A 55169-nucleotide genomic window follows, 5' to 3' on the forward strand; every position below is an offset into this window, starting at 1 on the left:
CCGCCCGGCTGCGTATCAACGCCCCGACAGAAGCGGCTTCCTGAGCGTCGTCGAGACTGTCCGGCCGTGCAGTCACGCATTCGACTCGCACCCGTAGAGCTCGGCAGCGTGCGGGCAGGCTTCGCCCGCCGAGATGTACGGCACGCGGTGGAACGGCGCTGTCAGAAGTTCGGTGAGCTGATGGGCACGGAGACCTTCGTACGCGTCCGGGACACCACCGGCGCGGCCGTCCCCGAGAACGATCTCTTCGCCGGACTGCGTTGACCCACCCGCTTGAGGCGCGTGGTCGTGCCGGGTCCGTGCGACGGACTGGAAGCCCGGGTGCGCATGACCCGGTGAGCAAAACCGGTGCGCATGAGTGGGGGCACTCGGGCGGCCTGGGGACATCTGCCGTCGGGATCTGAGTATCCGCCCCCGGGCTCCGGGGCCGTCCCCCGCCTAGTATCGCCACGCGCCGCTTACGAGGCGCGGGACAACGGGGGGCAAACCATGACGCGTAGCCACATAGCGCGCAGATCCACCAAGATCACGACGAGGGCGGCCGCCGCCGTGCTGGCCGTCGCCGTCCTGGCCGGCTGTGGCGAGGGGGGTTCCGCCACGGGGAAGACCGGCACGGACGGCAAGCGGTCCGCGAGCACCGATGCCGAGGGGTCGGCGAAGGGGGGCAGCGATCCGGGGGCGAGCGGCGGGCCCGGCCCCAGTCCTTCGGCGGACCCGGACAAGGGCGGCGACGCGTACGACTTCACGCCCAGCCCGGAGGAGGTCCCCAAGAACGTCGCGCAGGCCCGGGAGTTGACCCGGAACGCCTCGTTGGAACCGGCGGACTGGACACCCGGGATGGTGAAGCACGAACCGTACGAGACGGCCGGCACCTGGCCGGTTCTCGCCGATTCCTGCGTCTGGTCGCGTGGTCGGCTGCCGGGGCACGTCCTGGACAGCTACGGGCGCCGGATCGACGTGCCGGCGAAGGACGGCAAGGGCCGGGTGCAGGGTTCGGTGACGGTGACGGTCCACCGGACGGTCAAGGACGCCGACCGGGAGATGAAGGACACGGTCCAGGAGAGCTTCCGCTGTCCGGGGCAGGAACTCGGCGGTGGGCAGCGGCTGGACGGTCTGATGTCGATGCATCTGGACCAGAAGGAGGTCAAGAACGCGGACGCCACCCTGTTCGAGGCGGGCAAGTTCACCGGCCCCGGTTCGGGCGGAAAGCAGGAGTACGTGTGGACGAAGTCCCGTATCGGTACGGTGACGACCGCCGTCGCGGTCAAGGGAGCGGAGGGGTACGGGACTTCGGACCTCATCCGGCTGGCGGCCGAGGCGGGCGCGAAGGTGCTGTACCGGGTCGAGAAGGAGTTGACGTGATGTACCCCTCTCGCATTACAGCCTGGAGAAGTTGACTGATCGTCAGCTGATGTACCGCCAGTTGATCCGCCGCCAGATGACCGCACTCAGACCTCCGGGACGTCACCGCTGATGGAACCGCTCCACTCCGCCGATCCGGCCCGTATCGCCGGTTACCGCGTCCTCGGCCGGCTCGGCGCCGGCGGGATGGGCGTGGTTCTGCTGGGCCGCTCGCAGCGCGGCGTGCTCGTCGCGATCAAGCTGATCCGGGCCGAGTACGCCGACGACGCGGGCTTCCGCACCCGGTTCCGCCGCGAGGTGTCGATCGCCCGGCAGGTCCGTAACCGCTGGGCGGTGCCCGTGGTGGACGCGGACACGGAGGCGGCGGCTCCGTGGCTGGCGACCGAGTTCGTGCCCGGACCCGCGCTGAGCGACGCGATCGGGCCAGGGGCGCCCTTCCCCGAGCACAGTGTGCGGGCTCTCGGCGGAATGCTCGCCGAGGCCCTGGAGGCGGTGCACGCGGCGGGGATGGTGCACCGGGACGTCAAGCCGGGCAACATCCTGCTCGGCCTGGACGGGCCCCGGCTGATCGACTTCGGTATCGCCCGCGCCCTGGACGACACCGTCCTCACCGCGACCGGCACGGTGGTCGGCTCCCCCGGCTTCCTCTCCCCGGAGCAGGCCCAGGGCCGCCGGATCGGCCCGCCGAGCGACATCTTCTCGCTGGGCTGCGTGCTGGCGTACGCGGCGACCGGCCGCCGCCCGTTCGGCAGTGGGCCGGTCGACGCGATGCTGTTCCGTACGGTGTACGACCCGCCGGACCTGGACGGGGTGCCCCCGGCTCTGCTGCCCGTCGTCCAGGCGTGTCTGTCCAAGGAGGCGGAGTCCCGGCCGACGGCGGCGCGGATACGGACGGAGTGGGCGCAGGACGCGGCCGGACAGAGCTGGCTGCCCGCCCCGGTGACCCATCTGATCGCGTCGCGTTCCGCGGAGATGCTGAGCCTGCCGGACATCGAGTCGACGCAGTTCGTCACCGGTCAGGGCGGTGCGGACGCGGACACCCGGCCCGCGGTCCCGCCGTCCTCCCCCGCGCCCGGCCGGCGCCGCTTCCTGACGTATCTGGCGGCGGGCGGCGCGGTCCTCGCGGCGGGCGGGGCGACGACCGCGTGGCTCGCGAACGCGGGGGACGGCGGCGGCACCGGCACCGGTGGGGACGGCAAGGCCGAGCCGCGCCCGGTGCTGGGCATCGGAGTGCAGGCGGATCTGAGCGGCGAGCTGAGCGCGCAGGGCAAGGCCCAGAACCAAGGGGCACAGCTCGCGGTCGATGCGCACAACGCCCGCGAGGACGCCCCGTTCACGCTGAAGCTGACCACGCTGGACGACGGGGGTGACGAGACGAAGGCCCTCGCCGCCGCCCGCCGCTTCACGGAGGACGCCTCGGTGGTCGCCGTCCTCGGCGCGACGAGCACGGCCGCGGCAGGCGCGGTGCTGAGCGCGTACGACGAGGCTGCTCTGTCGGTGATCAGCGTGACGGACGGGGACACCCGGCACATCAACCGCGTGTTCCTGTGCGCCCGGCCGAACAACGCGATGCAGATGGTCCCCGTCTCCGCTTATCTGGGCGTCCACGACCTGGACGACATCGCCCTCGTCGACAACGAGACCGAGTACAGCCGCCAGGTCACCCGCTTCCTCGGCGAGGGCCTGCGCACCGGCGGCGACCGGAACGTCCTCGCCGAGACCCTGCCGCTGGGCGGCGACAACTACGCTTCCTTCGCACGGCAGTTGGCGGTGAAGCGGCCTGGTGCCGTGGTTCACGGCGGCGACTGGCAGGACGTCGCCCGCTTCGCCCGCGCGCTCGCGGAGACCGACTACCGGGGCCCGAAGATCGCCACCCAGGCCGCGTACGATCCGCGTTTCCTGCGTGAGGCGGGCGACGCGGGGGACGACTGGCTGATCGTGTCCACGGCGGTCGACCCGTCGTCCGTACGGTCGGCGGGCGCCTTCGGGAAGGAGTTCCGCGCCCGCTTCGACGCCGCTCCGCCTCCGTTCGCCGCCGAGGCGTACGACGCGGTCCGGCTGGTCGCCGCGTGCGTCGAGGGCCTGGGCCGGGAGAACGTCTCGCGCGAGGACTTGGTGCCGGTGCTGCGGACGACGACGTTCAAGGGGGTGTCGAAGCCGTACGCCTTCGACAAGGAGAACGGCTGGTACACGGGCGACCAGGGCGTCTTCTTCTACCGGGCGGAGGGCGGCCGGTTCCGCTTCCTGGACACGGACCCCGCGAAGGTCTGAGAAGTCTCGGCGGGGCGGCGGAACGGCCAGGCGGGCGCCCCGGCAGACCCCAAACCCCCGCGCGTAAGAAACACCTCGCCCGTCCTGCTTCGATGCGAAGAGAGACGGGCGGGACAGCGGTCGTGCTCGTTCGGGGCAGGCTATTTCAGCGCGTACGCCGCGGCCTGGGCGAGGGTGCTCGCCGCGTCGGAGCGCTGGGCCTTGGTCGACTTCTTGTCGGCCAGCACCTTCGCGGCGGAGGTGAGCGTCTTCTTGCCAGGCCTGCGCTTCGTGGCGGGCGGAGACTGCGACAGGGCACTGGCCGCGGCCTTCTTCTTGGCCTTGGAGCGGCTCTTGGCCCGCACCGTCCTGCCCGCACACACGACGCCGCACCGGACCCCGGCCGACATCGAGGCCCGAGTGTGTGACCTGCGCCAGGCCCGCGAACTGGGCCCCGCGAGGATCGGCCCCATACTCCGCCTCCCGGCCTCGACCGTGCACCGGATCCCGACCCGCCACCGGCTCAACCGCCTGACCTGGATAGACCGTCCGACCGGCACCGTAATCCGCCGCTACGAACGCGAGAAGCCCGGCGAACTCATATATGTGGATGTGAAGAAGCTCGGCCGGATACCCGACGGCGGCGGCCACAGGACCCTGGGCCGCGACGCCGGCCGCCCGATCCGCGGCATGGGATTCGACTACGTCCACTCCGCCGTCGACGACCATTCCCGTCTCGCCTACAGCGAGATTCACCCCGACGAGAAGGTCACGACCTGCGCCGGATTCCTCACCCGCGCGGCAGCCTTCCTCCACACCTACAACCACCACCGCAGCCACACCGCACTCGCAGGCCACCCACCCATCACCCGTGTCAACAACCCTGCGGGTCAATACACCTAGGCGGTGCCGCCCGGCGTCGTCTCGTCCGCCAGCCAGGCCAGGTACGGCGCGTTGCCCCGTACCACCGGAATCGCGAGGATCTCCGGCGTGTCGTAGTCGTGCGCCGCCGTCAGGTGCGCCTCCAGCGCCTCGTAACGGGCGGCGGTCGTCTTGAGGAGCACCTGCCACTCCTCCGCCGTCTCGATCGCGCCCTGCCAGTGGTAGACGGAGGTGACGGGCGCCGAGATCTGCGCGCACGCGGCGAGCCGCGCCTCCACCGCGCCCCGGGCCAGGGCCTCCGCCTTCGCGGCGCTGTCGGTGGTGGTCAGTACGGTCAGGAAACCGGCACCGGTCATACGCGTCACTCCTTCGGTCGGTCCGCCGCCCCGGCCTGCGGGGAGTAGCGGCGGGCACGGGCGCCCCGGGCTCCGGGAGTTCGCCGGGGGCGCCCCGTTCCACGATAGAGCGCGCCCCGGTCACCCGGCGTACGCGCGGGCGGATTTGGCGTCCCGGAGGGCCAGGCCCCACCAGGCGATCTGGTCGAGCATCGCGGTGGCGGCGGCGTCGGCGCCCTGCGGGTCCCGGTGCCGGCCCTCGTCGTCGAAGAGCGCGCCGGCGTTGTGGAAGGAGACGGTGTCGCGTACGGCGACGGCATGCAGTTCGGCGAAGACCTGGCGCAGATGCTCGACGGCGCGCAGGCCGCCGGAGATGCCTCCGTAGGAGACGAACCCGACGGGCTTGGTCCGCCACTCGTCGAAGTGCCAGTCGATCAGGGCCTTGAGGGACGCCGGATAGGAGTGGTTGTACTCGGGGGTGACGATCACGAAGGCGTCGGCCCCGGCCAGCCGGTGGGTGACCTTGCCGAGCTGGCCCCGGACCGAGACGGGCGGGCTGAAGGAGAGCGCCGTCGGCAGATCGGTGTCGGCGAGGTCGATCAGGTCGACGGTGAAATCGGTGCGCCCGGTGGCACGGGAGACGAACCAGTCGGAGACGACGGGCCCGAACCGTCCCTCACGGTTGCTGGCCATGATGACGGCGAGCCGGAGAGGCGTCTGGGGAGCCGGAGTCCGGGGAAAGTGCGGAGTTGTTCCGGTGGCTGAATCATTCGTGGTGATGTCCATGGGGACGAGCGTGATACCTGAACCTTGGTTCAGGTCAAGCTACTCTGAGCCGTATGACGCAACTCGCCTGGAACGCCAAGGAAGCCACGGTCGGCGAGCTGGCCGAACGCAGCGGTGTCGCCCCCTCCGCCCTGCGCTTCTACGAGCGCGAGGGGCTGATCACCAGCCGCCGCACCACCGGCAACCAGCGGCGCTACACCCGTGACACCCTCCGGCGTGTCGCCTTCATCCGCACCTCGCAGCGGCTCGGCATCCCGCTCGCCCTGATCCGCGACGTGCTGGGGCTGCTGCCGGAGGACCGTACGCCCACCAGGGAGGACTGGGCCCGGATCTCCGAGTGCTGGCGCGACGACCTGAACATCCGGATCCGCACCCTCCAGCGGCTGCGCGACAACCTCGCCGACTGCATCGGCTGCGGCTGCCTCTCGCTGGACCGCTGCGTCCTGTCCAACCCCGGCGACGAACTGGCCGCCCACGGCCCCGGACCCCGCAGGCTGATCGAGGACTGACCCGTCCTACCGTGGGCCCATGGCACCCACTGACGCTGTCCAGGTCATCGAGATCAACGGCGAGCCCGCCACGGGGACCACGCTCCGTGTCCCGGCACTCAGCGCCTACGGGCACTTCACCGCCATGCAGGTCAGGGGCGGCCGGGTGCGCGGACTGGAGCTGCATCTCGCCCGCCTCGACTCGGCGACCCGGGAGCTGTTCGGCGCGGGCCTGGCCGGGGAGCGCGTACGGGAACTGCTGCGGCACGCGCTGCGTGACGTGTCCGACGCGTCGGCCCGCGTGTACGCGCACTGGCCGGAGGGCGACGAGGAGGCGCGGGTGATGATCACCGTCAGGCCGCCGGCGACCAAGTCCGGCCGGCCGCACGGCCTGATGTCGGTGCCGTTCGCCCGCGAGGTGCCGCACATCAAGCACCTGGGCGGTTTCGGGCAGACGTACCACCTGCTGCGGGCCGAGCGCGCCGGGTTCGACGAGGCGCTGCTGACCGCGCCCGGCGGGCTGGTGACGGAGGGAGCCGTCACCAACATCGCGTTCTGGGACGGCACGCACGTGGTCTGGCCGCAGGCGCCGTCGCTGCTGGGGATCACCATGGCGCTCCTTGAGCCGCGGCTGCCCTCCGTACGGCGACCGGTGACGCTGGCCGATCTGCCCTCGTACGCGTCGCCTTCCTCACCAACTCGCAGGGCATCGCGCCGGTGGACCGGATCGACGACGTGCGGTTCACGGTCGACGCGGAGCTGATGGGGAGGGTGGCGGCGGCGTACGAAGCGGTGGAGTGGGACGTCGTCTGAGCCGTCCCGAGCCGCTGCCCCGGCGGAGCGCCTCCGCCGGGGCTCACCCGTTCGGCACGACAGGGCATCCGGCGCGTCACCCGCCCGATCACACCTCGCTGACCTGCGGGAACGCCAACCGGCAAGGGGGACACGCCGTGGCGAACCGATCAATCTGATTCCCCATCAGCAGGCGAGCGCGCCGGGCTGCGCCTTATCTCGGAAGGGACGAGAACCGCGCCGCCACGGAGGAACCCATGCGCACCACCGCCCGCCTGCTGACCGGTACCGCGCTGGCGGCCGCCTCGCTCGGGGTGTCTCTCGCGGCCTCCACCGCCGCGTTCGCGGGCGAGCGGGGTGAGCTGGACCTGTTCCCCTCGACGGCCGAGCCGGGCGAGACCGTCACGGTCAACACCACCGCGTGCGGCAAGGACGGGCACGGCAAGGGGGACGCCGGTTCCCTGGGCGCGGGCGAGTTCCGTCTGCGGCCGGGCGACCACAAGGACAACGTCGTCGGCCGGTTCCGGGTGCCCGAGCACACCCGGGCGGGCAGCTATGACATCTCCGTACGCTGCGACAACGGCCGGGAGGCGCGTGGCGACCTGCGGGTCGGGCACCACCGCGAGCATCAGCCGTCCGGGCATGTACGGACCGGGGTCGGCGGCAGCGTCGGACCCGACACCACCCAGATCGCGGCGGGGGCGGTCATTCTGGCCACCGCCGCCGTCGGCGGGGCCTGCCTCCTGCGTCGTCGGGCGAGCGGCGCGCAGGGCGGCTGACGGGGCGGGGCCCGTCCTTCGGACCGGGCTCCGGCGGCCTCCACCGCCCCCGTACCGCCGTGACCCCCGCCCCCGTCACGCTCATCGGCGCCGGGGGCGGGGGAACAACTTCGGGAGGACCCATGACCGCTGAGGCCGGCCGATGAACGTCAAGGGCAAGGCCTGGCTGGTGGCCGGCGCCGTGTGCGCCGGCGTGTGGCTCGTGCAGAACGGCTCGCGGACCGTCACCCCGCCGATCCCGTCGGCCGCCCAGGCGTTCGCCGCCGGGCCGGGTTTCCACACGGACGCCGCCGCCGACCCGATGCCCGCGTCGCGGCCCGTACGGCTGCGGATACCCGGGATAGGTGTCGACGCCCCCGTCACCCGGCTCGGTCTGGCGAAGGACGGCAGTCTCGACGTCCCGCCTGCCGGGAAGGGCGATGTCGCGGGCTGGTTCAAGGACGGCACCACCCCGGGCGCCAAGGGCACGGCGATCGTCGCGGGCCATGTGGACAACGCGCGCGGTCCGGCCGTCTTCTACAGCCTGGGCACGCTGGAGAAGGGCCAGCGGATCGAGGTCACCCGTGAGGACCGGCGGACCGCCGTGTTCACGGTCGACGCCGTGGAGGTCTACGACAACGCCGACTTCCCCGACCAGAAGGTCTACGGGAAGAAGGACCGGGCCGAACTGCGGGTGATCACCTGCGGTGGCGGATTCTCCGAGAAGACCGGCTACCGGGGCAACGTCGTGACGTACGCGCACCTCATCGGCGTCCGGTGATCCACCAGGGGGCGAACCGGCGGCTGTTCAGGCCGTCCACTGGTCGAACGCGAGCTTCGCGACCAGCGAGAACACCACGACGAGCAGTACCCCGCGGACGAACTCACTGCCCTTCCTGAGCGCCGTCCGCGCGCCGAACATGCCGCCCGCCAGGTTGAACACCGCCATCAGCGCGGCCAGTTGCCACAACACGGTGCCCTGGTACGCGAACATCGCGAGCGCCCCGCCGTTGGTGCAGACGTTGACGATCTTCGCGGTCGCCGACGCCGTCACCAGGTCCAGGTGCAGTACGGCGGTCAGCGCCAGTACGAGGAACGTGCCCGTGCCGGGACCGAACAGCCCGTCGTAGAAGCCGATACCGCCGCCGACGAGGACGATCGCGGTGACGTGCCGGCCCCGGGAGACCGGCCCGCCCGCCTGCGCCCTGCCGAAGGCGGGCCGCAGCATCACGAAGGCCGCGACCCCGAGCAGCACCACCATGATCACGGGGCGCAGGACGTCGCTGCTGATCCCGGCGGCGAAGAACGCCCCCGCCATCGACCCGGCGAGCGCCATGAGCCCGATCCGTACGGCGCTCCTCACGTCCACGGGCGCCTTGCGCACATAGGTGACGGCGGCGCCGGTGGTGCCGACGATCGCCACGGCCTTGTTCGTACCGAGGATGTGGGCCGCCGGGACGTTCGGCAGACCGAGCAACAGCGCGGGCAGGAGCAGCAGTCCGCCCCCGCCCACCACGGCGTCGATCCAGCCGGCGGCGGCTGCCGCGAGGCAGAGGACGACGATCATGGTCAGGGATATCTCGGGCATGATCGCGAGCCTATGGGACGACCGGATGGCCCTCACACGGATTCGGGGTGAGGTGGGACACGCCGCCGCGCGCTCGCGCCGGTGCCCCCGCGACCAGGCAGGACGCGGCCTCACACCCCGTGCCGGCGCACGCTGAGCGCAGCGTTCCGAGCGGGAAACAGTGGTGGTGCCGCCGGGTAACACCGGCCGAGCAGTCTGCGGACATGGCAGCTGACGGCAGGGCGACGGAGATCGTGGTGATCGGCGGGGGCACGGCCGGCGTACGGCTGGCCCAGCGCCTCGCCGCCACCGGTGCCGCCCCCGGCACCGGCACCGCGACGGCCGTCACCCTGCTCGGCGAGGAACCGCACGCCCCGTACAACCGGGTCCTGCTCGGCGAGGTGCTAGCCGGGCGGTACGGACCCGATGTCATCTCCCTGCCGCCGGCGCCCGGCACCGTACGGCGCGGTGTCCGGGCGGTCCGGATCGACCGCGCCGACCGGCTGGTGCGGTGCGACGACGGCAGCGTGGTCCCGTACGACCGGCTGGTCCTCGCGACCGGCTCGAACCCCGTCCTGCCGGCCCTGCGCGGGCTCCGGCGGCCGGACCAGGACGGTCTGCCGGCCGGGGTGCACTCCTTCCGGACCATGGACGACTGCCTCGCGCTGTCGTCGGCGGTACGGCCGGGTACCCGCGCCGTCGTCATCGGCGGCGGGCTCCTCGGGGTCTCGGCGGCCCGCGCGCTCGCGGAGCGCGGCGCCCAGGTGGTGCTCGCCCAGCAGGGCGAATACCTGATGGAGCGTCAACTCGACCGCTCGGGTTCGCTGTTGCTCAGGGCCCATCTGGAGTCGTGGGGCGTGGAGGTCCACACGGAGTGCCGCGTACGGGGACTCGTGCTCGACGGGACCGAGAGCGGCCCCGGCTCCGGTCACGGCAACGGCAACGGCCGGCCGGCCGCCGTCGAACTCGCAGACGGCTTCCGGCTCGACGCCGAACTCACCGTCCTGGCCTGCGGCGTACGGCCCCGCACCGGACTCGCCCGCGAGGCCGGGCTCGACGTCCGGCGCGGCATCGTCGTGGACGACGAGCTGAGGACGTCGGACCCGTACATCCACGCGATCGGGGACTGCGCGGAACACGGGGAGCGGCTCTACGGTCTCGCCGGGGCCGCCATCGAGCAGGCCGACGCGCTGGCCCGGTCGCTCACGGCCGGCCCGGCCGGGGCCCCGGCCGCGCGCTACACCGGCACCCGCGTCCTCACCCGGCTCACCCTCGCCGCCCTCGGCGGCCCCACCCCCCAAGTGCCGCCCGCCAAACAGCCGTCCGGACCGCTCGATCTCGCCGCGTTCGGCGAGACGACACCCCTGCCCGGCGACGACGTCGTCCAGCTCACCGACGCCACCCGCGGTGCCTACCGCAAGGTCGTCGTCCGGGGCGACCGTCTCGTCGGCGGCGTGCTCCTCGGCGATCTGACCACGATCGGCGCGCTCGCCCGTACCTGGGAGGACGACGAACCGCTGCCGCCCACCACCCCGCTGCTCCACCTGCTCACTCCCGACGGAGGCTCCTGAGATGCCCGACACAACGTCCCGCCCCACCATCGTGGTCGTCGGCCACGGCATGGTCGGCCAGCGGTTCCTCGAAGCCCTCGCCGAGCGCGGCACCACCGGCCGGGCCCGGGTCGTGGTGCTCTGCGAGGAGCCGCGACCCGCCTACGACCGGGTACGGCTCAGCTCGTACTTCGACGGCCGCACCCCCGACGAACTCTCCCTGGTCGAGCCGGACTTCATGGACAGGCACGGGATCGAGCTGCTTCTGGACGACCCGGCCGAGACCGTCGACCGCGCGGCGCGCACGGTCACCTCGCGCGCCGGGCTGACCTTCACCTACGACACGCTCGTGCTGGCCACCGGCTCCTACCCCTTCGTACCGCCCGTGCCGGGCAGGGACGCCACCGGCTGCTTCGTCTACCGCACGATCGAGGACCTGCTGGCGATCGAGGAGTACGCGAAGACCGCCCGCACCGGCGCCGTGGTGGGCGGCGGGCTGCTCGGCCTGGAGGCGGCCGGCGCGTTGAAGGGGCTCGAACTCGACACGCACGTCGTGGAGTTCGCACCCCGGCTGATGCCCGTCCAGGTGGACGACGGCGGAGGAGCCGCGCTGCTGCGCACCATCGAGGACATGGGACTGACGGTCCACACGGGCGTCGGCACGCAGGAGGTGACCACCGACGAGCGGGGCGCCGTCAACGGCATGACGCTGTCGGACGGTTCGGTTCTCGCGACCGATCTCGTCGTCTTCTCGGCGGGTATCAGGCCCCGTGACCGGCTCGCGCGCGACGCGGGGCTCCGGGTCGGCGAGCGCGGCGGTGTCGCGGTGGACGAGCGGTGCCGTACGTCGGATCCGCGGATCTTCGCGATCGGCGAGTGCGCGCTCGCGGCGGACGGACGGGTGTACGGGCTGGTGGCGCCGGGCTACGAGATGGCGCGGACGGCGGCGGACGCGATCGCCGAAGTCACGGAGAACGCGAACGAGTTCACCGGCGCCGACCTGTCCACGAAGCTCAAACTGCTCGGGGTGGACGTCGCCTCCTTCGGCGACGCCCACGGCGCCGCCCCCGGCTGTCTCGACGTCGTGTACGCGGACTCCCGCTCCGGCGTCTACAAGAAGGTCGTCGTCGGCCCGGACGGCGCGCTGCTCGGGGGTGTGCTGGTCGGTGACGCCGACGCGTACGGCATGCTGCGCCCGCTGACCGGTTCCGTGCCGCCCGTACCGCCGGAACAGCTCGTCCTGCCGCCGGGGGTCGGGGCGCCGGCAGCGCTCGGTCCGGGCTCGCTGCCGGACACCGCGGTGGTCTGCAGCTGTCACAACGTGACGAAGGGCGCGATCGCCGCGTGCGCGACGCTTCCGGAGGTGAAGAAGTGCACCAGGGCCGGTACGGGCTGCGGCAGTTGCCTGAAGGTGATCGGCCAGCTCCTGCCCGCGTCCGGCGACAGCGGGCTCTGCGGCTGCTTCAAGCACACACGCGGCGAGCTGTACGAGATCGTGCGGACCCTGCGCGTGACGTCGTACGCCTCGCTGCTGGACTCGCACGGCCGCGAGGGCGCGCGCGGCGGTGACGGCTGCGAGGTCTGCAAGCCGACGGTCGCCTCGATCATCGCCTCCCTCGCGCCGACCCTGGGGCTGAGCGGTCATGTCCTGGACGGCGAACAGGCCGCGCTCCAGGACACCAACGACCACTTCCTGGCCAACTTGCAGCGCAATGGCTCGTACTCGATCGTGCCGCGCATCCCGGGCGGCGAGATCACGCCGGAGAAACTGATCGTGATCGGTGAGGTGGCACGGGACTTCGGGCTCTACACGAAGATCACGGGCGGTCAGCGCATCGACCTCTTCGGTGCGCGGGTCGACCAACTGCCTCGGATCTGGGACCGGTTGGTCCGGGCGGGCTTCGAGTCCGGGCACGCGTACGGGAAGGCGCTGCGGACGGTGAAGTCGTGCGTCGGCCAGACCTGGTGCCGCTACGGGGTGCAGGACTCGGTGAAGATGGCCATCGATCTGGAGCTGCGCTACCGGGGGCTGCGCGCGCCGCACAAGCTCAAGTCGGCGGTCTCGGGCTGCGCCCGGGAGTGCGCCGAGGCGCGCGGCAAGGACTTCGGGATCATCGCGACGGCGGAGGGCTGGAATCTCTACGTCGGCGGCAACGGCGGAGCCGAGCCGCGCCACGCGGACCTGCTGGCGCGGGATCTGGACGACGAGTCGCTGGTGCGGCTGATCGACCGCTTCCTGATGTTCTACATCCGCACCGCCGACCGGCTGGAGCGCACGTCGGCGTGGCTGGGCCGGATCGAGGGCGGTCTCGACCACGTGCGGGACGTCGTCGTCCACGACTCGCTGGGTCTGTGCGGCGAGTTGGAGAAGCTGATGGCCGACCATGTGGCGGGCTACCGCGACGAGTGGGCCGAGACGCTGGACGACCCGGAGCGGCTGCGCCGCTTCGTCTCCTTCGTCAACGCGCCGGACGCGCCGGATCCGACGGTGCGGTTCGTGCCGGAGCGCGACCAGGTGAAGCCGGATCTGACATTTCTGACCCTGGAAGGGGTGACAGCCCGATGAGCACGCACACGATGAGTCCCGTGACTCCCACGAGCCCGCCGGACCTGACGGCCGGCCTGGTGGGGGCGACCCTGCAACTGCGCCTCGGCGGGGCCTGGTTCCCGGTCTGCGACCGGTCCGCGCTCATCGCGGGCCGGGGCGTGGCCGCGCTGCTGCCGGACGGCCGGCAGGTGGCGCTCTTCATGGACCGGGCGGGCCGTACGTACGCGATCGACAACCGCGACCCGTACTCCGGCGCCCAGGTGCTGTCGCGCGGGCTGACCGGCACCCAGGACGGCCGTGCGTTCGTGGCGTCGCCGCTGCTGAAGCAGCGTTTCGACCTGGAGACGGGGCGCTGTCTGGACGACGACTCGGTGACGGTGACGGTCTACGCCACCCGCGTCACATCCTGAGCGCCCCGCACCGCCACCGGGTCCAGAACTCACCGGCAGTCACCTCCGTGTTCAGCCGGTGGCCATCGGGCCGCTCTATGTTTCTCGCTGCACGCGACCGCACATCCACCCCACCCCCATGGAGCGGCCCAGTGGAACGTCGCAATTTTCTGCGTGGAGCGATCGTCACCGGCTCCGCCGCCGCACTCGGCGGCACACTCTGGCGCGGCGCAGCGTACGCCGACCCCGCGCAGCCCGGCGCGGGACCGTACGGCGCGCTCGTCCCGGCCGACGGCAACAACATCCGGCTGCCCGCCGGATTCACCAGCCGGGTGGTCGCCCGGTCCGGGCAGACCGTCCCCGGCACGTCGTACACCTGGCACAACGCCCCTGACGGCGGCGCCTGTTACGCCGACGGCGGCGGCTGGATCTATGTCTCGAACTCGGAGATCAACCCCTCCGGCGGTGCGGGCGCGATCCGGTTCTCCGCGGCCGGCGCGATCACCGGCGCGTACCGGATCCTCTCCGGCACCCGGCAGAACTGCGCGGGCGGCAGCACGCCGTGGAACACCTGGCTGTCCTGCGAGGAGGTGGACCGCGGGTATGTGTACGAGACCGACCCGTGGGGCGTCGACGCGGCGGTACGGCGCGACGCGATGGGCCGCTTCAAGCACGAGGCCGCCGCGGCCGACCCGGTGCGCCGGGTGATCTATCTGACCGAGGACGAGTCGAACGGGTGCTTCTACCGTTTCACTCCCACCACGTGGGGCGATCTCTCCTCGGGCACCCTCCAGGTGCTGCGGGCGGGCACCGCCACCTCGGGCTCCTTCACCTGGGCGACGGTGCCGGACCCGGACGGCTCGCCGACCCTCACCCGTGACCAGGTCTCGGGCGCCAAGCGGTTCAACGGCGGCGAGGGCTGCTACTACGCGGACGGCTCGGTGTGGTTCACCACGAAGGGCGACAACCGGGTCTGGCGGGTCGATCCGGCGGCGTCCACCTACGAGTTGACGTACGACGACTCGCTCGTCACCGGCGGCGGCGCCCCCCTGACCGGCGTCGACAACGTCACCGGCTCGTCGTCCGGTGATCTCTTCGTCGCGGAGGACGGCGGGAACCTGGAGATCTGCGTGATCACGCCGGACGACGTCGTCGCGCCGTTCCTGCGCGTCGGCGGGCAGTCCGGCTCAGAGATCACCGGTCCGGCGTTCTCGCCGGACGGCTCGCGGCTGTACTTCTCCAGCCAGCGCGGCACGAGCGGCAGTTCGTCGGGCGGCATCACGTACGAGGTGACGGGGCCGTTCCGGACGTAGCCCCGGTCCGCCGGATCCGTCCGTGCCCCGGCACACCCTGGGCGCCGCCGTTCAGCAGGGCGGCGCCCAGTGGGGTCAGCGTGTGCAGGACGGCGTTGCCGTGGCGCAGGGTCACCACCAGCCCCGCCTCGCGCAGGACGGACGCGTGCTGGCTGGCCGAGGCGAGCGACACCCCTGCCCTGCGGGCGAGTTCGCTGGTGGTCGTGCCGTGCTCGATGGCGCTCAGCACGGCCGAGCGCGTACGGCCCACCAGCCGGCCGAGGGAGGGCCCCGCCCCGCCGCCACGGCCGGCGGCGGCCGGCGCGTCCACCTGGGTGACGGGGTAGACCAGGACCGGCGGCAGTGTCGGATCGCGGTAGACGACCGGTGTCCCCCGGCAGAAGAAGGACGGCTGGAGCAGCAGGCCCCGCCCGTCGAGGAAGAGTTCGCGGTCCACCGGATAGTCGGCCTCCAGGACCGGCGCGCGCCAGCGGATCATCGGCGGGAGCGTGGCGAGCAGTTCGTCGGCGCCGCCGTCGAGCAGCGCCCGGCCCCGCACGACGCGGTCGGCCTCGGCGCGTGCCCGGATGTGCGGCCAGTACGGCTCCACGGCCGCCCGGTGGTAGGCGCGCAGCGCGTCGGCGAGCCGGCCCAGGTCGGCCGGGTCGTCCTCTGAGAGCACGCCGGCCCTGGCGGGGAGGGCGGGCGGTCCGGAACCGAGCAGGGCCAGTTCCGTGCGGAGCTGCTCGCCCGGTGTCGCGCGCAGCGCTTCCAGCCCCTGCGCCAGCCCGAAGCGGCCCTGCGGGGGTGTCAGGAAGTCCGGGAAATAGCCGCGCCGCGGCACCAGCGCCCCGAGCAGACGCGTTTCACCTTTCAACCTCACGCGTGTTTCCGTGCGCCATTCCCCGAAAGCGGGCGCGCCCCGCCGGTCCCGCAATCGGTGAAAGCTGAGAATCGATTCCCACAGCGGGTCGGGACCGGCGGCCGTCCGGACCGCGCCGAGGTCTCTCCCCGTAAAGTGAATTCGCAGCACTTATCCCCCACTTGTTGCCTCTGTTGCGTCCGCAATCGCCCCCAGCGATGAGTATGCATGCCATCACAGGCCGTCACCACGGAGTTTCAGCCACAGTTGAAACGCGTCGCGCGCATTGGGTGCGAAACGAAAGGCTGTACCAGGTCAGGCGCGAAACCCGAGCCACCGAAAGGCGACTGAAGACCGTGGGGGGCTTTGCTCGCCAGGCGGCGGTCGGTGAGGGTTGCGGCTCCGTGCCCGGCCGGTGAATGGGGTGCGGCCGGTGGGTGGGGATCCACCGGCCGCACCCCGATTTGTTTCCGCGCCGCTCTTATCCATTGCGCGGTGAGCGACGGTAAGGCATTTCACATTCGGTGCCGTGCGGCAGGAAGCCTGGCACGGCACCGGCGGACGCGGCCCGGTGTCAGCGCGTGTCGCCGCGGCTGTCCGGCTGCGCCGCCGCCCGCCCGGCCTCCAGACGGGCCACGGGGATCCGGAACGGCGAGCAGGACACGTAATCCAGTCCCACCCTGTGGAAGAAGTGGACCGACTCGGGGTCGCCGCCGTGCTCGCCGCAGATGCCCAGCTTCAGATCGGGCCGTGTCCTGCGCCCGGCCTCGCAGGCGCCGCGTACGAGTTCACCGACGCCGTCCATGTCGATGGTCTCGAAGGGGGACACCCCGAAGATGCCCTTCTCCAGGTAGGCGGTGAAGAAGCTCGCCTCGACGTCGTCGCGGGAGAAGCCCCACACGGTCTGGGTGAGGTCGTTCGTACCGAAGGAGAAGAACTCGGCGGCTTCCGCGATCTGACCGGCCGTCAGCGCGGCACGCGGCAGTTCGATCATCGTGCCGAGCGACAGCCTGAGGTCGATCCCGGTGGACTTGCGTACCTCAGCGATGACCTGCTCGGCCTCGTCGCGGACGATCTCCAGTTCCTGGACGGTGCCGACGAGCGGGATCATGATCTCGGCGCGCGGGTCGCCCTTGGCGTGCTTGCGCTCGGCGGCGGCCTCGGCGATCGCCCGTACCTGCATCGCGAACAGTCCGGGGATGACCAGGCCGAGGCGTACGCCGCGCAGGCCCAGCATCGGGTTCTGCTCGTGCAGTTTGTGCACGGCCTGGAGCAGCCGCAGGTCGTTCTCGTTGTGGTCCTTGCGGGACTCCGCCAGCGCGACCCGGACCGACAACTCCGTGATGTCGGGCAGGAATTCGTGCAGCGGCGGGTCCAGCAGCCGTACGGTGACGGGCAGTCCGTCCATCGCCTCGAACAGCTCGACGAAGTCCTTCTTCTGGTACGGCAGCAGTGTCTTCAGCGCCTGCTCGCGCTCGTCGTCGGTGTCGGCGAGGATCAGCTTCTCGACCATGGCCCGGCGTTCGCCGAGGAACATGTGCTCGGTGCGGCACAGTCCGATGCCCTGCGCGCCGAAGCGGCGCGCCCGCAGCGCGTCCTCGGCGTTGTCGGCGTTGGCGCGCACCCGCAGCCTGCGGCGGCGGTCGGCGTACGCCATCATCCGGTGCACGGCCTCGACCAGTTCGTCGGCGTCGTCGGCGCCGGCGTGCATGCGGCCCTCGAAGTACTCGACCACCGGCGAGGGCACGACGGGGACCTCGCCGAGGTAGACCTTGCCGGTCGAGCCGTCGACGGAGACGGTGTCGCCCTCCTCGATGACGGTCTTGCCGACGGTCATCCGGCGCCGCTTGGTGTCGACCTCCAGCTCCTCGGCGCCGCAGACGCAGGTCTTGCCCATGCCGCGGGCGACCACGGCGGCGTGCGAGGTCTTGCCGCCGCGCGAGGTGAGGATGCCCTCGGCGGCGATCATGCCGTCCAGGTCGTCGGGGTTGGTCTCGCGGCGGATGAGGATGACCCGCTCGCCGGAGCGCGACCACTTGACGGCGGTGTACGAGTCGAAGACGGCCTTGCCGACGGCGGCGCCGGGCGACGCGGCGATCCCGCGCCCCAGCAGTTCGGCTTTCGCGCCGTCGTCGAACCGGGGGAACATCAGCTGGGCGAGCTGGGAGCCGTTGACGCGCTGGAGCGCCTCCGCCTCGTCGATCAGGCCCTGGTCGACGAGCTGGGTCGCGATGCGGAAGGCGGCGCCCGCGGTGCGCTTGCCGACGCGGGTCTGGAGCATCCACAACTCGCCGCGCTCGATGGTGAATTCGATGTCGCAGAGGTCCCGGTAGTGCGTCTCCAGGATCTCCATGATCTCCATCAGCCGGTCGTACGACCGCTTGTCGATGGTCTCCAGGTCGGCGAGCGGCACCGTGTTGCGGATACCGGCGACGACATCCTCGCCCTGCGCGTTCTGGAGGTAGTCCCCGTACACGCCCTGGTGGCCGCTGGCCGGGTCGCGGGTGAAGGCGACGCCGGTGCCGGAGTCGGGGCCGAGGTTGCCGAAGACCATGGAGCAGATGTTGACGGCGGTGCCGAGGTCGCCGGGGATGCGCTCCTGGCGGCGGTAGAGCTTGGCGCGGTCGGTGTTCCAGGACTCGAAGACGGAGCGGATGGCGAGGTCCATCTGCTCGCGCGGGTCCTGCGGGAAGTCGCGGCCCGCGTCGCGCGAGACGATCTTCTTGAACTGCTTGACCAGTTTCTTCAGGTCGGCGGCGTCGAGGTCGATGTCGGTGGCGGCCTTCTTCGCCCGCTTGGCATCGTCCAGCGCCTCCTCGAAGAGGTCGCCGTCGACGCCGAGGACGGTCTTGCCGAACATCTGGATGAGCCTGCGGTAGGAGTCCCAGGCGAAGCGCTCGTCGCCGGACTGCTTGGCGAGGCCGGCGACGGACTTGTCCGAGAGCCCGATGTTGAGGACGGTGTCCATCATCCCGGGCATGGAGAACTTGGCGCCGGACCGTACGGAGACGAGCAGCGGGTCGTCGGCCTGGCCGAGCTTCTTGCCCATCTTCCGTTCGAGGGCGTCGAGGTGGGCGCCGACCTCGTCGCGCAGGGCCTCGGGCTCCGTACCGGTGGCGAGGTAGACCTTGCACGCGTCGCTGGTGATGGTGAAGCCCGGAGGGACGGGCAGACCGAGGTTGGTCATCTCGGCGAGGTTGGCGCCCTTGCCCCCGAGGAGGCCCTTGAGATCCTTGTTGCCCTCGGTGAAGTCATAGACGAACTTCCGGTCCTGCGGGGCGGTGTCTGTCGCTACGTGGGTGTCTTTGCTTTCGGACACGGATCTCGGCTCCTCCGGGAGACGCTGGCTGCCCTGACGGCCAGGAACATACCCAGATCGAAGGTGCCTGGATATGTCCACCTGTCCGTCATACGGCCGCAACCACCCGTCCGCCACTGGATCGAATGCGTATGACGGGGGGATCAGCCTCCCCGCCCACCTTCACGCCTCGAACCGGGCATGACCTTTGCATGACGCAACGCGCTCATCCGAGCGGGTATTGCGACTTCTGAGTTCACCTCTCGAACCCGGAAAGGGTGGCACCCAGTGCCACCCTTTCCGGAAGTGCAGTCACACAGTGACCGCTCGTCTGAGCGAAGGATCAATCAGACGTGGCGAGAATCACGCCCATCGACCGGCCCCGGAGCACACCCGGGACCCCGCCGGTCTCAGCCGCCGGACGTGTCCAGTTCCGCTTCGGCGCCGATGCCCGCGCAGTCGTACGGGTCCTTCAGCCAGCCGTCCGGCAGGACCACCCGGTTGTTCCCCGACGTCCGGCCACGCGGTCCGTCCGCCCCGTCCGGCCACGGCTGGTCCAGGTCCAACTCGCCCAGCAGCGAATCCAGTTCGGCCAGGGACGAGGTGATCGCGAGCTTCTTGCGCATCTCGGAACCGACCGAGAAGCCCTTCAGGTACCAGGCCACGTGCTTACGGAAGTCGATCACCCCGCGCGCCTCGTCGCCGATCCACTCCCCCAGCAGCTCCGCGTGGCGCCGCATGACCCCGGCGACCTCGCGCAGCGCGGGCCGGGCCAGCTCCCCCGTGCCCTCGAAGGCGGCCACCAGATCGCCGAAGATCCACGGCCGGCCGAGGCAGCCGCGACCCACGACCACGCCGTCGCAGCCGGTCTCGCGGACCATCCGCAGCGCGTCGTCCGCCGACCAGATGTCGCCGTTGCCGAGGACGGGGATCTCGGGGACGTGCTCCTTGAGGCGGGCGATGGCGTCCCAGTCGGCCGTACCGCCGTAGTGCTGGGCAGCCGTTCTGCCGTGCAGGGCGATCGCCGTGACGCCCTCCTCGACCGCGATGCGGCCCGCGTCCAGATAGGTGAGATGACCGTCGTCGATGCCCTTGCGCATCTTCATGGTGACCGGCAGGTCCCCGGCGTTCGACACAGCCTCGTGCAGGATCGCGCGCAGCAGGGGCCGCTTGTACGGGAGGGCCGAGCCGCCGCCCTTGCGGGTGACCTTGGGGACGGGGCAGCCGAAGTTCAGGTCGATGTGGTCGGCCAGGCCCTCGTCCGCGATCATGCGGACGGCCTTGCCGACGGTGACCGGGTCGACCCCGTACAGCTGGATCGAGCGCGGTGTCTCGGTCGCGTCGAAACGGATGAGCTGCATCGTCTTCTCGTTGCGCTCGACCAGCGCCCGCGTGGTGATCATCTCGCTGACGAACAGCCCCTTGCCGCCCGAGAACTCCCGGCACAGCGTCCGGAACGGGGCGTTGGTGATCCCGGCCATCGGCGCGAGGACCACCGGCGGGGCCACCGGGTACGGGCCCACGGCGAGCGTGCGGGGCGGTGCCGGAGAGGGGGCGAGCGGAGCGGTCATCCCCCCATTGTCGCGCATGGCGGCGGGAGGGCCGCCGGGAGCCGGACCTACGATCGGCCCATGCCAGCTCCCCCGCACGAGTCCTCGCCGGAGCCGCCGAAAGAGTCCACGCCGCCGTGCGGTCCACGCCGGCGGATGGTGATTCTCGGGACCTGCTGCATGAGCCTGCTGATCGTCAGTCTCGACAACACGGTGCTCAACGTGGCGCTGCCGTCCATGCAGAAGGAGCTGCACACCACCCTCGCGGGCATGCAGTGGACCATCGACGCGTACACCCTGGTCATCGCCTCCCTGCTGATGCTGGCGGGCTCCACGGCCGATCGCGTCGGCCGGCGCCGCGTCTTCAAGACCGGTCTCGTGGTCTTCACGCTCGGGTCACTGCTGTGCTCGCTCGCGCCGAATCTCGAATCGCTCGTCGCGTTCCGGGCGGTGCAGGCCGTCGGCGGCTCGATGCTCAACCCGGTCGCGATGTCGATCATCACCAACACCTTCACCGACCCCCGCGAGCGCGCCCGCGCGATCGGCGTCTGGGGCGGGGTGGTCGGCATCTCGATGGCCGCCGGGCCACTGATCGGCGGGCTGCTGGTGGAGACGGTCGGCTGGCGCGCGATCTTCCTGATCAATCTGCCGGTCGGGCTCACGGCGTTCCTGCTGACCTGGCGGTTCGTTCCCGAGTCGCGCGCCGCGAAGCCGCGCCGGCCCGACCCCGTGGGCCAGCTGCTGGTCATGGCCACCCTCGGCGCGCTCACGTACGCGATCATCGAGGCTCCGGCCGCCGGCTGGACGTCGCCGCTGATCCTCTCATTCGCCGGGGTCGCGGTCTGCTCGCTGACCGGGCTGGTGCTGTACGAGCCGAGGCGCCCCGAGCCGCTGATCGATCCGCGCTTCTTCCGCAGCGCGCCGTTCAGCGGGGCGACGGTCATCGCCGTGTGCGCGTTCGGCGCCCTCGGCGGCTTCCTGTTCATGAACACCCTCTTCCTCCAGAACGTGCGGGACCTCTCCGCCCTGGACGCCGGTCTCTACATCCTGCCGATGGCGGCGCTCGCCTTCGTCTGCGCGCCGCTGTCGGGGCGGCTCGTGGGCACGAGGGGGCCGCGGCTCCCGCTGCTGCTCGCGGGCACGGCGATCGCGGCCAGCGGGCTGCTGTTCGCGGTCTTCGAGGCGGAGACGCACACCGCGCTGCTGTTCACCGGATACGTACTGTTCGGCGCGGGCTTCGGCCTGGTGAACGCCCCGATCACCAACACGGCGGTGTCCGGGATGCCGCTGGCGCAGTCGGGGGTGGCCGCCGCTGTCGCGTCGACGAGCAGGCAGATCGGGCAGACGCTGGGCGTCGCGGTGATCGGAGCGGTACTGGCGGCGGGGGCGTCGGCGGCCACGCACCGGGGCGGCATCGACGAGGCGGGCTTCGCCGCCGCGAGCCGGCCCGCCTGGTGGATCATCACCGGGCTCGGGCTCTGTGTGCTGGTGGTGGGCGCGCTGACGAGCGGCCCGTGGGCGCGGGGTACGGCGCGCCGCAACGCGGCACGGCTGGAGCCGGCGTCGGTGCCGGAATCGACGGCCTGACGGGTCGGGCCGGACCGGGCGACCTGTCGCGGGGGGGGCGTGTCACGGACACCTGTCCGGTCCACCCAGGCACGGACACCCGTCCTGGGGGCCCGTGCGGAGACACCAGTGCCGGAGCAACCCGCGCAGGGACAACCGCCCTGGGATACACCCGTCCCCGGGAGACCGTGCGAGCACACCCGCGCACAGACGTCCGTGCGGGGGACCCGTGCAGGCACACCTGTCCGGGTCCACCCAGGCACGGACACCCGCCCTGGGCGGACCCGCGCGGAGACACTCATGTTGCAGAGGCTCCTATGCAGAGGAGTCTATGCAGAGAACTCTCTGCACCCTACGATGCCGTCATGCCCGACGAACCCGAGCCCCCGCCGCAGCCGGTCACGCGGCCCACCCGCCGTATCGACGCCCGCAGTCTGCGCGGACTCGCCCACCCCCTGCGCATGAACATCCTCGAAGCGATCAGCCTCGACGGGCCCGCCACCGCCACCGGCCTCGCCGAGCGCCTCGGCGAGAACACCGGCACCGTCAGCTGGCATCTGCGCCATCTCGCCGAGCACGGCTTCATCGAGGAGGAGACCGGACGCGGCACCAGGCGCGAGCGCTGGTGGCGCAGGACCGGCGTCCCGAACGAGCTGAACACCGCCGACTTCCGTGACGATCCGCGTACGCGAGGTGCCCTGTCCGTCTACCTGCACGAGCTGGTGGGCCAGTACTTCAGCCGGGTCACGGACTATCTGAACGAGGACTGGGACGACCGGTGGCGCGACGCCGGTACGGTCTCGGACTGGCACGACCTCCGGCTGACTCCGGAGCAACTGGGCGCCCTCAACGCGGAGTTGATGGCGGTCGTCGCCCGCCACACACCCGGCCCCGATTCGGCCCCGGACCCCGCGGCCCTGCCCGTCGTCGTACAGCTCCAGTCCTTCCCCCGCAAGGCGCGCGGGAGCGGGGGCGACACCCGGTGAAGCGCGGGACGGGCGCGATATCCGGCGGGCTGCTGCGCCGTCACCGCGACTTCCGGCTGCTGTGGCTCGGCGAGACGGCGGGCAAGTTCGGCACCTCGGTCACCGGGGTCGCGATGCCGCTGATCGCCGTCTCCACCCTGCACGCGGACACGTTCGAGGTCGGCGTGCTGACCGCGGCGACCTGGGCGCCCTGGCTGGTCATCGGCCTGCCGGTCGGTGTCTGGGTGGACCGGACCCGGCGCAGACCGATCATGCTGGCCGCCGCGGCGGTCTCGCTGGTGCTGTTCGCCGCCGTCCCCCTCGCCGCGTGGGCGGGGCTGCTGAGCGTCGGTCTGCTGGTGGGTGTGGCGCTGCTGACGGGCACGGCCGCCGTGTTCTTCCAGACCGCGTACACCGCCTACCTGCCCGCCGTCCTGGCCCCCGAGGACCAGCCCGAGGGCAACGCCAAACTGCACGGCAGCGCGTCCGCCGCACAGATCGCCGGGCTCGGATCGGGCGGACTGATCGCGCAAATGGCGGGCGCGGTCAACGGGATGTTCGCCAACGCGGCGACCTTCCTCGTCTCGCTCGTATGCCTGTCGCGCATCCGGCACCGCGAGCCGCGCGTCCCGCGCGTCCCGCGCCGGCGCGGCGCGCTGGCCACCGAGGTCGGCGAGGGCCTGCGCCTGGTCGCCGGGGACCCCTGGCTCCGTACGCTGACGCTCTTCGGCGCCGCGTCCAACCTGGCGCTGATGGGGTACCAGTCGATCCTCGTCGTCTTCCTGGTGCGGACCGTCGGCCTGGACCCCGGACCGGTCGGCGGGCTGGTCGCCGCGGCCGGCACCGGCGGCGTGGCGGGGGCTTTCCTGGCCCGCCGGGTCGCGGCGCGGACGGGCACGGCGCGCGCGACGCTGGTCTTCGAACTGGGCCTGGCGGTGTTCGCGCTGCTCATCCCGCTGACCGTGGGCGGCGCCGGGGTGCTGTTCTACGTCGCGGGCGGATTCTGTGTCGCCGCCGGCGTGGTGGCGGGCAATGTGATCAAGGCGAGCTTCCAACAGCGCTACTGCCCGCCGGAGTTGCTCGGCCGCCTCACGGCGAGCACGGCCTTCCTCAACTACGGCACGATCCCGCTCGGCGCCCTGCTGGGCGGCGCGCTCGGTACGGCGCTCGGGATCCGTACGGCGATGTGGATCACCACCGCCGGGGTGCCGCTGGCCGCGTTGATCCTGCTCTTCTCGCCGATCGGGCGCACCCGGGATCTGCCGACGTCCCCTCCCGAACCGCACCAGTCGCCGGGCGGACGGACCGCGCTGCGCTCCCGGCCCGGCTGAGGGACCACGCGACGACGGCCCGGACCACCGAGGTGGTCCGGGCCGCCGTCGCGCTGAAGCGGTGTGTCAGGACCGGGCGGCGGGCCCGTCGGTCACGTCGGCCGCGCCGTCGGCGTCGGTGGTGTCCGCCGCGTCCGCGGTGCCTTCCCCGGACTCCGTACCGGTCGCGCGCTCGCGCATCTTGCGCAGCAGTTCCTGCTTCTTGTCCTCGGCGACCTTGCGGTCGGCGTTCCGGCCGGGGCCGTTGCCCTGCTGGTCGGCACGGGACAGCTTCTTGCGCTGTCCGCCCACTCCGAGAAGGTTGTTACGGCTTTTTGCCACGGGTTCTCCCGAATTGGTGAAGGCGAAGTGATCTGCGGATTCGTGGGGTGAGAGGCGGGCCGTGACCGCCGCGCTCTCACTCGTAGATCTGGAAGAACATGCCCAAGACGCTACCACCGGGCGGGTGGCGCCCGTCACCTCATTTTCGCGGGCCCCGCGGCCGGTCTCAGCCGCTGCCCGGCACCGTCGGATCGACCGTCGCCTGGTGCGCCTCGGTGAGGTGTTCCTCCGCCTTGAGCCAGGGCAGGAACTGCGCGTTCTTGCTCCAGCCGCAGGTGTCGCAGGTCAACGCCCGCTGCATACCGGCCTTCTGGACATGGACGACATGTTCTCGGCCGTGCTGGTCCCATCGGCTTACCTTGCTGCTGGTCGTGGGCGGCATGAGTGCCTCCTGTTGACGGATGCGGCCAGTCAGCAGTGTGCGACGAAGCCCCCGGCTCCGTCACGGAACCGGGGGCTTCGAGCCACGACCGTAATCAGCGGCAGCGATCGGTGACCGCGGCCGGCGACCTCATCAGCAGCCGAGGAGCCGCTCGCCGAGGTAGCCCTGGATCTGGCTCAGCGAGACACGCTCCTGCTTCATCGTGTCGCGCTCGCGCACCGTCACCGCGTCGTCGTCGAGGGTGTCGAAGTCGACCGTGACGCAGAACGGCGTACCGATCTCGTCCTGCCGGCGGTAACGCCGGCCGATCGCGCCCGCGTCGTCGAACTCGATGTTCCAGTTCTTCCGCAGGTCCGCCGAGAGCCCCTTCGCCTTCGGCGAGAGCTGCGGGTTGCGCGACAGCGGCAGCACCGCGACCTTGACCGGCGCCAGACGCGGGTCGAGCCGCATCACCGTGCGCTTCTCCAGCACGCCCTTCGCGTTCGGCGCCTCGTCCTCGTTGTACGCGTCGAGGAGGAAGGCCAGCATCGCGCGGCCGACACCGGCGGCGGGCTCGATGACGTACGGCGTCCAGCGCTCACCGGCCTCCTGGTCGAAGTACGACAGGTCGTGGCCCGACGCCTTGGAGTGCGCGGTGAGGTCGAAGTCCGTGCGGTTCGCGACGCCTTCGAGCTCGCCCCACTCCGAGCCGCCGAAGCTGAAGCGGTACTCGATGTCGGCGGTGCGCTTGGAGTAGTGGGAGAGCTTCTCCTTCGGGTGCTCGAACCAGCGCATGTTCTCCTCGCGCAGGCCCAGGTCCCGGTACCAGTTCCAGCGCTGCTCCATCCAGTACTCCTGCCACGTCTCGTCCTCGCCGGGCTTGACGAAGAACTCCATCTCCATCTGCTCGAACTCGCGCGTGCGGAAGATGAAGTTGCCGGGCGTGATCTCGTTGCGGAAGGACTTACCCATCTGCGCGATGCCGAACGGGGGCTTCTTGCGCGACGTCTGCTGCACCTGGGCGAAGTTGGTGAAGATGCCCTGGGCGGTCTCGGGGCGCAGGTACGCGACGGAGCCGGAGTCCTGCGTCGGGCCGAGGTGGGTGGACAGGAGCCCGGAGAACGACTTGGGCTCGGTGAAGGTGCCCTTGTTGCCACAGTTGGGGCAGTTGAGGTCCTTGAGCCCGTTGACCGGCGGCTTGCCGTGCTTCTCCTCGTACGCCTCCTCCAAGTGGTCGGCGCGGTAACGCTTGTGGCAGGAGGTGCACTCGGTGAGCGGGTCGGTGAACGTGGCGACGTGACCCGAGGCCTCCCAGACCTCGGAGGCCAGGATCACCGACGAGTCGAGACCGACAACGTCCTCGCGCGAAGTGACCATGTAACGCCACCACTGGCGCTTGATGTTCTCCTTCAGCTCGACCCCGAGCGGCCCGTAGTCCCAGGCGGCACGCTGTCCGCCGTAGATCTCGCTGCACGGGTAGACGAAGCCACGGCGCTTGCTCAGGTTGACGATGCTGTCGATCTTGTCGGCGGCCACGGTGCTCTCTTCATTACGACGACGAACGGCGAATGCTTCAGATTAGCGGCGGGCGCACCCCCTGTATCAAATCGGTGTCCCGCGGTGGCCCTCACCACCCCTTGTTGACAATCGTTTCCACTTTTGTTGAAAATGACTGTCATGAACGTACGACGCCTGATACCCACCGCCGCACTCGCCGGATCCGCCGCCCTCGGCCTGGTCGCGCTGTCCGCGTGCTCCCCGTCCGACGCGGCCGACGGTGGGGGCGGTGCGGGCGGCAAGGGCGACGGCAGGCTCGCGGTGATCGCGTCGTTCTACCCCATGCAGTACCTGGCCGAGGAGATAGGCGGAACACACGTCGACGTCTCCACGCTCACCAAGCCGGGCGTCGAGCCGCACGATCTGGAGCTGGGGACCCGGCAGGCCGCCCAGCTCGGCGAGGCCGACTACATCCTCTACCTCAAGGGCCTCCAGCCCGCCGTCGACGAGGCCGTCACCGCCGCGGGTGTGAAGAACACCGTCGACGCCGCGACCCTCACCACGCTGGAGAAGCACGGCTCGGAGGTCGGCCACTCCCACGGCGACGAGCACGCCGGTGAGGAACACTCCGGCGAGGAGCACGGCGAGGACGAGCACGCGGAGGAGGAGCACGCCCACGAGGGCGAGGCAGGCACCGACCCGCACATCTGGCTCGACCCGGTGAAGTACGCCGAGGTCGCCAAGGGCGTCGGAGCCTCGCTGGAGAAGGCGGACCCGGACAACGCCGACGCGTACCGGAAGAACACCACCGCGCTGGTCGAGCGGCTCACCACCCTCGACACCGCGTTCGAAAAGGGCCTCGCCGACACCTCCACCAAGACCTTCATCACCACCCACTCGGCCTTCGGCTATCTCGCCGAGCGCTACGGTCTCAAGCAGGAGTCCATCTCCGGCCTCTCCCCCGAGTCCGAGCCCAGCCCGGCGCGGATCAAGGAACTGCGGTCCGTCGCGACCCAGGACAAGGTCGGCACGGTCTTCTTCGAGACACTGGTCAGCGACAGGACCGCGAAGACGGTCGCCGCCGACAGCGGCCTGAAGACGGACGTCCTGGACCCCCTGGAGGGAATCACGAAGAAGTCCAAGGGCGCTGACTACGTCGAGGTCATGGAGTCCAACCTCGCCGCGCTGGAGAAGGCCCTCGGCGCGAAGTGAACCGGGCGACAGCGGCAACGGAGGTACGGAACGTGGCGACGACACACACCGGGCGGACAGAGGCGGCCGAGCGGGACGCCCCCGCGCCCGCGCCCGACACCACCGTCCTGTCGCTGCGCGGCGCCACCGCCACGCTCGGCTCCCGCCCCGTACTGCGCGGCATCGACCTCACCCTGCGGCGCGGTGAGGTCGTCGCGCTGCTCGGTGCCAACGGCTCGGGCAAGTCCACCGCCGTACGCTCCGTGATCGGCCAAGTCCCGCTCACCGGCGGCGAGGTGACCCTGTTCGGCACCCCGCTGCGGCGTTTCCGCGACTGGGCGCGCGTCGGCTACGTGCCGCAGCGCACCACGGCCGCCGGCGGCGTGCCCGCGACCGTCCGCGAGGTCGTGTCCTCGGGGCGGCTCTCCCGCTCCGGGCTGCTGAGGTGGCCCTCCAGGGCCGACCGGGCGGCCGTTCGCCGCGCCATCGAGCTGGTGGGTCTCACGGACCGCGCCAAGGACTCGGTCGAAGCCCTCTCCGGTGGTCAGCACCAGCGGGTGCTCATCGCGCGCGCCCTGGCCGCCGAACCCGAACTGCTGATCATGGACGAGCCGATGGCGGGCGTCGACCTGGCCAGCCAGGAGATACTGGCGGCCACGCTGCGTGAGCAGGTGGCGGCCGGGGCGACCGTACTGCTCGTCCTGCACGAACTGGGTCCGCTGGAGCCGCTGATCGACCGCGCGGTGGTGCTGCGCGACGGCCTTGTGACGCACGACGGGCCGCCGCCGGCGACCGTCCCGGGGCAGCACGCGCCGACCGGCCACACCCCCGAGCCCCTGACCAATCAGGGCTGTCATCCGCACGCGGCCGGCGAGCCGCTCCGTACAGGACTGCTGACCTGATCATGGAAATCCTCGAGACCGCCCTCATGCAGCGGGCCCTGATCGCGGCCGTGCTGGTCGGCGTCATCGCGCCCGCCGTCGGCATCTATCTCGTCCAGCGGCGCCAGGCGCTGATGGGCGACGGCATCGGCCACGTCGCCATGACCGGTGTCGGTCTGGGCTTCCTGCTCTCCACCAGCCCCGTGTGGATGGCGACGCTCGTGGCGATCACCGGCTCCATCGCGATGGAGCTGATCCGGGCGTACGGCCGCACCCGCGGCGACATCGCGCTGGCCATGCTCTTCTACGGCGGTATGGCGGGCGGTGTGCTGCTGATCAACCTCTCGCCGACCGGCTCCAACGCCAACCTCAGCTCGTACCTCTTCGGCTCGCTCGCCACGGTCTCCGAGGCCGATCTGGACGCGATCTGGATCCTGGCGGCCCTGGTGGTGCTGGTCACCGTGGGGCTGCGGCGGCAGCTGTTCGCCGTCAGCCAGGACGAGGAGTTCGCGCGGGTCACCGGGCTGCCGGTGCGCGCCCTCAACCTGCTCGTCGCCGTCACGGCCGCCGTGACCGTCACCGTGGCGATGCGGGTCGTGGGCCTGCTCCTGGTCAGCGCGCTGATGGTGGTGCCCGTCGCGGCGGCGCAGCAGATCACCCGGTCCTTCGCCGTCACCTTCGTCCTGGCGGTGGTGATCGGTACGGCGGTCACGCTGGCCGGCACGGTCACCTCGTACTACCAGGACGTACCGCCCGGAGCGACAATTGTGTTGCTGGCCATCGGCGTCTTCCTCGTCCTGACGGTGCTCGCGACACCGCTCGCGAGACGGCGGGCACGGGCGTCGGGGCGGGCCGGGGACGAACGCGCCGAGGACACGGCGGACGTTCCCGCCGTTCCCGCCATGCGCGGACCGTCGGACGAGGCCACGGTCTGACACGAGCTGGCAGAATGGCCCGGCAGACGAGCGATTCCGGGCAGAGTATGGGAGGCACCCGTGACGACAGCGCCTGGCGGTGGGGCGAGCACCGCCCCGGTACGCGGCCGATCGACCCGGCAGCGTGCCGCGGTGGCCGCCGCGCTGAACGAGGTGGACGAGTTCCGCAGCGCGCAGGAGCTTCACGACATGCTGAAGCACCGGGGCGACTCGGTGGGGCTGACGACGGTCTACCGCACGCTCCAGTCGCTGGCCGACGCGGGCGACGTCGACGTGCTGCGCACGAACGACGGGGAGTCCGTCTACCGGCGCTGCTCGACCGATGATCACCACCACCATCTGGTGTGCCGGGTGTGCGGGAAGGCCGTCGAGGTCGAGGGCCCGGCCGTGGAGCAGTGGGCCGAGACGATCGCGGCCGAGCACGGCTTCGTGGCGGTGGCCCACACGGTGGAGGTCTTCGGCACCTGCGCGGAGTGCGCGTCGGGGAACGGCCCCGGTGCACGCCCCGGCGCGGGCGCGGGTCCCTCGGCCGGTCAGGATCCGACGGGGCGGTGACGGCGCGGGACCGGCGGGCGCGGGCCGTGCGTGCGAAGCCCCGCCCCCGCCCCCCGGAGGCAAGGCCCTACTCGCCCTCGCCCTCGTGGTTCTTCTCGCCCGACGTGTCGGACTGGTTGGGCAGCGCCCCGCCGAAACGGCGGTCCCGGTGCGCGTACTCCAGGCAGGCCCGCCACAGATCCCGCCGGTCGAAGTCCGGCCAGAGCACGTCCTGGAAGATCATCTCGGCGTAACTGCTCTGCCAGATCAGGTAGTTGGACGTCCGCTGCTCACCGCTCGGCCGCAGGAAGAGATCCACGTCCGGCATGTCCGGGTAGTACAGGTACTTGGCGAAGGTCTTCTCGTTGACCTTCGACGGGTCGAGCTTCCCCGACGCGACGTCCTCGGCGAGCGCCCGCGCCGCGTCCGCGATCTCCGCGCGGCCACCGTAGTTGACACAGAAGTAGAGCGTCATGGCGTCGTTGTCGACGGTCTGCTCCTGCGCGACCTGGAGCTCCTGGACGACCGACTTCCACATCTTGGGCATCCGGCCGACCCAGCGGATCCGGATGCCGAGTTCGTTCATCTCGTCACGGCGGCGCCGGATGACATCGCGGTTGAAGTTCATCAGGAAGCGCACCTCGTCGGGCGTGCGCTTCCAGTTCTCGGTGGAGAAGGCGTACAGGGAGAGGTTCTTGACGCCCATCTCCAGACAGCCCTTGAGCACGTCCAGCACGACGCCCTCGCCGACCTTGTGGCCCTCGGTGCGCGGCAGACCGCGCTCCTTGGCCCAGCGGCCGTTGCCGTCCATGACGCACGCGACGTGCTTGGGCACCAGCTCGCCGGGGATCTTCGGCGGCACCGCACCGGAGGGGTGCGGCTCGGGGACCTTGTACTCGCGGCGGGGCCGTCCCAGGATTCCGCGTCGTGCCATGCGCTCGTGTCTCCTAATTCTTCTCTACATATCTGAGTGAGCGCAGACCGCGCTCCAGATGCCAGTGCAGATACGCGGACACCAGCCCGCTGCCCTCCCGGACATGACGAGCCTCGCACGCGTCCGCCGTCCCCCAGTCCCCGGTCAGCAGCGCGCTGAGGAGACCGACCGCCTCCGACGACGGTACGACGCTGCCCGGCACCCGGCAGTCGGCGCATATGACGCCCCCGGCCGCGACGGAGAAGAAGCGGTTCGGCCCGTCGAGCCCGCACTTCGCGCAGTCGTCGAAGCTCGGCGCGTACCCGTTCACCGCGAGGGAGCGCAGCAGGAAGGCGTCGAGGATCAGATGCGGGGCGTGCTCGCCCCGCGAGAGCGTGCGCAGTCCGCCGACGAGGAGCAGATACTGCTGGACGGCGGGCTCGCCCTCGTGGTCGGTGAACCGCTCGGCGGTCTCCAGCATGGCCGTACCGGCGGTGTAGCGGGGGTAGTCGGTGACGATGGCGCCGCCGTACGGGGCGATGGTCTCGCTCTGCGTACAGAGCGGCAGTCCGCGCCCGACGAGTTCACTGCCGCGTGAGAAGAACTGCACGTCGACATGGGAGAACGGCTCCAGCCTGGCGCCGAACTTCGACTTCGTACGGCGGACTCCGCGTGCGACGGCCCGGACGCGGCCGTGGCCCCGGGTGAGGAACGTGATGATGCGGTCCGCCTCACCCAGCTTCTGGGTGCGCAGCACGATGCCGTCGTCGCGGAACAGGCTCATGGGGGCCATTCTCCCGCACCTGGCGGGTGCGGATGGCTGCCGCCCCGGATTTCGCGACGGGGCCGGTCAGCCCCCGTCGGGCGCCGTGACCCTGAGGTCACCGGGGGTCACCAGCCCCGACTCGTAGGCGATGATCACGAGTTGCGCCCGGTCCCGCGCGTCCAGTTTGCCCATGATGCGGCTCACATGTGTCTTGGCGGTCAGCGGACTGAGGCCGAGGGACTCCGCGATCTCGGTGTTGGTCAGGCCGCGCGCGACGAGGGCGAGCACCTGCCGTTCGCGGACCGAGAGGCAGTCGGGGCCGCGGGCCGGCGAGGTGTCCGGGACGCTGCGCGCGCTCAGCACGCGGGCGATCAGGCGGGCGGTGGGGCCCGGGGAGAGCAGGGAGTCGCCGGCCGCCACCGTCCTGATGGCGGTGAGGAGTTCGGCCGGTCTGGTGTCCTTCACGAGGAAGCCGGACGCTCCGGCGCGCAGCGCCTCCACGACGTGGTCGTCGGTGTCGTACGTGGTGAGAACCAGCACCTTGACGCCCGCGAGGTCCTCGTCGGCGGCGATCAGCCGGGTCGCCTCGATTCCGTCCATCTCGGGCATCCGGATGTCCATGACGACGAGGTCGGCCCGTGCGGAGCGGGCCAGTTCGACGGCCTCACGGCCGGTGCCGGCCTGGCCCACGACCTCCATGTCGTCGGCGGACTCGACGAGCATCGCGAAGGCCGCCCTGACGAGGCGCTGGTCGTCGGCGAGCAGGACGCGGATCATACGACCGACTCCCGCCGGCCGTCGGGACCGGCCGGGTGGCCGAGCGCCTGCCGGCCGCCCGTCCGCTCCCCGTCCGCCGGGTCACCGTCCGCCGGGTCGGCGTGCTCGCGCAGGGGCAGGACCGCCGCCACCCGGAAGCCGTCGTCGAACGGTCCGGCGTCGAGCGTGCCCCCGACGCTGCGGGCCCGCTCCCGCATGCCGACGATGCCGTAGCCGGGGTCGGCGGGCGCCCCCTTGCCGCCGGGCGCGCCCCCGTTGTCGGTCACGGTGACGTGCAGCGCCCCGGCCCGCGTCTCCACGCGCACCCGGACCCGTGGGGCGGGGCCCGCGTGCCGTACGGCGTTGGTGAGCGATTCCTGCACGATCCGGTACGCGGCGGCCTCGGCCACCGGCGGGACGCGTACGCCCTCCGTCCGTACCGTGAGGAGGGTCTCCGCGCCCGCCGTCCGCGCGGCCTCCACGAGACCGGGCAGCGCGGACAGGTCGGGCAGGGCGCCGCCCCAGGTCCCCTCCTCGCCCTCGGCGCTCCCGGCGGCGCGCAGCACCTCCAGCGTGGTGCGCAGTTCGGAGCGGGCGCCCCGGCAGGTGTCCGCGATGCCGTCGAGCGCCTGGGAGATCGCGGCCCGGTCCAGCCGGTCGGGGGCGACGGTCAGCACGTGCGAGGCCACCGACGTCTGGACGCCGATCAGCGTGATGCTGTGGGCCAGCAGGTCGTGCAGGTCCCGGGCGATCCGCAGGCGTTCCTCGGCGACGCGCCGGGCCGCCTCCTCCTCACGGGTGCGCTCGGCGCGTTCCGCGCGTTCCACCATCGCCGCGATGTACTTGCGGTAGACGCGTACGTCCATGCCGATGACGACGACCGCGATGATCCAGCCGGACGTGCGGAGCATCTCCAGTCCGCGGTCGGTGTTGAGGAGGAACATCACCGTGAGCGTGATGCCGACGGTGCCGACACCGAGCAGCGCGGCGCGCATCGGCGGACCGGTGACGGCGACGGTGTAGAGGGCGACCATCGTGGCCGGGGTGGTGGCCGCGTGCGAGTAGTCCAGCGCGTGGTAGGTGCCGACGAGGACGACCATCACCAGCAGGACGGGCACCGGGTGGCGCCGCCGCCAGACCAGAGACGTGGTGACGGCGGCGAACATCGCCCAGCCGGGGGCGTCGAGGGAGTTGCCGTCGCCGGGCACCGTCAGGGCGAGCAGGAGACCCAGCACACCGACGACTCCGGTGACCACGAGGTCCTTGCGCAGTTGGTGCGGTGCCTCCAGCGGGTCGCGGTTGAGCACCGCGAAGACACGTTCGGTGCGGGGTCCTCTACTCGGAGTGTCTGACACGGCTCCATCCTCTCTCGTCGCGCCGCGGCACGGTATGGCCCCGCACGAAGTCGTCCGGTGCGTCGCGGCCCCCGTCGCCGAAGGCCGTGACGCACCGGACGCGCGCGGTCGTTCAGGCTCCGGTGCCGACCGGTTCCCGCTCGCGGTCGCCGGGGCCGTCCTGGTCGCCCGGTCCGCCCTGTGCGCCGCCGGACCGTGGCGCGGCCGGCTGCCTGGACAGCGCTCCCGGCCACCAGACCTTGCGGCCGAGCAGCACGCTCGCGCTCGTCACCAGATACGTACGGACCAGGAAGGTGTCCAGCAGGACTCCCACGGCCACGAGGAGACCCATCTCGACGAGCATCACCAGCGGCAGGCTGGCCAGGACGCCGAATGTCGCGGCGAGTACGACACCGGCCGAGGCGATCACGCCGCCCGTGGTGCGCAGCGCGGTCAGCGCGGCCACCTCGGGCTCCGCGCCCTTCAGTGCCTCCTCCCGCATCCGGTGCATCAGGAAGATGCCGTAGTCGACGCCGAGGGCGACCAGGAAGACGAACGAGAGCAGCGCCAGCCCCGGGTCCATCCCGGCGAAGCCGAGCAGTGGCTCGAAGACCAGTCCGCCGATGCCCATGGACGCGCCCCAGACGACCACGACGGCGAACACCAGCATCAGGGGGGCGACGAGGCTGCGCAGCAGGGCGATCAGGATCAGCAGGACGGCGACGACGACGAGGGGGATGACGTAGAGCCGGTCCCTGGCGTTGGTGTCGGCGAGGTCGATCTGCTGGGCGCTGGGCCCGCCGACGTACGTTTCGTCGTCGAGGGTGGACCGCAGCCGTTCGATGGTGGCGGTCTCCCCCGCCGACTCGGGCGCGTCCTTCGCGAAGACGGTGATCTCGGTCCAGCCGCCGCCGCTGCGGCCCCGTTCGGCCTCGGCGACCCCGGAGACGGAGCGGGCGGTGTCGAGCGCCGCGCCGGCCTTGTCGTCCGGCGCCATGATGCTGATGGGCTGCGCGCTCTGCTCGGGGAAGGCGTCGGCCAGACGTGCCATGCCGACGACCGACTCGGGCCTGTCGATGAAGCCGTCCTCCTGCTTGAGCGCGCCGGGAAGGTTCAGCACGCCGAGGGCGAGGGCGCCGAGCACCACGAGACCGGTGGCGAGCACGGCGACCGGCTTGCGCGCGGCCGAGGTGCCCATGGCGGCGAAGAAGGAACGGCGCTGCTTGCCCTCACTGCCGTAGGCGGGGATCAGCGGCCAGAAGACGCGGCGGCCGAGCAGGACCAGGATGGCGGGGAGCAGCGTGAGCATCGCGACGAGCGCGCACACGACGCCGATGGCGGCGATGGGCCCCATGCCGCTGCTGCTGTTGAGGTCGGCGGCCATGAGGCACAGCAGACCGGCGGCGACGGTGCCGGAGGAGGCGAGGACGGCGGGACCGCAGCTGCGCAGGGCGATGCGCATGGCCTCGTACGGCGCCGGGACGCGGCGCAGCTCCTCCCGGTAGCGGGCGACCAGCAGGAGCGCATAGTCGGTGCCCGCGCCGAACACGAGCACCGTCATGATCGCCGAACTCTGGCTGCTCACGACGGTGTCGAAGGCCTGCACCAGGCCGTAGACGACCGCCATGGAGCTGACGGCGGCGGCGCCGACGACGAACAGCGGCACGATCCACAGGAACGGGCTGCGGTAGGTGATGATCAGCAGGACGGCGACGACCAGCACGGTCGCCATCATCAGGGTGCCGTCGATGGACTCGAAGACGGCCTCCATGTCCGACTGGACGGCGCCGGCTCCGGCGACCTCGATGTCGAGTCCGCTGCCGCCGCCGCCCGCGCCGCTCCCGCCGCCCTCCGTGGTGAGGGCCCGTACGTCCTCGACGAAGGCGATCTGCACGGCCTCCTTGTCGATGCCCGGCTCGTCGGGCACGGCACTGGCGATCGGGTACATCAGGAGGGTGCCGTCCTCGGACGGGATGCCCTTGGGCGGGGCGGTGAGCTTCTGCTCGGCCGCGACCCGTGCCAGTTGCTCCCCGGCGGTCGTCCGGTCGGCGGCGGTGAGTCCGCCGTCGCGGTGGTAGACGACGATCAGATCGGTCGTCTCACCGCCGGGCAGCTCCTGGCGGACCTTCTCCACATGGGTGGAGTCGGCGCTCGCCGGGAGGTAGTCGACGGCTTCGTCGCGCGACACGTCGCTGAGCTTCCCTGCGAACATGGCGGCCACGGCGATCACGACCACCCACAGTCCGACCACCGCCCAGGGCAGCAGACGTCGGCGTTTGATATCGGGCCCCATCGCGGCCCCCCTTCTGCGCGGCTGTCAGAGTCCGCTTTCAGCCTCGCGGCGGGAGCGGCCGGAGTCGTCGCGCGTGAGGGCGAGATGGGTGTTACTGCCCCGGGTGACCGGGGCGCGTGGTTACTCCCGCGGGAGTACGCGGACGAAGTGCACCGTGGGTGGCCGGGGGCGCCGGGAGGCGGGCCCCGGGGCGCATCCCAGGAAGACGGCTCAGGGCGACGGCGTACGGGCCGATTCGAGCAGCCGGGCCGTGTCGTCGGCGCACAGCTGCAACGCGCCGCCGACGGTGGAGAGCACGTCGCGCTCCGCCGAGCTGTACGGCCCGTCGGCCAGCGCGATGCGCGCGCCCTGGAGCAGGATCGACTCCCGGCCGGCGGCGGCGAGGTGCGGGGCCAGCGGCTCCAGCGCCTCGTGCAGCTCGATGGCGAGCGCGGCCCCGCAGGGACCGGGGTCGATCAGGAACCGCCCCGTGTCGGCGGCCAGCGCCTCCACCAGCTCCGTGAGCTGCTCCGCCGTGCAGTCCTCGATCCCGGCCGCCCTGACCGTGCCGACGGCGGTCTCCCGGACCGTACGGGAGGAGGTACCGCCCGCGGCGAGGACGGCGAGCGCCACCGTGTGGACGGCGTCGCGGAGCATCGCGGAGAAGCGGACGGTGGTGGGGTGGTCGAGGATGTCGGTGCCGAAGTGGCCGTGACAGGCGGCGCATTCGACGACGGGCCCGGCCGCGCCGCGCGGCACCAGCGGCACTCCGAGCACGGCGAAGCGGCGACGGCCGGTGCGGCGGCGGTAGTTGCGGTCACCGCCGCACTCGGGGCAGAAGAACTCCCCGTCCCCGATGGTGTTCCACGCGGTGGTGATGCCGCAGATGCGCAGTTTCCTGCCGTTCGATCCCTGACCTGGCAGCACGTCGCGCACCTCCATAACGCTTCGGCAACTTTGCCGCATTGACGTGATGTTAACCACAGCAACGATGCGGCGTCATTACCTCGGCGTCAGGTCGCCACGACATGGCCGAACCCCGCCCACCGTGAAAGATGGACGGGGCCGGTAAACGCTCAGGTCAGCGCGTTGCGCGGTTCACCGCGGAGACGACGGCTTTCAGCGAGGCGCGGGTGGTGTTGGCGTCAATGCCGATACCCCACAGCACCTTTCCGTCGATCGCGCACTCGATGTACGAGGCGGCCTGCGCGCTCGCGCCCTCGCTCATGGTGTGCTCGGAGTAGTCCAGCAGCCGGGCGTCGACCCCGACGGCGGCCAGCGCGGCGAAGAAGGCCGAAATCGGCCCGTTGCCGGAGCCGGTGAGGACGGTGTCGGCGCCGTCCACGACGGCTTCGACGGTGAGGGTGTCCGTGCCGTCCTTGTCGGTCGTGCTCTGGCCCGAACGCAGCTGGATCCGGCCCCAACGGGCGCCCGCGTCGCCCGGGTTGGGCAGGTACTCGTCCTCGAAGGCCGACCAGATCGCCTTGGGTGTGACCTCGCCGCCCTCGGAGTCCGTCTTCGCCTGGATGATCCGCGAGAACTCGATCTGCATCCGGCGCGGCAGGTCCAGCTTGTGGTCGTTCTTCAGTACGTAGGCGATGCCGCCCTTGCCGGACTGCGAGTTGACCCGGATGACCGCCTCGTACGAACGGCCCACGTCCTTGGGGTCGATCGGCAGGTACGGCACGGCCCACGGGATCTCGTCGACGGTCTTGCCCTGGGCGGCCGCGTCGGCCTCCATCGCGTCGAAGCCCTTCTTGATGGCGTCCTGGTGGGAGCCGGAGAAGGCGGTGTAGACGAGGTCGCCCGCGTAGGGGTGGCGCGGGTGGATCTCCATCTGGTTGCAGTACTCGCTGGTGCGCCGGATCTCGTCGATCTGCGAGAAGTCGATCTGCGGGTCGACGCCCTGGGAGAACAGGTTCATGCCCAGGGTCACCAGGTCGACGTTGCCGGTGCGCTCGCCCTGGCCGAAGAGACAGCCCTCGATACGGTCGGCCCCCGCCATGATCGCCAGCTCGGCGGCGGCGACGGCGGTACCCCGGTCGTTGTGCGGGTGCACGGAGAGGCAGACGTGCTCGCGGCGCGACAGGTTCCGCGACATCCACTCGAAGCGGTCGGCGTGCGTGGAGGGGGTGGAGCGCTCGACGGTGGCCGGCAGGTTGAGGATGATCTCGCGGCCCTCCTCGGGCTGCCAGACGTCCATGACGCCCTCGCAGACCTCCAGGGCGAAGTCCAGCTCGGTGTCGGTGAAGATCTCCGGGCTGTACTGGTAGCCGAAGACCGTCTCCGGGCCCAGGATCTTCTCCGCGTACTCGGAGACCAGCCGCGTACCGTCCACGGCGATCTGCCTGACCTGCTCGCGGGTGCCGCGGAAGACGACGCGGCGGAAGGTGGGGGCGGTGGCGTTGTACAGGTGGACGGTGGCGCGGTGGGCGCCCACGAGCGACTGGACGGTGCGCTCGATCAGCTCTTCCCTGGCCTGCGTCAGGACGGAGATGGTCACGTCCTCGGGTACGGCGCCCTCTTCGATGATCGACCGTACGAAGGCGAAGTCGGTCTCGCCGGACGACGGGAAGCCGACCTCGATCTCCTTGTAGCCCATGCGCACCAGCAGGTCGAACATCTCGCGCTTGCGGGCGGGCGACATGGGGTCGATCAGGGCCTGATTGCCGTCGCGCAGATCGGTGGAGAGCCAGCGGGGCGCCTGGGTGACACGGTTGTCCGGCCAGGTGCGGTCGGGGATGTCCACGGCCTCGTACCGGCCGTACTTGTGGATCGGCATCCCGGACGGCTTCTGGGTGTGCGTGGCGTTGGTGACGGGGGTGGGACGGCCGACGGCCGGTCCGGCCGCTGCGGGGTCGGACATGCGCTCAGACATTGCGTTGGGCTCCTCGTGTGTCCGCTGGACGGCCGACGGGGCGGGAAAACCGCATCACCAGACTCCGCGGGGAGGGGGTCGGCCTACGACTACAGACCCTCGCCGCGGCAGCTAAGGAGAAGCAGCCCGAAACGCATGATGTGCCGCAGCCTAGCGGAGCCGCGCGGTCCGCGCGGGGCCGTATCAGTATGCGGGATCACCGGGGGTCGCGGTCAAATTGCCCGGAAAAGCACCGATCCGCCCGTCCGTGCCGGGCTCCCGTGGGCCTCCCCGGCTTCGAGCGGCTGCGACGGCCGCGGCCGTCGTCGTCGGTCCCGCTCAGAAACCGAGCTTGCGCAGCTGTTTGGGGTCGCGCTGCCAGTCCTTCGCGACCTTGACGTGCAGGTCCAGGAAGACCGGCGTGCCCAGCAGCGCCTCGATGTGCTTGCGGGACTTCGTCCCGACCTCCTTGAGCCGCTTGCCCTTGGGGCCGATGATGATCCCCTTCTGGCTCGGCCGCTCGATGTAGACGTTCGCGTGGATGTCCAGCAGCGGCTTGTCCGCCGGCCGGTCCTCGCGCGGCAGCATCTCCTCGACCACCACCGCGATCGAGTGCGGCAGCTCGTCCCGTACGCCTTCGAGCGCGGCCTCGCGGATCAGCTCGGCCACCATCACCATCTCGGGCTCGTCGGTGAGGTCGCCCTCCGGGTAGAGCGGCGGGCTCTGCGGCAGCAGCGGGACCAGCAGCTCGGCGACGAGGTCCACCTGGTCGCCGCTGACGGCGGAGACCGGGACGATCTCCGCCCACTCGAAGCCCAGCTCCTTGCCGAGCTGGTCGATCGCGATCAGCTGCTCCGCCAGCACGCGGGAGTCGACGAGGTCGGTCTTCGTGACGAGCGCGACCTTCGGCGTCTTCCTGATCCCGGCGAGCTCCTTGGCGATGAAGCGGTCACCGGGGCCGAGCTTCTGGTCCGCGGGCACGCAGAAACCGATGACGTCGACCTCGGCCCAGGTGGTCCGTACGACGTCGTTCAGCCGCTCGCCGAGCAGCGTGCGCGGCTTGTGGAGACCGGGGGTGTCGACCAGGATCAGCTGCGCCTCGGGCCGGTGCACGATGCCGCGCACCGTGTGGCGCGTGGTCTGCGGCCGGCTCGACGTGATGGCCACCTTCTGGCCGACCAGAGCGTTCGTGAGGGTGGACTTGCCCGCGTTGGGGCGACCGACGAAACAGGCGAAACCGGCCCGGTGGGGGGCTTCGGACGTCTCGGGAGACGAAGGTGTACGAGCGCTCATGGCGCCCATTCTCCCCGATCGCCCCGCCGCCGCCGACCAGTCGGCCCGGAGACGGACGCTCCGGACGCCTCAGCCGGCGGTGACGGTCTGCCGCACGGTCCCGTCGGGAGCGGCCACCAGCACGGGCGTCCCGGGCCCGCCGAGATCGCGTACGGCGGCGCGGTCCTCCTCGCTCGGCGCCTCGGCGTCGGTGACCACGGCGGCGGCCTCCAGCGAGGTGGCGCCGCTCGCGACGGCCATGGCGACGGCGGTCCGCAGCGCGCTGAGCTTCAGGGAGTCGAGGCCGACGGTCCCCGCGACATAGGTCCGCCCGGTGTCGTCCCGCACGGCCGCCCCCTCGGGCACCCCGTTACGGGCACGGGCGCTGCGGGCCAGCGTGATGATCTTGCGGTCCTCGGGATCGAGGTCGGTGCTCTGCGTCATGGCCCGAGCATAGAGAGCCGCGCGACCGGCGGCGCGGCCCGCCCTCGTCAGCCGAGAAGACAGAAGGGATGGCCCGCCGGATCGGCGAAGACCCGCCACCCGGCGGGGTCGACGTGGAGCAACGTCGCGCCGAGGGCGAGGACTTGCTCCTGGGCCCGGCCGATGTCCTCGACGTCGAGATCCAGATGGAACTGCTGCGGATACGCGGCGTCCGGCCACCGCGGCGCCCGGTACCCCGGCACCCGCTGGAAGGCGAACACGGGACCGTCCCCGGTGTGCAGGGTGGCGAAGCCGTCGCCCACGGCCCACCGGGGATCGGGCCGGTCGACCTCGCCGCCGAGCAGCGACTGGTAGAACAGCGCGAGTGCCCCCGCGTCGGGGCAGTCCAGCACCACGCACTGCAGTTTGCCGATCACTGATCGATTGTCCTTCCGACGGCGGGGAACCCGGATGACGGTCGTCCGGGCGGACGGTGCTCCACCGTCACCGGAGCACTGTCGGCACACGGAGCGCAGCGCCCGCCTGACGCAGCGTTGAATTCCGCGATTCCGGCATCACGCACGAGCCATAGATCACATGAACGCCATCCCAACAAAGCATGAAATACCCATGTCTTCTAGCTTTTGATCTCGGGTATCGTCCCGTACCACGCGGCCCGGTCACTGACCAGGACCGGTGCCGGTGGGGGAGAGCGCTTGCCGGGCTCCCAGACAGGTGTGTCTGAGCAAACGAGGAAGAAGGTCATGAAGCGCATACTCATACGCTCTGGTAAGAGCCCGTTCTACGTCGCCAGCCAGCAGGAGTTCATCCAGAAGGACCTGATCGGCACGAACTCCGGGAACCTGCTCTTCAGCGACGCCGCGCACAAGATCCTCCTCACCGAGCGCACCGAGATCACCTCCAACGGGCTCAGCACCGTCCCGACCGCCGAGCGTGCGCGGCAGATCAATGAGCAGTACGACGTCTTCGTCGTCCCTCTCGCCAATGCCTTCCGTCCGTCCTTCAAGGGCGCGCTGGACAAGCTGTCCACCCTCATCGAGCAGCTCACCATCCCCGTCGTCGTCGTGGGCGTGGGCGCGCAGGCGACCCATGACTACAACACCGCCAAACTGGGGCCCATCGAGACCTCCGTCAAGCGGTTCGTCAAGGCCGTCCTGGACAGGTCCGCCTCCATGGGTGTGCGCGGTGAACTGACCGCCTCCTACCTGGAGCGGCTCGGTTTCAAGAAGCACATCGAGGTCATCGGCTGTCCGTCGATGTTCCTCCACGGCGACACCTTCCCGACGCCCCGGAACCCGGGCACGATCGACGCCCACTCCCGGATCGTGATCAACATGTCGCCGGGCGCGACGACCGTCGGCGACCTGGAGGGCCTGGCCCGCCACGCGCTGGAACGGTTCCCGCACCTCAGGTACTACGCGCAGAACCTCGCCGACGCCGAGATCCTCTTCTGGGGCGACACTTCCGCCGTCACCGGCCCGAAGACCCGCTTCCCCCGCCGGCTGACCCACCCGCTGTTCGAGGAGAACCGGGTCAGGGTCCCGCTGGATCCCAAGACATGGATGGACGAGCTGGCGACGTACGACTTCGTCTACGGCACCCGCATCCACGGCAACATCGCGCCGCTGCTCGCCGGCACCCCCAGCGTCGTGCTCGTCCACGACTCGCGGACCCTGGAACTGTGCCGCTACTTCGGCATACCGCACCGGATGCTCAGCGCCACACCCGCCGACATCCACCCGCAGGAGCTGTACGACCAGGCCGACTTCAGCGAGATGCTGAACGGGCACAAGGAGCGCTTCGACCGCTTCGTCGGCTTCCTCGACAGGAACGGTCTGGAGAACACCTTCACGCACGGCGACGGCGGCGCCGCGTTCGACCTGCGGCTCGGCGCGCTCGACCTCCCGCCGTCCCTCGGGGTGTGGGACGGCACGGACGACGGATCGCTGCACTACCGCTTCAGCCGGCTGCACGAGCGCCACACCGTCACCGACCGCCGCATAGAGATGCTCACCAAGAAGAACAACGAACTCCAGAAGAAGCTGAACTCCATGGAGCGGCGGCTGGCCGATCTGGAGAACGGCTCGCCGCTGCGGATCGGTCCGGCGGTCCGGCGTCAGGTGCGCCGCCGGCTGCGGCCCAACAACTGACCCGCCCCTGCTGGGCCGTGTTTCGAAAGTCCCGCCTGGCCTACGGGCGGACGGCGCTACTTTCGAAACACGGCCTACGGCCGGTCCAGCCGGAGGCGCTCCGCCTTCGGCAGACCGGCCACCACGAGGTCGTAGCTGTCCTCGATCAGCTCGCGCACCGTCCCGGCGGGCAGCCCGGCGACGGTGACCGTGTTCCAGTGCCGCTTGTTGAGGTGCCAGCCGGGGACGATCCCGGGATGGGCGGCACGGAGCCGGATCGCTTCGTCCGGATCGCACTTGAGCGAGACCTTCAGCGGCTCCGCGTCCAGCGCCGTGAGCGCGAACACCTTCCCCGTCACCTTGAAGACAGAGGTCTCCGGGTTGAAGGGGAACTCCTCCGTCACGGCGTTGAACTCCAGGCAGAACGCGCGCAGTTCGTCCCGCGACAGCGATCCGTGCCGGGAGCGGCTCACCGCGCCGTCGTCCGCTCGGCCGGCTCCGCGAGGACCGTCACGATCTTGTTCCGCCGGCCGGCCGGGGACTCCGCCGTCAGCCGCAGCGTGCGCCCGTCCGGCAGCTCCACCAGCGCGCTGGCCCCGGCGATCGGCACCCGTCCGAGCGCCTTGGCGAGCAGACCGCCGACCGTCTCCACGTCCTCGTCGTCGAACTCGTCGAGCCCGTACAGCTCCCCGAGATCGCCGATGTCGAGCCGTGCCGTGACCCGGTAGGAGTCGGTGCCCGTCTCCTCGACGGGCGGCAGCTCACGGTCGTACTCGTCCGTGATCTCGCCGACGATCTCCTCCAGGATGTCCTCGATCGTCACGATGCCGGCGGTGCCGCCGTACTCGTCGATGACGACGGCGACGTGATTGCGCTCCTGCTGCATCTCCCGCAGCAGATCGCCCGCGTTCTTCGTGTCCGGCACGAACGCCGCCGGGCGCATCGCCGTGGAGACCAGATCGGCCTCGGAGTCGCGGTTGATGTGCGTCTTCCTGACGAGGTCCTTGAGGTAGACGATGCCGACGATGTCGTCCTCGTTCTCCCCCGTGACCGGGATCCGGGAGAAGCCGGAGCGCAGGGCCAGCGTCAGGGCCTGCCTGATCGTCTTGTAGCGCTCGATGCAGACCAGGTCGGTGCGCGGGACCATGACCTCCCGCACCAGGGTGTCCCCGAGTTCGAAGACCGAGTGCACCATCCGGCGCTCGTCGTCCTCGATGAGCGACTCCTGCTCGGCGAGGTCGACCATCGCCCGCAGCTCGGCCTCGCTCGCGAAGGGTCCCTTGCGGAAGCCCTTGCCCGGCGTCAGCGCGTTGCCCAGGAGGATCAGCAGCTGCGGGACCGGCCCCATGATCCGGGCCAGCGGCAGCAGCACGTACGCCGCCGCGGTCGCCGTGTTCAGCGGGTGCTGGCGGCCGATGGTGCGCGGCGAGACGCCGACGGCGACATAGCTCACGAGGACCATCACGCCGATCGCGACGAGCAGCGCGGCCCAGGTCTCCTTGAACTCCTCCAGGCAGACGTACGTGACGATCACCCCCGCCGCCATCTCGCACGCGACACGCACCAGCAGCGCCACGTTGAGATACCGCGTCGGGTCGGCGGCGATCTGCGCCAGCTTGTCGGCGCCGCGCCGCCCCGAGCGCTCGGCCTCCGCCGCCCGGAACGTGGAGACGCGGGCGAGCCCCGCCTCGGCGCAGGCCGCCAGCCAGGCGACGACGACCAGCGCGACCGCCCCGATGATCAGTTGCGTGATCACGAGACGGTCGGTGCGGGAGAGGGACCGGTGAGGCCCTGTTCGGCCCGCCAGCCGTCCACGATGGCGGCCTGGAGGCCGAACATCTCGGCCTTCTCGTCCGGCTCCTCGTGGTCGTACCCGAGGAGGTGCAGGACACCGTGGACGGTGAGGAGCTGAAGCTCCTCGTCCATGGAGTGCCGCGTCGGCGCTTCCTCGCCCTGGGTCTTCGCGACCTCGGGACACAGGACGACGTCACCGAGGAGCCCCTGCGGGGGCTCCTCGTCGTCCTTCACCGGCGGACGCAGTTCGTCCATCGGGAAGGACATGACGTCGGTCGGACCGGGCAGGTCCATCCACTGCATGTGCAGCTGTTCCATGGCGGCGGAGTCCACCACGATCACCGAGAGCTCGGAGAGGGGGTGGATACGCATCCGGGTGAGCGCGTAGCGGGCGGCCCCGAGGATCGCCTGCTCGTCGACCTCGGTGCCTGACTCGTTGTTGACGTCGATCGACATGGTGCGGTGTGACTCTCCCGGATAGATGCCGCTGGGCCGCGGGTGTGCCGGCTCAGCTGTGCTGTTCGTTGCCGTTGCGGCTGTCGTACTGCTCGTAGGCGTCGACGATACGGCCGACGAGCTTGTGCCGGACGACATCATCCGATGTGAGCCGGGAGAAGTGCACGTCCTCGACGTCGTGCAGGATGTCCTGGACCTGGCGCAGCCCGCTCTTCGTGCCGCCGGGGAGGTCGACCTGGGTGACGTCGCCCGTGATGACGATCTTCGAGTCGAAGCCGAGCCTCGTCAGGAACATCTTCATCTGCTGCGAGCTGGTGTTCTGCGCCTCGTCGAGGATGATGAACGCGTCGTTCAGCGTCCGGCCGCGCATGTACGCCAGGGGCGCGACCTCGATCGTGCCCGCCGCCATCAGGCGCGGGATCGAGTCGGGGTCGAGCATGTCGTGCAGCGCGTCGTAGAGCGGGCGCAGATACGGGTCGATCTTCTCGTACAGCGTGCCGGGCAGGAAGCCGAGCCGCTCCCCCGCCTCCACCGCGGGCCTGGTCAGGATGATCCTGGTGACCTGCTTGGACTGGAGGGCCTGCACGGCCTTGGCCATGGCGAGATAGGTCTTGCCGGTGCCCGCCGGGCCGATGCCGAAGACGATCGTGTGCTTGTCGATCGCGTCCACGTAACGCTTCTGGTTGAGCGTCTTGGGGCGGATCGTGCGGCCACGGCTGGAGACGATGTTCTGCGTGAGAACTTCGGCGGGGGTCTCGGGTCCGTCCGCGCCGCCGTTCTCGCTCGCCCTGAGCATGGCGATCGAGCGTTCCACTGCGTCCTCCGTCATCGGCTGACCGGTGCGGAGCACCAGCATCATCTCGTCGAACAGGCTCTGGATCAGCGCGACCTCGGCCGCGTCGCCCACGGCGCTGATCTGATTGCCCCGGACATGGATGTCGGCGGCCGGGAACGCCTTCTCGATCACGCGCAACAGCGAGTCACCGGAACCCAGGATCGTCACCATCGGGTGCTTGGCGGGGATGGTGAAGTGGGCTCGCGCCTGACCGGGCGCGGGGGTACGGACTGTGGGTGTCTGAGTCATGGGCCGGCACTGTGGCCTGCACATACCTCCCGTTGCAGGGTTCTCGCCGCTCGACAACCTCTGGGTACCAGCGTACGACTCCGCACTGACATGCCCGTAGGGCTTTTCCGTGCGCCTTTTCGCGGGCCCTCCGGGCGGGCCGCCGGTGCGTCCCCCGGAAGGCGCCCGGACGCGTCAGCCCGAGCGGCCGAACCCGATCGTCGGGACGGCCCTGCGCAGCGGCCACGGCCGGCTGGGCGCGGGCAGCAGCCCCGCCAGGAAGCCGTACCGGCGCAGCGCCGCCGGGTCCTGGTCCGACGACTCCTGGACGTAGCCCCACCAGGCGGCGACCTCCGACCAGCCGGGCGCCGACAGCGATCCGCCGAACTCCTGGACGGACAGGGCGGCCGTGAGCCCTGAGAAGGCGAGCCGGTCGGCGAGCGGCCAGTCGGCGAGGGTGCCGGTGACGAACCCGGCGACGAACACGTCGCCCGCGCCTGTCGGGTCGAGCGCCTCCACGTCGATGGCCGGCACCTCGGCGGTGGCGCCGGTGGCGCTGTCGACCGCGTACGCGCCCTCCGCGCCCAGGGTCACGACGACCAGCGGCACCAGTTCGGCCAGCGCCCGCGCGGCGGCCCGCGGGCAGTCGGCGCGGGTGTAGCGCATCGCCTCCTCGGCGTTGGGCAGGAACGCCTCGCAGTGCGCCAGGTCGGGGAGCCCGGCGAGGTCCCAGCGGCCCGTGTCGTCCCACCCGACGTCGGCGAAGACCCGCGCGCCGTGCCCGGCGGCGCGGGCGATCCACCCCTCGCTGCGGCCCGGTGTGAGCGCGGCGACGGCGGCACGCGCGCGCGGCGGGCACTCGGGCAGGGTGCCTTCGGGCGGCGGCGCCTCGTGGCCGTGCGAGACCATCGTCCGCTCGTCCTCGTACGCCATGGAGACCGTGACCGGTGAGTGCCAGCCGGGGACGGTGCGCGAGCGGGAGAGGTCGATGCCCTCGCCCTGCTCCAGCGCGTCCCAGCAGTACTCCCCGTAGTGGTCGTCACCGAAGGCGGCCGACAGCGAGGTGCGCAGTCCCAGCCGGGCCAGCGCGCTGGCCATGTTGGCGATGCCGCCGGGGCTCGACCCCATCCCCCTGGCCCAGGACTCGGTGCCGCGCACGGGGGCGCTGTCGAGGCCGGTGAAGATGATGTCGAGGAAGACCGTGCCGGTCAGGTAGACGTCGCAGTCCGGGTCGTCGGGGGCGCGCAGGGCGCCCAGCGGGTCGACGTCGGCGGTGTGGGCCTGCGGCGTTCCTTCACGTGGGGTCACGGTCGCGCTCCCGGATCGGCGTACGGATCCGGACAGTGTGCCCGATGGCACTGACAGTCGGCGTGAAACAGGCCGTGGTGGCAACCGCCGGTCGGGCACCGCCCGGCCGGGCGGTGGATCAGGCGGAGCGCTTGGGGAGCGGCACCCGCACGAGGTCCGCCGCGACGGTCAGCTCGCCGTCGTACCCGGCGGCCCTGGCCTGCCGCTCGAACTGGGCCGGGTCGCTGTACCGCTGCGAGAAGTGCGTCAGTACGAGGTGCCGTACGCCGGCCTCCCGCGCCACCGCTCCCGCCTGGCCCGCCGTCAGATGACCGTGAGCGGCCGCCAGTTGGTGGTCATCGTCGAGGAAGGTGGACTCGATGACCAGCATGTCGACACCGTCGGCCAGGGCGTGCACGCCGTCGCAGAGCCGGGTGTCCATGACGAACGCGAAGCTCTGGCCCCTGCGCTGCTCGCTGACGTCGGCGAGCGTCACCCCGCGCAGTTCGCCCTCCCGCTGGAGGCGTCCCACGTCGGGCCCCTCGATGCCGTGCGCGGCGAGGCGTCCGGGCAGCATCCTGCGGCCGTCGGGCTCGGTGATCCGGTAACCGTAGGACTCGACGGGGTGCGAGAGCTTGTGCGCCCGCAGGGTGTAGGAGCCGGTCCGGGCGAGTACGCCGTCGGCGTCGACGGGCGCCTCGGTGATGTCGACGCTCTCGCGGTACGCCGTCGCGTAACGCAGCCTCCTGAAGAAGACGTGTCCGCTCGCCGGGTAGTGCGCGGTGACCTCGTGCGGGACGCCGTCGAGGTTGATGCGCTGGATCACCCCGGCGAGACCGAGCGAGTGGTCGCCGTGGAAGTGCGTGACGCAGATCCGGTTGATGTCGTACGCCGCGACCGAGGCGCGCGCCATCTGGCGCTGGGTGCCGTCACCCGGGTCGAAGAGGATGCCCTCGCCGTCCCAGCGCAGCAGGTAGCCGTTGTGGTTGCGGTGTCGGGTGGGGACCTGGCTGGCGGTGCCCAGGACGACGAGCTCGCGTACGGACACGGTGTCGGCCGCCTACCCGGGGGGCCAGTTGAGGCCGCGTCCGCCCAGCACGTGGGCGTGCGCGTGGAAGACGGTCTGGCCGGCGCCGCTGCCGGTGTTGAAGACGATCCGGTAGCCGCTGCCGACGGTCTTGTCCTCGGCGGCGACCTCGGCGGACTCGCGCAGGATGTCGGCGGCGATCCGCGGCTCGGCGGCGGCGAGCGCCGCCGCGTCCGGGTAGTGGACCTTGGGGATCACCAGCACATGGGTGGGGGCCTGCGGGTTTATGTCCCGGAAGGCCAGAGTGGTCTCCGTCTCGCGTACGACGGTGGCGGGCACCTCCCCGGCGACGATCTTGCAGAACAGGCAGTCGGCCTGTCGTTCTCCCGCCATGGTCCGGGTCTCCTCATCGGTCGGCCGGTCACCCCGGGTCACTTCCGTACCCAGGCATGCTATCCGCCCGTCGGCGCCGGGGGTGTCCGCCCGGCGATCAGGACCAGCGGCCCGTGCGGCCCAGGAGCAGCGCGCAGGCGGCCGTGCCGGCGGTGGACGTGCGCAGTACGGTGCGGCCGAGCCGGTACGGGGCGGCGCCGGCGTCCGCGAAGAGCGCCAACTCGTCCGGGGAGACGCCGCCTTCGGGCCCGACGACCAGCACGATGCTTCCGGCGTCCGGGAGTTCGGCGGTGGCCAGGGGCCGGCTGCCTTCCTCGTGCAGGACGGCGGCGAAGTCGGCGGTCGCCAGGAGCGCCGCGACCTCTTTGGAGGACATCGCCTCCGCGACGTCGGGGAAGCGGAGCCTTCGGGACTGCTTGCCCGCCTCGCGGGCGGTTGCGCGCCACTTGGCCAGGGACTTGGCGCCCCGCTCGCCCTTCCACTGGGTGATGCAGCGCGCGGCCTGCCAGGGCACGATCGCGTCGGCGCCGGTCTCGGTCATCGTCTCGACGGACAGCTCGCCCCGGTCGCCCTTGGGCAGGGCCTGCACGACGGTGATGCGCGGCGCGGGCTCGTCCTCGGTCCGTACCCCGGTGACGGCCACGTCCAGCCGGTCCTTGCCGTGGACGGCCTCGACCGTCCCGTGGGCGCCGGTGCCGGCGCCGTCGGTCAGGACGACCTCCTCCCCGACGCGCAGCCTCCTCACGGAGACCGCGTGGCGGCCCTCGGGGCCGTCCAGCGTGACGGTGCCGGGCCGCAGGGACCCGGCGGTGCCGACGACGAAGACAGGTGCGGTCATGAGGTGGTTCCCGGGGTCAGCGAGGCGCGGGCGGCTTCGAGTTCGTCGGCGAGGACCTCGACGAGCTGCCCGGCGGGCAGTTCGCGGGCCATCCGGTGGCCCTGGCCCGCCCACAGGGCCATGCCCTGGGGGTCGCCGACCTTGGCGGCGGCCTTGCGCAGCCCGGCCGTGAGGTGGTGCACCGCGGGGTACGCGGGCGGCGCGTAGGGGCCGTGTTCGCGCATGAAGCGGTTGACGAGACCGCGCGCGGGCCGCCCGGAGAAGGCGCGGGTGAGTTCGGTCCGGGTGAACAGGGGGTTGGTCATGGCGCGCTTGTGGAGGGCGTGGGCGCCGGACTCCGGGCAGACGAGGAAGGCGGTGCCGAACTGTGCGGCGTCGGCGCCCGCGGCGAGTACGGCGGCGATCTGGCCGCCGCGCATGAGGCCGCCGGCCGCGATGACCGGCAGCCGTACGCAGTCGCGTACCTGCGTGACGAGCGACAGCAGCCCGATGCCCGCGCCGTCGGCGGCGGGGTCGTCGCGGTGCGTGCCCTGGTGGCCGCCGGCCTCGACGCCCTGGACGCAGACGACGTCGGCGCCCGACCACTCGGCGGTCTGGGCCTCCTCCGGCGTGGTCACCGTGACGACGGTGAGGGTGCCGACACGGCTGAAGGCGTCGAGTGTGGTGGGCGTGGGGCAGCCGAAGGTGAACGACACGACGGGGACGGGGTCGTCGAGCAGTATCGCGAGCTTGGCCTCGTACCCGTCGTCACTGCCCGCCTCGGGATCCCCGAGGGGGGTCTCGTACCAGGTCGCCTCGCCGGCGAGCTGATCGCGGTACAGCTCCACGGCGGCGTGGTCGTCGTGGAGCGGCTGCGGCATGAACAGGTTGATGCCGAAGGCGCTGCCGCTCAGTCCCCGGAGCTGTTTGACCTCCTGGTACATACCGTCGGCGGTCTTGTACCCGGCGGCGAGGAATCCAAGCCCCCCGGCGTCACCGACGGCCGCGACGAGCTGCGGGCAGGACGCGCCGCCGGCCATGGGGGCCTGCACGATCGGATACCGGCAGATGTCGGTCAACACGGAGGACATGCACGCATCGTGCCATGCCCCCGGTGGGGTGCCGGTGCCGGTTCGTCCTCAAGCGCCGGACGGGCTGGCAAGCAGCCCGTCCGGCGCTTGAGGGCAGAGGGCCCTAACGGCCGTTGAACGCGTCCTTCAGCCTGGAGAAGAGGCCCTGTTGGCCCGGCTGGAACTGGCCGGTGGGCCGTTCCTCGCCCCTGAGCTTCGCCAGCTCGCGCAGCAACCGCTCCTGCTCCGGGTCGAGTTTCGCCGGCGTCATGACCTCGACATGGACGATCAGGTCGCCCCGGCCGCCACCGCGCAGATGCGTGATGCCGCGGCCGTGCAGCGGGATCGACTGGCCCGACTGGGTGCCCGGCCGGACGTCGATGTCCTCGACACCGTCCAGCGTCTCCAGCGGACACTGCGTACCCAGCGCCGCCGCCGTCATCGGGATGGTCACCGTGCAGTGCAGATCGTCACCACGGCGCTGGAACACCGCGTGCGGCGACTCGTGGATCTCGACGTACAGGTCACCCGCCGGACCGCCGCCGGGGCCGACCTCGCCCTCACCGGAGAGCTGGATGCGGGTGCCGTTGTCGACGCCCGCCGGGATCTTGACCGTGAGCGTGCGGCGCGAGCGGATACGGCCGTCGCCGGCGCACTCGGGGCAGGGGGTCGGCACGACCGTACCGAAGCCCTGGCACTGCGGGCAGGGCCGCGACGTCATGACCTGGCCCAGGAAGGACCGCGTGACCTGCGAGACCTCACCGCGACCACGGCACATGTCACAGGTCTGCGCGGAGGTGCCGGGTGCGGCGCCCTCGCCCGAGCAGGTCGTACAGACGACCGCCGTGTCGACCTGGATGTCCTTGGTGGTGCCGAAGGCCGCCTCGTTGAGGTCGATCTCCAGCCGGATCATCGCGTCCTGGCCGCGCCGCGTGCGCGACCTCGGCCCGCGCTGCTGCGACGTCCCGAAGAACGCGTCCATGATGTCGGAGAAGTTGCCGAATCCACCGGCCCCGAATCCGCCCGCGCCGGCGCCCGCCTGCGAGAGCGGGTCGCCGCCGAGGTCGTAGACCTGCTTCTTCTGCGGGTCCGACAGCACCTCGTAGGCGGCGTTGATCTCCTTGAAGCGCTCCTGCGTCTTCGGATCGGGATTGACATCCGGGTGCAGCTCGCGGGCGAGCCTGCGGAATGCCTTCTTGATCTCGTCCTGTGATGCGTCGCGGCGTACGCCGAGTACGGCGTAGTAGTCCGTGGCCACTTACGACTCCGCCAGGATCTGTCCGACGTAACGTGCCACTGCGCGTACCGCTCCCATCGTTCCGGGGTAGTCCATGCGGGTCGGTCCGACCACGCCGAGTTTGGCGACTGCCTCGTCGCCCGAACCGTAGCCGACCGCGACGACGGACGTGGAGTTGAGGCCCTCGTGGGCGTTCTCGTGCCCGATTCGTACGGTCATGCCCGAGTCCTCGGCCTCGCCGAGCAGCCTGAGGAGCACGACCTGCTCCTCAAGTGCCTCCAGCACCGGCCGGATCGTCAGGGGGAAGTCGTGCCCGAAGCGCGTCAGATTGGCGGTTCCGCCGATCATCAGCCGCTCCTCCGTCTCCTCGACCAGCGTCTCCAGCAGCGTCGCCAGGACCGTGGACACCGTGCCCCGGTCCTCCAGGTCGAAGGATTCGGGCAGCTCCTGCACCAGCAGCGGCACGTCCGCGAACCGGCGGCCGACGACCCGGGCGTTGAGCCTGGCCCGCAGGTCGGCCAGCGACGTGTCGCCGAACGGCACCGGGCAGTCGATCATGCGCTGCTCGACCCGGCCGGTGTCGGTGATCAGGACGAGCATCAGCCGCGCGGGGGCCAGCGAGAGCAGTTCCACGTGCCGCACCGTCGAACGGGTCAGCGAGGGGTACTGCACGACCGCGACCTGCCGGGTCAGCTGCGCGAGCAGCCGCACCGTACGGCCCACCACGTCGTCCAGGTCGACGGCGCTGTCGAGGAAGTTCTGGATGGCCCTGCGCTCCGGCGCCGACAGGGGCTTGACGCCCGCCAGCCGGTCGACGAAGAGCCGGTAGCCCTTGTCCGTCGGAATGCGCCCCGCACTCGTGTGGGGCTGGGCGATGAAGCCCTCGTCCTCCAGGACGGCCATGTCGTTACGGACAGTGGCCGGGGAGACACCGAGCTTGTGCCGCTCGGTGAGCGCCTTGGAGCCGACGGGCTCCTCGGTGCCGACATAGTCCTGGACGATGGCGCGCAGCACCTCAAGCCTGCGTTCGCTCAGCATCGCGCACCTCCAGCTCTGGTTCCTCGGATCCGGCTTGGCACTCGATGCGTTGGAGTGCCAGCATTCCCCGGGCCAGTGTACGGCCGTGAGGTACGCCCCTAGCAAGGCCGACCGGTCACGCTACCGCGCGCGGCACCACAGCCCCCACCGATAGCGTCGCCGTATGAACGTCCGTTGGGAAGAGCACGGCTGGGAACGTATCGCCCGGGGAGTCGGCAGACGCCGACTCCCTGGCTGGGATGCGACGGTCGGCCTGGTCGTCGGTGACGACGCCGTACTTCTGTACGACACGGGCTCGACGCTCCGTGAGGGCGCCGGGATCCGTGCGCAGGCGCAGGCGCTGTGCGGCCGGCGGGTCACGCACATCGCGCTCAGCCATCCCCATTTCGACCATGTCCTGGGGACGGCGGCCTTCTCGGGCGCGCGGGTGTACGGCGCGGTCGGGCTGGCGGAGCTGCTCCTGCGCGACCGCGAGAGCCTGCGCGAGTCCGCGATGCGGCACGGGGTGTCCGCCACCGACGCCGCCGACGCGGTCGATCTGCTGGTCGCGCCGCAGCACGAGGTCTCCGGCGAATCGACGCTCGATCTCGGCGGGCGGCAGGTACTTCTCGCCAATGTCGGACCGGGGCACTCCGGGCACGATCTCGCGCTCCTGGTCCCCGGCGACCGTGAGGTCGTCTTCTGCGGCGACCTGGTCGAGGAGTCGGGCGAACCGCAGGCAGGCCACGACGCGATCCCGTCCCGCTGGCCGGCCGCGCTGGACCGGCTGCTGGCGCTGGGCGGTGAGGACGCGCTGTACGTTCCCGGCCACGGCGCGACCGTCGACGCGGCGTTCGTACGGGCGCAGCGGGACGCGCTGGCGGCGCGATTCGGCACGGCGTGACCGGCCGGCCGCGCGTTCCCGCACGGGGCGGCGCGGGCCCCGATATCGTCGGCGGATGCGCAGCTACAGCCCCGATCTGACCCCTCCCTGGAAGCGTTCGAAGCCGGTGCCCGAGGTGCCCGCCGAACCGGATCTGGTGGTCGAGGAGGTGTCGACGGGCTTCTGCGGCGCGGTGATCCGCTGCGAGAAGACCGCCGAGGGGCCCACGGTCACCCTGGAGGACCGCTTCGGCAAACACCGGGTGTTCCCGCTGGTGGAGCGGGGGTTCATGCTCGAAGGCCAGGTCGTCACCCTGGTCCGCCCCACCGCCGGCGGCCCGGCCCGGCCCGCCCGTACGGCCTCCGGCTCGGTCGCCGTCCCGGGGGCGCGCGCCCGCGTGGCCCGTGCGGGGCGCATCTACGTCGAGGGGCGGCACGACGCGGAACTGGTCGAGCGGGTCTGGGGCGACGACCTGCGGATCGAGGGTGTGGTCGTGGAGTACCTGGAGGGCATCGACGACCTCCCGGCGATCGTCGCGGAGTTCGGCCCGGCGGCGGACGCGCGCCTCGGTGTGCTGGTCGACCACCTGGTGCCCGGCTCGAAGGAGTCCCGCCTCGCCGAGCAGGTCACCGGGGACGACGTCCTGGTCGTGGGCCACCCGTACATCGACGTCTGGCAGGCGGTGAAGCCGTCGTCGGTCGGCATCCCGGCGTGGCCGGCGATTCCGCGCGGCCAGGACTGGAAGACGGGCGTGTGCCGCGAGCTGGGCTGGCCGGAAAACACCGGTGCGGCGTGGCAGCGGATCCTGAGCGCGGTCCGCTCGTACCGGGACCTGGAGCCGGCGCTGCTGGGGCGGGTGGAGGAGCTGATCGACTTCGTGACGGAGCCGGGGGTCGACTGACCGGGTCCCCCGGTGGGTGGTTTTGGCCTCAATCGCCGGCCGGGCTTGTTGTGGTTGCGGTGGTGGCCGGGTGCCGCTCCGGGGTCATGCCCGGACGGCGTGATTTACGGCGCGTGCAAGGCTCGTTGGACCCAGGGAAACCGGGCTTTTCACGCGCCGTAAATCACGCCGTCCGGACATGCCCCTCCGG

The 55169-nt window shown here is 71.2% G+C and carries 50 protein-coding genes and 3 pseudogenes; 22 read left to right on the forward strand and 31 right to left on the reverse strand.

The genetic code is table 11. From position 1 onward, the window contains the following. Positions 1 to 162: 162 nt before the first annotated feature. The 3 genes and pseudogenes from GXP76_RS09205 to GXP76_RS09215 all read left to right on the forward strand — a co-directional run. A pseudogene (locus GXP76_RS09205) lies at positions 163 to 264 on the forward strand (GlcNAc-PI de-N-acetylase); the annotation flags it as partial. Between the two features lie 225 nt (positions 265 to 489). After that, entirely contained in the window at positions 490 to 1362 is an 873-nt protein-coding gene (locus GXP76_RS09210; RefSeq protein ID WP_242570948.1) for a hypothetical protein, read from the forward strand. Positions 1363 to 1473: 111 nt separating this feature from the next. Continuing rightward, positions 1474 to 3633, forward strand: coding sequence for a bifunctional serine/threonine-protein kinase/ABC transporter substrate-binding protein (locus GXP76_RS09215; protein WP_242570949.1), 2160 nt, complete (start codon positions 1474 to 1476; stop codon positions 3631 to 3633). A gap of 140 nt (positions 3634 to 3773) precedes the next feature. Here the strand turns inward: GXP76_RS09215 and GXP76_RS09220 are convergent, their stop codons facing one another. After that, positions 3774 to 3977 carry a hypothetical protein gene (locus tag GXP76_RS09220; protein ID WP_242570950.1) on the reverse strand — a complete coding sequence of 68 codons (204 nt, stop codon included), beginning with the start codon at positions 3975 to 3977 and terminating at the stop codon, positions 3774 to 3776. Between the two features lie 16 nt (positions 3978 to 3993). On the opposite strand from GXP76_RS09220, the pseudogene GXP76_RS09225 reads away from it, so the two are divergent. After that, positions 3994 to 4515, forward strand: a pseudogene (locus GXP76_RS09225) (hypothetical protein); the annotation flags it as partial. Here the strand turns inward: GXP76_RS09225 and cutA are convergent. Both cutA and GXP76_RS09235 read right to left on the reverse strand, forming a co-directional pair. Continuing rightward, positions 4512 to 4850: a divalent-cation tolerance protein CutA gene (gene cutA, locus GXP76_RS09230; RefSeq protein WP_242570951.1), complete on the reverse strand. Its 339-nt coding sequence runs from the start codon at positions 4848 to 4850 to the stop codon at positions 4512 to 4514. The pseudogene GXP76_RS09225 and the gene cutA sit on opposite strands and share 4 nt — an antisense overlap. A 120-nt stretch (positions 4851 to 4970) precedes the next feature. Next, on the reverse strand, positions 4971 to 5615 hold the full coding sequence (locus tag GXP76_RS09235; RefSeq protein ID WP_277993178.1) for an NADPH-dependent FMN reductase: 645 nt from the start codon (positions 5613 to 5615) through the stop codon (positions 4971 to 4973). A 53-nt stretch (positions 5616 to 5668) separates the two neighbouring features. Between GXP76_RS09235 and soxR the strand changes: the two genes are divergently transcribed. From soxR to GXP76_RS09255, 4 genes and pseudogenes are all read left to right on the forward strand, one after another. Further along, positions 5669 to 6124 carry a redox-sensitive transcriptional activator SoxR gene (gene soxR / locus GXP76_RS09240; protein ID WP_242570953.1) on the forward strand — a complete coding sequence of 152 codons (456 nt, stop codon included), beginning with the start codon at positions 5669 to 5671 and terminating at the stop codon, positions 6122 to 6124. Positions 6125 to 6143: 19 nt separating this feature from the next. Next, positions 6144 to 6916: pseudogene (locus tag GXP76_RS09245) on the forward strand (aminotransferase class IV). A gap of 236 nt (positions 6917 to 7152) precedes the next feature. Further along, positions 7153 to 7674, forward strand: a complete 522-nt coding sequence (locus GXP76_RS09250) for a hypothetical protein (protein ID WP_242570954.1) — start codon at positions 7153 to 7155, stop codon at positions 7672 to 7674. Positions 7675 to 7816: 142 nt separating this feature from the next. After that, positions 7817 to 8434: a class F sortase gene (locus GXP76_RS09255; protein ID WP_242570955.1), complete on the forward strand. Its 618-nt coding sequence runs from the start codon at positions 7817 to 7819 to the stop codon at positions 8432 to 8434. A 27-nt stretch (positions 8435 to 8461) separates the two neighbouring features. Here the strand turns inward: GXP76_RS09255 and GXP76_RS09260 are convergent, their stop codons facing one another. Continuing rightward, a complete protein-coding gene (locus GXP76_RS09260) occupies positions 8462 to 9241 on the reverse strand; it encodes a TSUP family transporter (RefSeq protein WP_242570956.1) in 780 nt (259 codons plus the stop codon). A 203-nt stretch (positions 9242 to 9444) separates the two neighbouring features. On the opposite strand from GXP76_RS09260, the gene GXP76_RS09265 reads away from it, so the two are divergent. From GXP76_RS09265 to GXP76_RS09280, 4 genes are all read left to right on the forward strand, one after another. Further along, entirely contained in the window at positions 9445 to 10791 is a 1347-nt protein-coding gene (locus tag GXP76_RS09265; RefSeq protein WP_242570957.1) for an NAD(P)/FAD-dependent oxidoreductase, read from the forward strand. Position 10792: 1 nt separating this feature from the next. Beyond that, entirely contained in the window at positions 10793 to 13336 is a 2544-nt protein-coding gene (gene nirB / locus GXP76_RS09270; protein ID WP_242570958.1) for a nitrite reductase large subunit NirB, read from the forward strand. An 11-nt stretch (positions 13337 to 13347) separates the two neighbouring features. Then, positions 13348 to 13728, forward strand: coding sequence for a nitrite reductase small subunit NirD (gene nirD / locus GXP76_RS09275; RefSeq protein ID WP_242570992.1), 381 nt, complete (start codon positions 13348 to 13350; stop codon positions 13726 to 13728). Between the two features lie 131 nt (positions 13729 to 13859). Continuing rightward, on the forward strand, positions 13860 to 15020 hold the full coding sequence (locus tag GXP76_RS09280) for an alkaline phosphatase PhoX (protein WP_242570959.1): 1161 nt from the start codon (positions 13860 to 13862) through the stop codon (positions 15018 to 15020). Here GXP76_RS09280 and GXP76_RS09285 read toward each other — a convergent pair. The 3 genes from GXP76_RS09285 to dusB all read right to left on the reverse strand — a co-directional run bounded on the left by GXP76_RS09285 (position 14986) and on the right by dusB (position 20748). Then, entirely contained in the window at positions 14986 to 16032 is a 1047-nt protein-coding gene (locus GXP76_RS09285; protein WP_242570960.1) for a helix-turn-helix transcriptional regulator, read from the reverse strand. The genes GXP76_RS09280 and GXP76_RS09285 overlap by 35 nt on opposite strands. Positions 16033 to 16435: 403 nt before the next feature. After that, positions 16436 to 19180: a pyruvate, phosphate dikinase gene (gene ppdK, locus GXP76_RS09290; protein ID WP_242570961.1), complete on the reverse strand. Its 2745-nt coding sequence runs from the start codon at positions 19178 to 19180 to the stop codon at positions 16436 to 16438. A 389-nt stretch (positions 19181 to 19569) separates the two neighbouring features. Then, the gene (gene dusB, locus GXP76_RS09295; protein ID WP_242570962.1) at positions 19570 to 20748 is read right to left on the reverse strand and encodes a tRNA dihydrouridine synthase DusB; all 1179 of its coding nucleotides are present in this window, start codon (positions 20746 to 20748) and stop codon (positions 19570 to 19572) included. Between the two features lie 117 nt (positions 20749 to 20865). Here dusB and GXP76_RS09300 point away from each other — a divergent pair, with 117 nt between their 5' ends. The 3 genes from GXP76_RS09300 to GXP76_RS09310 all read left to right on the forward strand — a co-directional run bounded on the left by GXP76_RS09300 (position 20866) and on the right by GXP76_RS09310 (position 24571). Beyond that, positions 20866 to 22296 (forward strand): MFS transporter, encoded by a 1431-nt coding sequence (locus GXP76_RS09300; RefSeq protein WP_242570993.1) that lies wholly within the window; start codon positions 20866 to 20868, stop codon positions 22294 to 22296. Between the two features lie 344 nt (positions 22297 to 22640). Beyond that, the gene (locus tag GXP76_RS09305) at positions 22641 to 23261 is read left to right on the forward strand and encodes a helix-turn-helix domain-containing protein (RefSeq protein WP_242570963.1); all 621 of its coding nucleotides are present in this window, start codon (positions 22641 to 22643) and stop codon (positions 23259 to 23261) included. Further along, a complete protein-coding gene (locus GXP76_RS09310; protein ID WP_242570964.1) occupies positions 23258 to 24571 on the forward strand; it encodes an MFS transporter in 1314 nt (437 codons plus the stop codon). Before GXP76_RS09305 ends, GXP76_RS09310 begins: the two co-directional genes overlap by 4 nt. Positions 24572 to 24637: 66 nt before the next feature. Here the strand turns inward: GXP76_RS09310 and GXP76_RS09315 are convergent, their stop codons facing one another. The 3 genes from GXP76_RS09315 to GXP76_RS09325 all read right to left on the reverse strand — a co-directional run bounded on the left by GXP76_RS09315 (position 24638) and on the right by GXP76_RS09325 (position 26789). After that, on the reverse strand, positions 24638 to 24892 hold the full coding sequence (locus tag GXP76_RS09315) for a DUF6243 family protein (RefSeq protein ID WP_242570965.1): 255 nt from the start codon (positions 24890 to 24892) through the stop codon (positions 24638 to 24640). A 166-nt stretch (positions 24893 to 25058) separates the two neighbouring features. Next, positions 25059 to 25274, reverse strand: a complete 216-nt coding sequence (locus tag GXP76_RS09320) for a hypothetical protein (protein WP_242570966.1) — start codon at positions 25272 to 25274, stop codon at positions 25059 to 25061. A 132-nt stretch (positions 25275 to 25406) separates the two neighbouring features. Further along, positions 25407 to 26789, reverse strand: a complete 1383-nt coding sequence (locus GXP76_RS09325) for a glycine--tRNA ligase (protein WP_242570967.1) — start codon at positions 26787 to 26789, stop codon at positions 25407 to 25409. A 141-nt stretch (positions 26790 to 26930) separates the two neighbouring features. Between GXP76_RS09325 and GXP76_RS09330 the strand changes: the two genes are divergently transcribed. The 4 genes from GXP76_RS09330 to GXP76_RS09345 all read left to right on the forward strand — a co-directional run bounded on the left by GXP76_RS09330 (position 26931) and on the right by GXP76_RS09345 (position 30312). After that, on the forward strand, positions 26931 to 27962 hold the full coding sequence (locus GXP76_RS09330; protein ID WP_242570968.1) for a metal ABC transporter substrate-binding protein: 1032 nt from the start codon (positions 26931 to 26933) through the stop codon (positions 27960 to 27962). Between the two features lie 107 nt (positions 27963 to 28069). Beyond that, positions 28070 to 28843 (forward strand): metal ABC transporter ATP-binding protein, encoded by a 774-nt coding sequence (locus GXP76_RS09335; protein ID WP_242570994.1) that lies wholly within the window; start codon positions 28070 to 28072, stop codon positions 28841 to 28843. Positions 28844 to 28845: 2 nt separating this feature from the next. Further along, on the forward strand, positions 28846 to 29757 hold the full coding sequence (locus GXP76_RS09340; protein WP_242570969.1) for a metal ABC transporter permease: 912 nt from the start codon (positions 28846 to 28848) through the stop codon (positions 29755 to 29757). Positions 29758 to 29817: 60 nt separating this feature from the next. Continuing rightward, positions 29818 to 30312: a Fur family transcriptional regulator gene (locus tag GXP76_RS09345; protein ID WP_242570970.1), complete on the forward strand. Its 495-nt coding sequence runs from the start codon at positions 29818 to 29820 to the stop codon at positions 30310 to 30312. Positions 30313 to 30379: 67 nt separating this feature from the next. Here the strand turns inward: GXP76_RS09345 and GXP76_RS09350 are convergent, their stop codons facing one another. The 10 genes from GXP76_RS09350 to GXP76_RS09395 all read right to left on the reverse strand — a co-directional run bounded on the left by GXP76_RS09350 (position 30380) and on the right by GXP76_RS09395 (position 41321). Then, complete coding sequence (locus tag GXP76_RS09350; RefSeq protein WP_242570971.1) at positions 30380 to 31225, reverse strand: isoprenyl transferase; 846 nt, start codon at positions 31223 to 31225, stop codon at positions 30380 to 30382. A 13-nt stretch (positions 31226 to 31238) separates the two neighbouring features. Further along, a complete protein-coding gene (gene recO, locus GXP76_RS09355) occupies positions 31239 to 31988 on the reverse strand; it encodes a DNA repair protein RecO (RefSeq protein WP_147872972.1) in 750 nt (249 codons plus the stop codon). Between the two features lie 66 nt (positions 31989 to 32054). Continuing rightward, positions 32055 to 32747, reverse strand: a complete 693-nt coding sequence (locus tag GXP76_RS09360) for a response regulator transcription factor (protein WP_242570972.1) — start codon at positions 32745 to 32747, stop codon at positions 32055 to 32057. Next, complete coding sequence (locus GXP76_RS09365; RefSeq protein WP_242570973.1) at positions 32744 to 34081, reverse strand: sensor histidine kinase; 1338 nt, start codon at positions 34079 to 34081, stop codon at positions 32744 to 32746. The genes GXP76_RS09360 and GXP76_RS09365 overlap by 4 nt, the downstream gene beginning before the upstream one ends. A 112-nt stretch (positions 34082 to 34193) precedes the next feature. After that, the gene (locus GXP76_RS09370) at positions 34194 to 36353 is read right to left on the reverse strand and encodes an MMPL family transporter (protein ID WP_242570974.1); all 2160 of its coding nucleotides are present in this window, start codon (positions 36351 to 36353) and stop codon (positions 34194 to 34196) included. Positions 36354 to 36563: 210 nt separating this feature from the next. Further along, positions 36564 to 37259: a TerB family tellurite resistance protein gene (locus GXP76_RS09375; protein ID WP_242570975.1), complete on the reverse strand. Its 696-nt coding sequence runs from the start codon at positions 37257 to 37259 to the stop codon at positions 36564 to 36566. Positions 37260 to 37413: 154 nt separating this feature from the next. Next, positions 37414 to 39210 carry a 2-isopropylmalate synthase gene (gene leuA, locus GXP76_RS09380; RefSeq protein ID WP_242570976.1) on the reverse strand — a complete coding sequence of 599 codons (1797 nt, stop codon included), beginning with the start codon at positions 39208 to 39210 and terminating at the stop codon, positions 37414 to 37416. Positions 39211 to 39528: 318 nt separating this feature from the next. Next, positions 39529 to 40491 carry a GTPase Era gene (gene era, locus GXP76_RS09385; RefSeq protein WP_242570977.1) on the reverse strand — a complete coding sequence of 321 codons (963 nt, stop codon included), beginning with the start codon at positions 40489 to 40491 and terminating at the stop codon, positions 39529 to 39531. Positions 40492 to 40551: 60 nt separating this feature from the next. After that, a complete protein-coding gene (locus tag GXP76_RS09390; RefSeq protein ID WP_242570978.1) occupies positions 40552 to 40905 on the reverse strand; it encodes a cytidine deaminase in 354 nt (117 codons plus the stop codon). A 47-nt stretch (positions 40906 to 40952) separates the two neighbouring features. Continuing rightward, positions 40953 to 41321 (reverse strand): VOC family protein, encoded by a 369-nt coding sequence (locus GXP76_RS09395; RefSeq protein ID WP_242570979.1) that lies wholly within the window; start codon positions 41319 to 41321, stop codon positions 40953 to 40955. 327 nt (positions 41322 to 41648) lie between these two features. On the opposite strand from GXP76_RS09395, the gene GXP76_RS09400 reads away from it, so the two are divergent. After that, a complete protein-coding gene (locus tag GXP76_RS09400) occupies positions 41649 to 43055 on the forward strand; it encodes a polysaccharide pyruvyl transferase family protein (RefSeq protein WP_242570980.1) in 1407 nt (468 codons plus the stop codon). A gap of 74 nt (positions 43056 to 43129) precedes the next feature. On the opposite strand, the gene GXP76_RS09405 is transcribed toward GXP76_RS09400, so the two are convergent. The 11 genes from GXP76_RS09405 to hrcA all read right to left on the reverse strand — a co-directional run bounded on the left by GXP76_RS09405 (position 43130) and on the right by hrcA (position 53216). Further along, the gene (locus tag GXP76_RS09405; RefSeq protein WP_242570995.1) at positions 43130 to 43483 is read right to left on the reverse strand and encodes an MmcQ/YjbR family DNA-binding protein; all 354 of its coding nucleotides are present in this window, start codon (positions 43481 to 43483) and stop codon (positions 43130 to 43132) included. 20 nt (positions 43484 to 43503) lie between these two features. Further along, entirely contained in the window at positions 43504 to 44790 is a 1287-nt protein-coding gene (locus GXP76_RS09410) for a hemolysin family protein (RefSeq protein WP_242570981.1), read from the reverse strand. Then, complete coding sequence (gene ybeY / locus GXP76_RS09415) at positions 44787 to 45284, reverse strand: rRNA maturation RNase YbeY (RefSeq protein ID WP_147872981.1); 498 nt, start codon at positions 45282 to 45284, stop codon at positions 44787 to 44789. The genes GXP76_RS09410 and ybeY overlap by 4 nt, the downstream gene beginning before the upstream one ends. Before the next feature lie 52 nt (positions 45285 to 45336). Continuing rightward, on the reverse strand, positions 45337 to 46368 hold the full coding sequence (locus GXP76_RS09420; RefSeq protein WP_242570982.1) for a PhoH family protein: 1032 nt from the start codon (positions 46366 to 46368) through the stop codon (positions 45337 to 45339). A 174-nt stretch (positions 46369 to 46542) separates the two neighbouring features. Continuing rightward, positions 46543 to 47655 carry a PfkB family carbohydrate kinase gene (locus GXP76_RS09425; RefSeq protein WP_242570983.1) on the reverse strand — a complete coding sequence of 371 codons (1113 nt, stop codon included), beginning with the start codon at positions 47653 to 47655 and terminating at the stop codon, positions 46543 to 46545. Between the two features lie 118 nt (positions 47656 to 47773). Beyond that, positions 47774 to 48682 (reverse strand): ribonuclease Z, encoded by a 909-nt coding sequence (locus tag GXP76_RS09430; protein WP_242570984.1) that lies wholly within the window; start codon positions 48680 to 48682, stop codon positions 47774 to 47776. A 12-nt stretch (positions 48683 to 48694) separates the two neighbouring features. Then, entirely contained in the window at positions 48695 to 49054 is a 360-nt protein-coding gene (locus GXP76_RS09435; protein ID WP_242570985.1) for a histidine triad nucleotide-binding protein, read from the reverse strand. Between the two features lie 97 nt (positions 49055 to 49151). Further along, positions 49152 to 49892 carry a 16S rRNA (uracil(1498)-N(3))-methyltransferase gene (locus tag GXP76_RS09440; RefSeq protein ID WP_242570986.1) on the reverse strand — a complete coding sequence of 247 codons (741 nt, stop codon included), beginning with the start codon at positions 49890 to 49892 and terminating at the stop codon, positions 49152 to 49154. Further along, positions 49889 to 50962 (reverse strand): nitronate monooxygenase, encoded by a 1074-nt coding sequence (locus GXP76_RS09445; protein ID WP_242570987.1) that lies wholly within the window; start codon positions 50960 to 50962, stop codon positions 49889 to 49891. The genes GXP76_RS09440 and GXP76_RS09445 overlap by 4 nt, the downstream gene beginning before the upstream one ends. A 103-nt stretch (positions 50963 to 51065) precedes the next feature. Continuing rightward, entirely contained in the window at positions 51066 to 52199 is a 1134-nt protein-coding gene (dnaJ, locus tag GXP76_RS09450; RefSeq protein WP_242570988.1) for a molecular chaperone DnaJ, read from the reverse strand. Further along, positions 52200 to 53216 carry a heat-inducible transcriptional repressor HrcA gene (gene hrcA / locus GXP76_RS09455; RefSeq protein WP_242570989.1) on the reverse strand — a complete coding sequence of 339 codons (1017 nt, stop codon included), beginning with the start codon at positions 53214 to 53216 and terminating at the stop codon, positions 52200 to 52202. 163 nt (positions 53217 to 53379) lie between these two features. Between hrcA and GXP76_RS09460 the strand changes: the two genes are divergently transcribed. Both GXP76_RS09460 and GXP76_RS09465 read left to right on the forward strand, forming a co-directional pair. After that, entirely contained in the window at positions 53380 to 54099 is a 720-nt protein-coding gene (locus GXP76_RS09460) for an MBL fold metallo-hydrolase (protein ID WP_242570990.1), read from the forward strand. A gap of 55 nt (positions 54100 to 54154) precedes the next feature. Further along, entirely contained in the window at positions 54155 to 54979 is an 825-nt protein-coding gene (locus GXP76_RS09465; protein WP_242570991.1) for a DUF3097 domain-containing protein, read from the forward strand. Positions 54980 to 55169: the final 190 nt, after the last annotated feature.

The sequence above is a fragment of the Streptomyces sp. NP-1717 genome (genome assembly GCF_022695985.1).
GTDB lineage: Bacteria > Actinomycetota > Actinomycetes > Streptomycetales > Streptomycetaceae > Streptomyces.

Excerpts from the sequence above, each read along its gene's own strand:
- GXP76_RS09210 (WP_242570948.1), top strand. The coding sequence starts at position 490 with ATGACGCGTAGCCACATAGCGCGCAGATCCACCAAGATCACGACGAGG.
- GXP76_RS09215 (WP_242570949.1), top strand. The coding sequence starts at position 1,474 with ATGGAACCGCTCCACTCCGCCGATCCGGCCCGTATCGCCGGTTACCGC.
- cutA (WP_242570951.1), bottom strand. The coding sequence starts at position 4,850 with ATGACCGGTGCCGGTTTCCTGACCGTACTGACCACCACCGACAGCGCC.
- GXP76_RS09235 (WP_277993178.1), bottom strand. The coding sequence starts at position 5,615 with ATGGACATCACCACGAATGATTCAGCCACCGGAACAACTCCGCACTTT.
- soxR (WP_242570953.1), top strand. The coding sequence starts at position 5,669 with ATGACGCAACTCGCCTGGAACGCCAAGGAAGCCACGGTCGGCGAGCTG.
- GXP76_RS09250 (WP_242570954.1), top strand. The coding sequence starts at position 7,153 with ATGCGCACCACCGCCCGCCTGCTGACCGGTACCGCGCTGGCGGCCGCC.
- GXP76_RS09255 (WP_242570955.1), top strand. The coding sequence starts at position 7,817 with ATGAACGTCAAGGGCAAGGCCTGGCTGGTGGCCGGCGCCGTGTGCGCC.
- GXP76_RS09260 (WP_242570956.1), bottom strand. The coding sequence starts at position 9,241 with ATGCCCGAGATATCCCTGACCATGATCGTCGTCCTCTGCCTCGCGGCA.
- GXP76_RS09265 (WP_242570957.1), top strand. The coding sequence starts at position 9,445 with ATGGCAGCTGACGGCAGGGCGACGGAGATCGTGGTGATCGGCGGGGGC.
- nirB (WP_242570958.1), top strand. The coding sequence starts at position 10,793 with ATGCCCGACACAACGTCCCGCCCCACCATCGTGGTCGTCGGCCACGGC.
- nirD (WP_242570992.1), top strand. The coding sequence starts at position 13,348 with ATGAGTCCCGTGACTCCCACGAGCCCGCCGGACCTGACGGCCGGCCTG.
- dusB (WP_242570962.1), bottom strand. The coding sequence starts at position 20,748 with ATGCGCGACAATGGGGGGATGACCGCTCCGCTCGCCCCCTCTCCGGCA.
- GXP76_RS09300 (WP_242570993.1), top strand. The coding sequence starts at position 20,866 with ATGGTGATTCTCGGGACCTGCTGCATGAGCCTGCTGATCGTCAGTCTC.
- GXP76_RS09305 (WP_242570963.1), top strand. The coding sequence starts at position 22,641 with ATGCCCGACGAACCCGAGCCCCCGCCGCAGCCGGTCACGCGGCCCACC.
- GXP76_RS09320 (WP_242570966.1), bottom strand. The coding sequence starts at position 25,274 with ATGCCGCCCACGACCAGCAGCAAGGTAAGCCGATGGGACCAGCACGGC.
- GXP76_RS09330 (WP_242570968.1), top strand. The coding sequence starts at position 26,931 with ATGAACGTACGACGCCTGATACCCACCGCCGCACTCGCCGGATCCGCC.
- GXP76_RS09340 (WP_242570969.1), top strand. The coding sequence starts at position 28,846 with ATGGAAATCCTCGAGACCGCCCTCATGCAGCGGGCCCTGATCGCGGCC.
- GXP76_RS09350 (WP_242570971.1), bottom strand. The coding sequence starts at position 31,225 with ATGGCACGACGCGGAATCCTGGGACGGCCCCGCCGCGAGTACAAGGTC.
- recO (WP_147872972.1), bottom strand. The coding sequence starts at position 31,988 with ATGAGCCTGTTCCGCGACGACGGCATCGTGCTGCGCACCCAGAAGCTG.
- GXP76_RS09360 (WP_242570972.1), bottom strand. The coding sequence starts at position 32,747 with ATGATCCGCGTCCTGCTCGCCGACGACCAGCGCCTCGTCAGGGCGGCC.
- GXP76_RS09370 (WP_242570974.1), bottom strand. The coding sequence starts at position 36,353 with ATGGGGCCCGATATCAAACGCCGACGTCTGCTGCCCTGGGCGGTGGTC.
- leuA (WP_242570976.1), bottom strand. The coding sequence starts at position 39,210 with ATGTCTGAGCGCATGTCCGACCCCGCAGCGGCCGGACCGGCCGTCGGC.
- era (WP_242570977.1), bottom strand. The coding sequence starts at position 40,491 with ATGGGCGCCATGAGCGCTCGTACACCTTCGTCTCCCGAGACGTCCGAA.
- GXP76_RS09390 (WP_242570978.1), bottom strand. The coding sequence starts at position 40,905 with ATGACGCAGAGCACCGACCTCGATCCCGAGGACCGCAAGATCATCACG.
- GXP76_RS09400 (WP_242570980.1), top strand. The coding sequence starts at position 41,649 with ATGAAGCGCATACTCATACGCTCTGGTAAGAGCCCGTTCTACGTCGCC.
- ybeY (WP_147872981.1), bottom strand. The coding sequence starts at position 45,284 with ATGTCGATCGACGTCAACAACGAGTCAGGCACCGAGGTCGACGAGCAG.
- GXP76_RS09420 (WP_242570982.1), bottom strand. The coding sequence starts at position 46,368 with ATGACTCAGACACCCACAGTCCGTACCCCCGCGCCCGGTCAGGCGCGA.
- GXP76_RS09435 (WP_242570985.1), bottom strand. The coding sequence starts at position 49,054 with ATGGCGGGAGAACGACAGGCCGACTGCCTGTTCTGCAAGATCGTCGCC.
- GXP76_RS09440 (WP_242570986.1), bottom strand. The coding sequence starts at position 49,892 with ATGACCGCACCTGTCTTCGTCGTCGGCACCGCCGGGTCCCTGCGGCCC.
- GXP76_RS09445 (WP_242570987.1), bottom strand. The coding sequence starts at position 50,962 with ATGTCCTCCGTGTTGACCGACATCTGCCGGTATCCGATCGTGCAGGCC.
- hrcA (WP_242570989.1), bottom strand. The coding sequence starts at position 53,216 with ATGCTGAGCGAACGCAGGCTTGAGGTGCTGCGCGCCATCGTCCAGGAC.
- GXP76_RS09460 (WP_242570990.1), top strand. The coding sequence starts at position 53,380 with ATGAACGTCCGTTGGGAAGAGCACGGCTGGGAACGTATCGCCCGGGGA.
- GXP76_RS09465 (WP_242570991.1), top strand. The coding sequence starts at position 54,155 with ATGCGCAGCTACAGCCCCGATCTGACCCCTCCCTGGAAGCGTTCGAAG.